At 72.3% G+C, this 55,657-nt stretch carries 55 protein-coding genes and 1 tRNA gene; 28 read left to right on the top strand and 28 right to left on the bottom strand.

What is annotated here, in order from left to right; genetic code table 11:
• Positions 1-86 (top strand): aggregation-promoting factor C-terminal-like domain-containing protein (locus ACZ597_RS27285; RefSeq protein WP_470980786.1); only part of this gene is annotated, 86 nt, incomplete at its 5' end.
• 114 nt (positions 87-200) lie between these two features.
• On the opposite strand, the gene ACZ597_RS27290 is transcribed toward ACZ597_RS27285, so the two are convergent.
• Positions 201-1,370, bottom strand: a complete 1,170-nt coding sequence (locus ACZ597_RS27290; RefSeq protein ID WP_471335214.1) for a steroid 3-ketoacyl-CoA thiolase — start codon at positions 1,368-1,370, stop codon at positions 201-203.
• 265 nt (positions 1,371-1,635) lie between these two features.
• On the opposite strand from ACZ597_RS27290, the gene ACZ597_RS27295 reads away from it, so the two are divergent.
• Complete coding sequence (locus ACZ597_RS27295; RefSeq protein WP_471335217.1) at positions 1,636-2,880, top strand: cytochrome P450; 1,245 nt, start codon at positions 1,636-1,638, stop codon at positions 2,878-2,880.
• Between the two features lie 236 nt (positions 2,881-3,116).
• Here the strand turns inward: ACZ597_RS27295 and ACZ597_RS27300 are convergent, their stop codons facing one another.
• Positions 3,117-3,638: a PaaI family thioesterase gene (locus ACZ597_RS27300; RefSeq protein ID WP_471335220.1), complete on the bottom strand. Its 522-nt coding sequence runs from the start codon at positions 3,636-3,638 to the stop codon at positions 3,117-3,119.
• A 108-nt stretch (positions 3,639-3,746) separates the two neighbouring features.
• Between ACZ597_RS27300 and ACZ597_RS27305 the strand changes: the two genes are divergently transcribed.
• A complete protein-coding gene (locus ACZ597_RS27305; protein WP_471335222.1) occupies positions 3,747-4,682 on the top strand; it encodes a GlxA family transcriptional regulator in 936 nt (311 codons plus the stop codon).
• A gap of 41 nt (positions 4,683-4,723) precedes the next feature.
• Here the strand turns inward: ACZ597_RS27305 and ACZ597_RS27310 are convergent, their stop codons facing one another.
• A complete protein-coding gene (locus ACZ597_RS27310; protein WP_471335225.1) occupies positions 4,724-6,739 on the bottom strand; it encodes a bifunctional glycosyltransferase 87/phosphatase PAP2 family protein in 2,016 nt (671 codons plus the stop codon).
• A 118-nt stretch (positions 6,740-6,857) separates the two neighbouring features.
• Between ACZ597_RS27310 and ACZ597_RS27315 the strand changes: the two genes are divergently transcribed.
• The gene (locus ACZ597_RS27315) at positions 6,858-7,193 is read left to right on the top strand and encodes an antibiotic biosynthesis monooxygenase family protein (RefSeq protein WP_388936087.1); all 336 of its coding nucleotides are present in this window, start codon (positions 6,858-6,860) and stop codon (positions 7,191-7,193) included.
• 105 nt (positions 7,194-7,298) lie between these two features.
• On the opposite strand, the gene ACZ597_RS27320 is transcribed toward ACZ597_RS27315, so the two are convergent.
• Positions 7,299-7,694: a nuclear transport factor 2 family protein gene (locus ACZ597_RS27320; RefSeq protein ID WP_471335228.1), complete on the bottom strand. Its 396-nt coding sequence runs from the start codon at positions 7,692-7,694 to the stop codon at positions 7,299-7,301.
• 106 nt (positions 7,695-7,800) lie between these two features.
• On the opposite strand from ACZ597_RS27320, the gene ACZ597_RS27325 reads away from it, so the two are divergent.
• Positions 7,801-8,355, top strand: coding sequence for a GNAT family N-acetyltransferase (locus tag ACZ597_RS27325; RefSeq protein WP_471335231.1), 555 nt, complete (start codon positions 7,801-7,803; stop codon positions 8,353-8,355).
• Here the strand turns inward: ACZ597_RS27325 and ACZ597_RS27330 are convergent.
• Positions 8,352-10,427: an MDR family MFS transporter gene (locus ACZ597_RS27330; RefSeq protein ID WP_471335617.1), complete on the bottom strand. Its 2,076-nt coding sequence runs from the start codon at positions 10,425-10,427 to the stop codon at positions 8,352-8,354. The genes ACZ597_RS27325 and ACZ597_RS27330 overlap by 4 nt on opposite strands.
• 101 nt (positions 10,428-10,528) lie before the next feature.
• On the opposite strand from ACZ597_RS27330, the gene ACZ597_RS27335 reads away from it, so the two are divergent.
• Together ACZ597_RS27335 and ACZ597_RS27340 are read left to right on the top strand one after the other, a co-directional pair.
• Positions 10,529-12,007, top strand: a complete 1,479-nt coding sequence (locus tag ACZ597_RS27335; RefSeq protein ID WP_471335234.1) for a peptidoglycan-binding domain-containing protein — start codon at positions 10,529-10,531, stop codon at positions 12,005-12,007.
• 132 nt (positions 12,008-12,139) lie between these two features.
• Positions 12,140-12,829, top strand: a complete 690-nt coding sequence (locus ACZ597_RS27340) for an HAD-IA family hydrolase (RefSeq protein ID WP_471335237.1) — start codon at positions 12,140-12,142, stop codon at positions 12,827-12,829.
• A 118-nt stretch (positions 12,830-12,947) separates the two neighbouring features.
• On the opposite strand, the gene ACZ597_RS27345 is transcribed toward ACZ597_RS27340, so the two are convergent.
• On the bottom strand, positions 12,948-13,529 hold the full coding sequence (locus tag ACZ597_RS27345) for a TMEM165/GDT1 family protein (protein WP_471335240.1): 582 nt from the start codon (positions 13,527-13,529) through the stop codon (positions 12,948-12,950).
• Between the two features lie 524 nt (positions 13,530-14,053).
• Between ACZ597_RS27345 and ACZ597_RS27350 the strand changes: the two genes are divergently transcribed.
• From ACZ597_RS27350 to ACZ597_RS27365, 4 genes are all read left to right on the top strand, one after another.
• Positions 14,054-14,728, top strand: coding sequence for an HNH endonuclease family protein (locus ACZ597_RS27350; RefSeq protein WP_471335242.1), 675 nt, complete (start codon positions 14,054-14,056; stop codon positions 14,726-14,728).
• A gap of 149 nt (positions 14,729-14,877) precedes the next feature.
• Positions 14,878-16,539, top strand: coding sequence for an alkaline phosphatase D family protein (locus ACZ597_RS27355; RefSeq protein WP_471335245.1), 1,662 nt, complete (start codon positions 14,878-14,880; stop codon positions 16,537-16,539).
• 103 nt (positions 16,540-16,642) lie between these two features.
• Positions 16,643-17,254, top strand: a complete 612-nt coding sequence (locus tag ACZ597_RS27360) for a DedA family protein (RefSeq protein WP_471335248.1) — start codon at positions 16,643-16,645, stop codon at positions 17,252-17,254.
• A 179-nt stretch (positions 17,255-17,433) separates the two neighbouring features.
• Entirely contained in the window at positions 17,434-17,931 is a 498-nt protein-coding gene (locus ACZ597_RS27365; RefSeq protein ID WP_471335251.1) for a hypothetical protein, read from the top strand.
• Positions 17,932-17,942: 11 nt separating this feature from the next.
• Here ACZ597_RS27365 and ACZ597_RS27370 read toward each other — a convergent pair whose 3' ends face one another.
• Together ACZ597_RS27370 and ACZ597_RS27375 are read right to left on the bottom strand one after the other, a co-directional pair.
• The gene (locus tag ACZ597_RS27370) at positions 17,943-18,173 is read right to left on the bottom strand and encodes a DUF2277 domain-containing protein (protein ID WP_405980843.1); all 231 of its coding nucleotides are present in this window, start codon (positions 18,171-18,173) and stop codon (positions 17,943-17,945) included.
• Between the two features lie 7 nt (positions 18,174-18,180).
• The gene (locus tag ACZ597_RS27375; protein WP_471335254.1) at positions 18,181-18,825 is read right to left on the bottom strand and encodes a TRADD-N-associated membrane domain-containing protein; all 645 of its coding nucleotides are present in this window, start codon (positions 18,823-18,825) and stop codon (positions 18,181-18,183) included.
• A 90-nt stretch (positions 18,826-18,915) separates the two neighbouring features.
• Here ACZ597_RS27375 and ACZ597_RS27380 point away from each other — a divergent pair, with 90 nt between their 5' ends.
• Positions 18,916-18,990, top strand: coding sequence for a 50S ribosomal protein bL37 (locus ACZ597_RS27380; RefSeq protein ID WP_099895366.1), 75 nt, complete (start codon positions 18,916-18,918; stop codon positions 18,988-18,990).
• A gap of 60 nt (positions 18,991-19,050) precedes the next feature.
• On the opposite strand, the gene ACZ597_RS27385 is transcribed toward ACZ597_RS27380, so the two are convergent.
• A tRNA-Val gene (locus ACZ597_RS27385) sits at positions 19,051-19,125 on the bottom strand.
• 106 nt (positions 19,126-19,231) lie between these two features.
• Between ACZ597_RS27385 and ACZ597_RS27390 the strand changes: the two genes are divergently transcribed.
• Complete coding sequence (locus ACZ597_RS27390; protein ID WP_471335257.1) at positions 19,232-20,476, top strand: hypothetical protein; 1,245 nt, start codon at positions 19,232-19,234, stop codon at positions 20,474-20,476.
• 56 nt (positions 20,477-20,532) lie between these two features.
• Complete coding sequence (locus ACZ597_RS27395; RefSeq protein WP_471335259.1) at positions 20,533-21,258, top strand: DUF4383 domain-containing protein; 726 nt, start codon at positions 20,533-20,535, stop codon at positions 21,256-21,258.
• 22 nt (positions 21,259-21,280) lie between these two features.
• Here the strand turns inward: ACZ597_RS27395 and ACZ597_RS27400 are convergent, their stop codons facing one another.
• From ACZ597_RS27400 to ACZ597_RS27410, 3 genes are all read right to left on the bottom strand, one after another.
• Positions 21,281-21,988: a hypothetical protein gene (locus ACZ597_RS27400; protein WP_471335262.1), complete on the bottom strand. Its 708-nt coding sequence runs from the start codon at positions 21,986-21,988 to the stop codon at positions 21,281-21,283.
• A 70-nt stretch (positions 21,989-22,058) separates the two neighbouring features.
• Positions 22,059-23,393, bottom strand: coding sequence for a hypothetical protein (locus ACZ597_RS27405; RefSeq protein WP_471335264.1), 1,335 nt, complete (start codon positions 23,391-23,393; stop codon positions 22,059-22,061).
• Positions 23,390-24,646, bottom strand: coding sequence for a hypothetical protein (locus tag ACZ597_RS27410; protein ID WP_471335267.1), 1,257 nt, complete (start codon positions 24,644-24,646; stop codon positions 23,390-23,392). Before ACZ597_RS27410 ends, ACZ597_RS27405 begins: the two co-directional genes overlap by 4 nt.
• A 430-nt stretch (positions 24,647-25,076) precedes the next feature.
• On the opposite strand from ACZ597_RS27410, the gene ACZ597_RS27415 reads away from it, so the two are divergent.
• Both ACZ597_RS27415 and ACZ597_RS27420 read left to right on the top strand, forming a co-directional pair.
• Positions 25,077-26,354, top strand: coding sequence for a DNA sulfur modification protein DndB (locus tag ACZ597_RS27415; protein WP_471335270.1), 1,278 nt, complete (start codon positions 25,077-25,079; stop codon positions 26,352-26,354).
• Positions 26,355-26,407: 53 nt separating this feature from the next.
• The gene (locus tag ACZ597_RS27420) at positions 26,408-26,620 is read left to right on the top strand and encodes an FmdB family zinc ribbon protein (RefSeq protein WP_125816540.1); all 213 of its coding nucleotides are present in this window, start codon (positions 26,408-26,410) and stop codon (positions 26,618-26,620) included.
• Positions 26,621-26,635: 15 nt separating this feature from the next.
• Here ACZ597_RS27420 and ACZ597_RS27425 read toward each other — a convergent pair whose 3' ends face one another.
• From ACZ597_RS27425 to ACZ597_RS27440, 4 genes are read right to left on the bottom strand one after another with little or no spacing between them, the layout of a single operon-like run.
• Positions 26,636-27,295: an O-methyltransferase gene (locus tag ACZ597_RS27425; RefSeq protein WP_471335273.1), complete on the bottom strand. Its 660-nt coding sequence runs from the start codon at positions 27,293-27,295 to the stop codon at positions 26,636-26,638.
• Between the two features lie 37 nt (positions 27,296-27,332).
• The gene (locus ACZ597_RS27430; RefSeq protein ID WP_471335276.1) at positions 27,333-28,166 is read right to left on the bottom strand and encodes an HAD family hydrolase; all 834 of its coding nucleotides are present in this window, start codon (positions 28,164-28,166) and stop codon (positions 27,333-27,335) included.
• A gap of 14 nt (positions 28,167-28,180) precedes the next feature.
• The gene (locus tag ACZ597_RS27435; protein ID WP_471335278.1) at positions 28,181-30,673 is read right to left on the bottom strand and encodes a phosphoribosyltransferase; all 2,493 of its coding nucleotides are present in this window, start codon (positions 30,671-30,673) and stop codon (positions 28,181-28,183) included.
• Between the two features lie 11 nt (positions 30,674-30,684).
• The gene (locus tag ACZ597_RS27440) at positions 30,685-31,860 is read right to left on the bottom strand and encodes an HpcH/HpaI aldolase/citrate lyase family protein (protein WP_471335280.1); all 1,176 of its coding nucleotides are present in this window, start codon (positions 31,858-31,860) and stop codon (positions 30,685-30,687) included.
• A 194-nt stretch (positions 31,861-32,054) separates the two neighbouring features.
• Here ACZ597_RS27440 and ACZ597_RS27445 point away from each other — a divergent pair, with 194 nt between their 5' ends.
• Positions 32,055-32,840 carry a TerD family protein gene (locus ACZ597_RS27445; protein ID WP_471335283.1) on the top strand — a complete coding sequence of 262 codons (786 nt, stop codon included), beginning with the start codon at positions 32,055-32,057 and terminating at the stop codon, positions 32,838-32,840.
• 48 nt (positions 32,841-32,888) lie between these two features.
• Here the strand turns inward: ACZ597_RS27445 and ACZ597_RS27450 are convergent, their stop codons facing one another.
• The 6 genes from ACZ597_RS27450 to ACZ597_RS27475 all read right to left on the bottom strand — a co-directional run bounded on the left by ACZ597_RS27450 (position 32,889) and on the right by ACZ597_RS27475 (position 37,402).
• Positions 32,889-33,629: a TerD family protein gene (locus ACZ597_RS27450; protein WP_471335286.1), complete on the bottom strand. Its 741-nt coding sequence runs from the start codon at positions 33,627-33,629 to the stop codon at positions 32,889-32,891.
• A 117-nt stretch (positions 33,630-33,746) separates the two neighbouring features.
• The gene (locus ACZ597_RS27455) at positions 33,747-34,880 is read right to left on the bottom strand and encodes a DUF475 domain-containing protein (protein ID WP_042800857.1); all 1,134 of its coding nucleotides are present in this window, start codon (positions 34,878-34,880) and stop codon (positions 33,747-33,749) included.
• A 25-nt stretch (positions 34,881-34,905) separates the two neighbouring features.
• Positions 34,906-35,481, bottom strand: coding sequence for a TerD family protein (locus ACZ597_RS27460; RefSeq protein WP_362461002.1), 576 nt, complete (start codon positions 35,479-35,481; stop codon positions 34,906-34,908).
• Positions 35,482-35,606: 125 nt separating this feature from the next.
• On the bottom strand, positions 35,607-36,182 hold the full coding sequence (locus tag ACZ597_RS27465; RefSeq protein ID WP_385769365.1) for a TerD family protein: 576 nt from the start codon (positions 36,180-36,182) through the stop codon (positions 35,607-35,609).
• Between the two features lie 126 nt (positions 36,183-36,308).
• Positions 36,309-36,767: a peroxiredoxin gene (locus ACZ597_RS27470; RefSeq protein WP_007263894.1), complete on the bottom strand. Its 459-nt coding sequence runs from the start codon at positions 36,765-36,767 to the stop codon at positions 36,309-36,311.
• Between the two features lie 209 nt (positions 36,768-36,976).
• Positions 36,977-37,402 carry a DUF3052 domain-containing protein gene (locus ACZ597_RS27475; RefSeq protein WP_401243672.1) on the bottom strand — a complete coding sequence of 142 codons (426 nt, stop codon included), beginning with the start codon at positions 37,400-37,402 and terminating at the stop codon, positions 36,977-36,979.
• A 438-nt stretch (positions 37,403-37,840) separates the two neighbouring features.
• Here ACZ597_RS27475 and aceE point away from each other — a divergent pair, with 438 nt between their 5' ends.
• Together aceE and ACZ597_RS27485 are read left to right on the top strand one after the other, a co-directional pair.
• Entirely contained in the window at positions 37,841-40,573 is a 2,733-nt protein-coding gene (gene aceE / locus ACZ597_RS27480; protein WP_471335289.1) for a pyruvate dehydrogenase (acetyl-transferring), homodimeric type, read from the top strand.
• Between the two features lie 90 nt (positions 40,574-40,663).
• Positions 40,664-41,458 (top strand): potassium channel family protein, encoded by a 795-nt coding sequence (locus tag ACZ597_RS27485; protein WP_471335292.1) that lies wholly within the window; start codon positions 40,664-40,666, stop codon positions 41,456-41,458.
• A 34-nt stretch (positions 41,459-41,492) separates the two neighbouring features.
• On the opposite strand, the gene ACZ597_RS27490 is transcribed toward ACZ597_RS27485, so the two are convergent.
• Together ACZ597_RS27490 and ACZ597_RS27495 are read right to left on the bottom strand one after the other, a co-directional pair.
• Positions 41,493-41,873 carry a peptidase inhibitor family I36 protein gene (locus ACZ597_RS27490; protein WP_471335295.1) on the bottom strand — a complete coding sequence of 127 codons (381 nt, stop codon included), beginning with the start codon at positions 41,871-41,873 and terminating at the stop codon, positions 41,493-41,495.
• 199 nt (positions 41,874-42,072) lie between these two features.
• Complete coding sequence (locus ACZ597_RS27495) at positions 42,073-43,668, bottom strand: MFS transporter (RefSeq protein WP_471335298.1); 1,596 nt, start codon at positions 43,666-43,668, stop codon at positions 42,073-42,075.
• A 165-nt stretch (positions 43,669-43,833) separates the two neighbouring features.
• Between ACZ597_RS27495 and ACZ597_RS27500 the strand changes: the two genes are divergently transcribed.
• The 3 genes from ACZ597_RS27500 (at position 43,834) to ACZ597_RS27510 (ending at position 46,807) form a co-directional block, all read left to right on the top strand.
• The gene (locus ACZ597_RS27500) at positions 43,834-44,496 is read left to right on the top strand and encodes a TetR/AcrR family transcriptional regulator (protein ID WP_471335301.1); all 663 of its coding nucleotides are present in this window, start codon (positions 43,834-43,836) and stop codon (positions 44,494-44,496) included.
• A gap of 130 nt (positions 44,497-44,626) precedes the next feature.
• The gene (locus ACZ597_RS27505) at positions 44,627-45,856 is read left to right on the top strand and encodes an alpha/beta hydrolase (RefSeq protein WP_471335620.1); all 1,230 of its coding nucleotides are present in this window, start codon (positions 44,627-44,629) and stop codon (positions 45,854-45,856) included.
• Positions 45,857-45,952: 96 nt separating this feature from the next.
• On the top strand, positions 45,953-46,807 hold the full coding sequence (locus ACZ597_RS27510) for a DUF4429 domain-containing protein (RefSeq protein WP_471335304.1): 855 nt from the start codon (positions 45,953-45,955) through the stop codon (positions 46,805-46,807).
• A 110-nt stretch (positions 46,808-46,917) separates the two neighbouring features.
• Here ACZ597_RS27510 and ACZ597_RS27515 read toward each other — a convergent pair whose 3' ends face one another.
• Positions 46,918-47,940, bottom strand: a complete 1,023-nt coding sequence (locus tag ACZ597_RS27515; RefSeq protein WP_471335307.1) for an aldo/keto reductase — start codon at positions 47,938-47,940, stop codon at positions 46,918-46,920.
• Positions 47,937-48,383, bottom strand: a complete 447-nt coding sequence (locus ACZ597_RS27520; protein ID WP_471335309.1) for a MerR family transcriptional regulator — start codon at positions 48,381-48,383, stop codon at positions 47,937-47,939. Before ACZ597_RS27520 ends, ACZ597_RS27515 begins: the two co-directional genes overlap by 4 nt.
• A 54-nt stretch (positions 48,384-48,437) precedes the next feature.
• Between ACZ597_RS27520 and ACZ597_RS27525 the strand changes: the two genes are divergently transcribed.
• Positions 48,438-49,256, top strand: coding sequence for a serine hydrolase domain-containing protein (locus ACZ597_RS27525; RefSeq protein ID WP_471335623.1), 819 nt, complete (start codon positions 48,438-48,440; stop codon positions 49,254-49,256).
• Between the two features lie 4 nt (positions 49,257-49,260).
• Here the strand turns inward: ACZ597_RS27525 and ACZ597_RS27530 are convergent, their stop codons facing one another.
• A complete protein-coding gene (locus ACZ597_RS27530) occupies positions 49,261-49,920 on the bottom strand; it encodes a pirin family protein (RefSeq protein ID WP_471335312.1) in 660 nt (219 codons plus the stop codon).
• Positions 49,921-50,001: 81 nt separating this feature from the next.
• Here ACZ597_RS27530 and ACZ597_RS27535 point away from each other — a divergent pair, with 81 nt between their 5' ends.
• From ACZ597_RS27535 to fabF, 5 genes are all read left to right on the top strand, one after another.
• Positions 50,002-51,213: a PucR family transcriptional regulator gene (locus tag ACZ597_RS27535; RefSeq protein WP_471335315.1), complete on the top strand. Its 1,212-nt coding sequence runs from the start codon at positions 50,002-50,004 to the stop codon at positions 51,211-51,213.
• A gap of 89 nt (positions 51,214-51,302) precedes the next feature.
• Positions 51,303-52,220 (top strand): ACP S-malonyltransferase, encoded by a 918-nt coding sequence (locus ACZ597_RS27540; RefSeq protein WP_471335318.1) that lies wholly within the window; start codon positions 51,303-51,305, stop codon positions 52,218-52,220.
• 19 nt (positions 52,221-52,239) lie between these two features.
• Positions 52,240-53,244 carry a ketoacyl-ACP synthase III gene (locus tag ACZ597_RS27545; protein ID WP_125816521.1) on the top strand — a complete coding sequence of 335 codons (1,005 nt, stop codon included), beginning with the start codon at positions 52,240-52,242 and terminating at the stop codon, positions 53,242-53,244.
• Positions 53,245-53,298: 54 nt separating this feature from the next.
• Positions 53,299-53,547, top strand: coding sequence for an acyl carrier protein (locus tag ACZ597_RS27550; RefSeq protein WP_376660493.1), 249 nt, complete (start codon positions 53,299-53,301; stop codon positions 53,545-53,547).
• A gap of 79 nt (positions 53,548-53,626) precedes the next feature.
• Positions 53,627-54,892 (top strand): beta-ketoacyl-ACP synthase II, encoded by a 1,266-nt coding sequence (gene fabF / locus ACZ597_RS27555; protein ID WP_471279556.1) that lies wholly within the window; start codon positions 53,627-53,629, stop codon positions 54,890-54,892.
• A gap of 66 nt (positions 54,893-54,958) precedes the next feature.
• On the opposite strand, the gene ACZ597_RS27560 is transcribed toward fabF, so the two are convergent.
• The gene (locus ACZ597_RS27560; RefSeq protein WP_007263912.1) at positions 54,959-55,453 is read right to left on the bottom strand and encodes a DUF3145 domain-containing protein; all 495 of its coding nucleotides are present in this window, start codon (positions 55,451-55,453) and stop codon (positions 54,959-54,961) included.
• Between the last annotated feature and the right edge of the window lie 204 nt (positions 55,454-55,657).

Below are 55,657 nucleotides of genomic sequence, written 5' to 3' on the forward strand. Positions count from 1 at the left end.
TCAAGTGGGGCCTGGACTACATGAACGAGCGCTACGGCAGCCCGGTCGAGGCCTGGAACTTCTGGCAGGCCAACCACTGGTACTAAACCACCAGCGGACGAGCAGACATGTGAAGGCCCCGGTGGCCGGCCTCCCCAGGTCCGGCCACCGGGGCCTTCGGCATCCCATCCCACGGGGTCAGCGGGCGCCCGGAGCGGTGGTCACAGGCGCTGGATGATGGTGCCGGTCGCCAGCGCGCCTCCCGCGCACATGGTGATCAGCGCGAATTCCCTGTCGCGCCGCTCCAGCTCGTGCAGCGCGGTGGTGATCAGCCGGGCGCCGGTGGCGCCGACGGGGTGGCCGAGGGCGATGCCGCCGCCGTTGACGTTGACCTTCTCCAGGTCCTGGCCGAAGACCTGCGCCCAGCTGAGGACCACGGAGGCGAAGGCCTCGTTGATCTCGACGAGGTCGATGTCCTTGAGGGACATCCCCGCCTTGCCCAGCACCGCCCGTGTCGCGTCGATCGGGCCGTCCAGGTGGAAGTGCGGGTCGGAGCCGACGAGCGCCTGGGCGACGATCCGGGCGCGCGGCTTCAGCTTGAGCGCGCGGGCCATCTTGCGCGAGGCCCACATCACGGCGGCGGCGCCGTCGGATATCTGGGAGGAGTTCCCGGCGGTGTGCACGGCCGTCGGCATGACCGGCTTGAGCCGGGCCAGGCCCTCCATGCTGGTGTCGCGCAGCCCCTCGTCCCGGTCGACCAGCCGCCACATGCCCTGGCCGGCGGCCTGCTCCTCCTCCGTCGTCGGGACCTGGACGGCGAAGGTCTCGCGCTTGAAGCGCTCCTCGGCCCAGGCGGTGGCGGCCCGCTCCTGCGAGAGCACGCCGAGCCGGTCGACGTCCTCGCGGGTCAGGCCCCGGTGGCGGGCGATCCGCTCGGCGGCCTCGAACTGGTTCGGGAGGTCGACGTTCCACTCGTCCGGGAAGGGCTTGCCGGGCCCGTGCTTGGAGCCGGAGCCGAGCGGGACCCGGCTCATGGCCTCGACCCCGCAGGCGATGCCGATGTCGATGACCCCGCCGGAGACCATGTTGGCGACCATGTGGTTGGCCTGCTGGGAGCTGCCGCACTGGCAGTCCACGGTGGTCGCGGCGGTCTCGTAGGGCAGGCCCATGGCGAGCCAGGCGTTGCGCGCGGGATTCATGGACTGCTCGCCGGCGTGGGTCACGGTGCCGCCGACGATCTGCTCGACGCAGTCGGGCTGGATTCCGGTTCGGGCCAGGAGCTCGCGGTAGGTCTCGCCGAGCAGGTAGGCGGGATGGAGGTTGGCCAGGGCTCCCCCGCGTTTCCCGATGGGGGTGCGTACGGCTTCGACGATGACGGGTTCCGCGGCCATGAGCTCGTCCTCTCCTGCACACTCTGCACAGCGCCGGCGTGGCGGGCCGTCCGGCGACTGCCCCGCGCGAACTAGTACGCGTTCTACTTCTCCCCCGCAGTCTTATGACCTCGACGCCCGGCACGCAAGGGTCTTGCACGCGGCTTACACGGATTCCACACGCAACAGTTGGCGCGAGAGCCCTTGTGACTTCTAGAACTCGTTACTACCTTCAGGCCAACATCTGATGGGCCGTCAGACCTTCGTCAGACCTTGGAGTCGCCCGATGCCCTGTCCCGCGCTGCCCGAAGGCTTCGACGCCACCGACCCCGACATCCTCCAGGACCGCGTCCCCTTCCCGGAGTTCGCTCAGCTGCGGCAGACCGCGCCCGTGTGGTGGTGCCCGCAGCGGCGGGGCGTCACCGGATTCGACGACGAGGGCTACTGGGCCGTCACCCGGCACGCGGACGTCAAGTACGTATCCACGCACCCGGAGCTGTTCTCCTCCACCACCAACACCGCCATCATCCGCTTCAACGAGCACATCCAGCGCGAACAGATAGATGCCCAGCGCCTGATCATGCTGAACATGGATCCCCCGGAGCACACCCGCGTACGCCAGATCGTGCAGCGGGGCTTCACGCCCCGCGCCATCCGCAGCCTGGAGCAGGCGCTGCGCGACCGGGCCCGGAAGATAGTGGAGGAGGCCCGGGAGGCCTCGGCGGACGGCGCGTTCGACTTCGTCACCCAGGTCGCGTGCGAACTCCCGCTCCAGGCGATCGCCGAACTGATCGGCGTACCGCAGGAGGACCGCTCCCGGATCTTCGACTGGTCGAACAAGATGATCGCGTACGACGACCCGGAGTACGCGATCACCGAGGAGGTCGGCTCCAACGCGGCCGTGGAACTCATCGGCTACGCGATGAACCTCGCCGCCGAGCGCAAGGAGTGCCCCGCCAAGGACATCGTCACCCAGCTGGTGGCTGCGGAGGGCGAGGGCAACCTGCGCTCCGACGAGTTCGGCCTCTTCGTCCTGCTGCTGGCGGTCGCGGGCAACGAGACCACCCGCAACGCCATCAGCCACGGCATGCACGCCTTCCTCACCCACCCCGAGCAGTGGGAGCTGTACAAGGCGACCCGGCCGTCGACCGCCGCGGAGGAGATCGTGCGCTGGGCCACGCCCGTGGTCTCCTTCCAGCGCACCGCCACCCGGGACACCGAACTGGGCGGGCAGAAGATCAAGGCCGGCGACCGGGTGGGACTGTTCTACTCCTCCGCCAACCACGACCCCGAGGTCTTCGAGGACCCGGACGTATTCGACATCACCCGCGACCCGAACCCGCACCTCGGCTTCGGCGGCGGCGGCCCGCACTTCTGCCTCGGCAAGTCCCTGGCGATCCTGGAGATCGACCTGATCTTCAACGCCCTGGCCGACGCCCTGCCCGACCTGCGCCCCGCCTCGGACGGCCCTCGGCGGCTGCGCGCGGCCTGGCTGAACGGCATCAAGGAACTCCGGGTCAGCGCCGGCTGACGGACCCACAAGGCTGCGGGACGGCGCGAGCCGGCCCGTGAACCAGGACGGCAGGGGCCGCACACCCACGCCCCGGCCCCTGCCGTCCGCCGGTGCGGTGATCGCCCGAGTGGCGGGATCCCGGGACCTGGCCGATCCTGACAGGACGCGACGATCCACCGAAGGGGCGCCGGGGACACCATGCCCCGGCGTTCCTTCGGCCATTGCGCGCCCCGCTCGGGCCGTACGCCGCTCCGTCAGGCGGGCCGCAGGACCGCGCAGGTCGTCGTCCCGTGGGCGTAGAGCTTGCCGTCGCGCGTGCCGACGACCCGGGCCTCCGCGGTGGCGGTCGTACGGCCGACGTGCAGGGCGGTGCCCTCGCAGCGCAGGGCGGGGGTGTCCGCCAGGACCGGGCGGATCATGTGGACCCCCAGCTGGACCGTGGTGTAGGCGGTGCCCGCCGGGAGCCTGGTCATCACGGCCGATCCGAGCGCCGAGTCCAGCAGGGTGGCGAGGAAGCCGCCGTGGACCGTGCCCATCGGGTTGAGCAGGTGGTCGCCGGGGTCCCCCTCGAAGACGACGGAGCCCTCCGCGACCCCGGTGAGGCGGAAGCCCAGGGTGCTCATGATCGAGGCGGCCGGCAGGGTCCCCTTCAGGGCCGCCCGGAGGATCTCCAGGCCGCTCATGCCCAGGATCTCCGGGGTGGTCCCGGGCCGCGGCTCCCACGTGTGGGTACGGCTGCGCAGGCCCTCGGGGGCGGTGGTGCGGTGCGTGGTCATGCCATCGACCCTAGGCGGGGTACCACGCACCCCGGGAGTGTCGGATCCGGCAGCTTACGGATCGATTCCGACATCCCCCTGAACGGCCGACCGGCTACGGTGGGCCGGGTGAAAGTCGCCGTACTGGCCCTCGACGGGGTCTTCGACTCCGGGATCTCGGCCGTCCTGGACGTGCTGCACACCGCCAACGCCCTGCGCCGGGAGCTCCCCGGAGCCGCCCCGCCCGCCTTCGACATCCGCACGGTCGGCGTGCGCCGGCGCGTCCGCAGCGGGCTGGGCCACCGCATCGACACCGAGCCCGCCCGCGAGGCGGAGGACGCCGGGCTGCTCGTCCTGCCCGCCCTGACGGAGCGCCGCCCCTCCGCGCTGCTGGACGCCGTGGCCGCGCCCGGGCAGCGCACGGCCCGCCGGATGCTGGCGGAGGCCCGCGAGCGGCGCACCCCGCTCGCCTCCTCCTGCACCGGCACCTTCCTGCTCGCCGAGTCGGGCGTCCTGGACGGGCTGCGGGCCACCACCAGCTGGTGGCTCGCGCCGGTGTTCCGCGAGCGGTACCGGCGGGTGACGCTGGAGGAGACCCGGATGGTGACGACCTCGGACGGGGTGACCACCGCGGGCGCCGCGTTCAGCCACCTCGACCTCGCACTCGCCGTCGTCGCCACGCGCAGCCCCGCCCTGGCCGACCTGGTGCGGCACTACCTGGTGGTCGACGACCGGGCCTCGCAGGCCGCGTACATGATCCCCAGCGCCATGGCCCGGCACGAGCCGCTCGTCGCCGCCTTCGAGCGGTGGGTGCGCGCCCGCATCGAGGAGCCGCTGTCCATCGCCGACGCCGCCCGCGACCTCGGCGTCAGCGAGCGCACCCTCCAGCGCACCATGGCCCGCACCCTGGGCTGCTCCCCGATCCGCCTGGTCCAGGACCTGCGGGTCGAGCAGGCCGAGCACCTGCTGCGCACCACGGCGCTGCCGCTCGCCGCGGTCGCCCGCCGGGTCGGGTACGAGAGCCCCGGCCCGCTGCGCGCGCTGCTGCGCCGGGTACGGGCGTAGGGCGTGCCTTTCGGATCGGGCCGGGCCCGCACGCGGTCCCGCTACGGCCGTCCCGAGCGCGCGGGGGCGCGTACCGGCTCCGGGGCGGTCCGGCGCTGTGCGGGGAGGGCCGCCTTCAGCCCGCGCGGCCCGGACAGCGCGTGGACCAGCCCGAAGCCGGCGACGACGACGGCCGCGCCGCCGACCGCGTCGAGCACCCAGTGGTTGGCGGTGGCGACGATCGCGCACACCGTGATCAGCGGGTGGAGGACGCCGAGCAGCTTCTGCCACCGCCGGGGCGCGAGGAGCACGATCACGATCCCGCACCACAGGGACCAGCCGAAGTGCAGCGAGGGCATCGCGGCGTACTGGTTGGAGATCGCGGTCATCGCCCCGTACGAGGGGTTGGCCAGGTCCTGCACCCCGTGCACGGTGTCGACGAAACCGAGGCCGGGCATGAGGCGCGGCGGCGCGAGCGGGTACAGCCAGAAGCCCGCCAGGGCCAGGACGGTGGCCAGCCCGAGGGAGGCGCGCGCCCAGCGGTAGTCGCCCGGGGCGCGCCAGTACAGGACGGCGAGGATGCCGAGCGGGACCACGAAGTGGAAGGAGGTGTAGTAGAAGTTGAAGAAGGCCTCCAGCCAGGACGTGTTCACCACGGCCTGGTTGACGGCGTGTTCGATGTCGAGGCCGAGCACCCGCTCGATCCCGATGATCTGGCTACCGTTGCCCTCGGCGAGGGAGCGGCTCGTGGGGGCCGCGGCGCGGATGTGCGAGTAGATCGAGTAGCCGACCCGTATCAGCAGCAGTTCCAGCAGGAGGTTGGGGCGCGAGCTCACCCGCCGCCAGAACGGCAGCAGCGGGATCCGGGACCAGCGCGCGTCGGCCGGCTCCGCGTAGGCGGTGGGCACGGGCTCGCGCCAGTACGGGGAGGAGCGCGGCAGGAACGGCACGGCGCAGGCCGCCGCGAGGGCCGCGAGGAGCAGCACGTTGTCGCGTACGGGGGCCAGCGCGGCCAGGTTGGGCAGCAGTACGGCGCTCGGCAGGCTCATGGCCAGCACGACGGCGACGGGCCACACGCGGCGGTCGGCGGCGCGCCGGCCCACCTTGCCGGCCACGGCGAGGAGCACCCACAGCAGTTGGTGGCGCCAGCCTGCCGGGGATACGGAGACGGCGACGCAGCCGGTGACGGCGACGGCGAGCAGCAGCTGGCCGTCGCGGGCGTAGCGGACCGCGCGGCGCAGGCCGGTCCAGGCGACGGCGGCGGCGAGGGCGAGCGCGAGCGCGATCTCGCCGGGGCCGCTGAGACCGAGGCGCAGGAGGGCGCCGTGGAGGGACTGGTTGGCGAGGGCGTCGCCGGCGCCGCCGAGGCCGGTGCCGGCGAGGCAATCGACCCAGTACGTCCACGAGTCGCGCGGCAGCGAGGCCCAGGACAGCGCGGTGGCGCCGGCGAAGGTCACGGCGGCGGCACGGGCGGCCGGGCGGCGCCCGGTGAGCCACAGCAGCGGCGCGAAGAGCAGCAGCGCCGGCTGGAGGGCGGCGGCGAGGCCGACGAGGAAGCCGGCGGGCCGCCCGCCGGGGACCCGGAACACGGCGAGGAGCACCAGCAGTACGGGCAGGACGGCGGTCTGCCCGGGGGAGGCGGCCTCGCGGACGGGGAGGGAGACCAGCATCAGCGCGACCAGCGCGGGCGCGGCGAGCAGCGCGGTGCGGCGGGGCACGGGGTCGGGGAGCGCCCGCGCGGCGACGAGGCCGACGCCGGCGACGAGGAGCAGCGTCACGCAGGTCCAGGCCACCTCCAGGGAGGGGGCGGCGAGGCCGGCCAGCGGCTTGAGGACGAGCCCGGCGAAGGGGGTTCCGGTGAACTGCCCGGCGCCGTAGAGGGGTCCGGGCGGACTGCCGGGGAGGTCGAGGCCGCCGAGCCACTCGCCGGGCGGCACGCGCAGCACCGCGGCGGCCTGTCTGACTCCGAGGACCGCGGCGAGCGCCCACAGCAGGACCCGTACCACCCCGAGCCCGCCGCCACCGCCTATGACCCCGGCATGCCCGCCGGCACCGCCGCGCTCCACCGCATCAGCCACGCCCCGCCGCCCTCCGCCCTGTCGACCGCCACTGTCACTTCGCCTGGCTGCCGCGCGTCGTGCCCCGTTCCATTACCTGGACGACGATATCCCGGGCGGGATCCCTAGGATGGCGGCCATGAGCATCGTGAAGATCAACGCGCTGACCGTCCCGGACGAGCAGCGGGAGCTGTTGGAGCAGCGGTTCGCCTCGCGGGCGGGTGCCGTGGAGGGTTCGGACGGGTTCGAGTGGTTCGAGCTGCTGCGGCCGATCGAGGGTACGGACCAGTACCTCGTCTACACCCGGTGGCGGTCGGAGGAGGACTTCCAGGCGTGGATGGAGGGTCCGATGAAGGCCGCGCACCAGGGTGGCGGCGCGGGCGGGGCCGGTGGAGAGCGGCCGAAGCCGGCGGCCTCCGGGTCGCAGGTGTGGTCGTTCGAGGTCGTGCAGCAGGCGGCGCCGAAGAAGGCCTGAGGCCTCTCGGGTGTGAACGCGGAGGGACCCGGCGCGGCGCGGCGCGCCGTGCCGGGTCCCTCCGGTCCGCCCTGGTCCGGCTCGGGCCCCTTCAGCCGGGTCCACTCAGCCCCAGAAGGCGTCGCTCTCGGCGATGTCCTGGGTGCACTGGTCGATGTCGGTGATCTTGCCGCCGACGATGGTGAAGAAGAGCCCTTCGTGGATCTCGATGCCGCGGTCGCCGCGGTCGCCCTGGGCGACGTGCACGGACATCGCGTGGCCCCGGCCGTCCACCATGACCCTCTCCAGGCGGACCCGGAGGGTGCCGTTGGTCTCCTCCCCCAGGCGGCGGTAGAGATCGAGGACGGCTTCCCGGCCCTTGTGGTGCCCCGAGAGCACGTTGTCGCCGGGCACGTGGTGGATGACGTCGGCCGTCATCAGCGTGCCCAGGGTCTCCATGTCGCCCTTGCCGAAGGCCTCGTAGCCGCGGCGGATCAGGGCACAGTCCGGATGCTCCGACATGACGGTTCACACCCTCCGTTTGTGCGATTTACGCCTTTCCTCATCATCGGCCCGTGCCTGTGGATATTCCACGCGGGGGCTGCGGAGGGCGCTGCACAATGGCGCCATGGACAGGAAACCGATCATCAGGACAGACTCCACCACCCCCGGAAACACCAGGTGGGAGGTGGTGGCAGAGCCCTTCGCCACTCCGGACGCGACGGCGCTGCGCCGCGCCTATTACGCGGAGGTCGCCGGGCGGTACTGGAAGCGGTCCGCCACCGAGGCCGAGATCGACCAGGGGATGCTGGACGACCCGGCCGACGGGCTCGTACCGCCGACGGGGCAGTTCGTCGTCGGCCGGCTCGACGGGCGGCCGCTGGCGTGCGGCGGCATACGCCTGCTCGACCCGGCCACCGCCGAGCTCACGAGGGTGTACGTGGACCGGCGCGCCCGCGGCACCGGCGGCGGGGCGGCCCTGCTGGCGGCGCTGGAAGAGGCGGCCCGCGGACTGGGCGCCACGCGGATGCGCCTGGACACCCGCACGGACCTGGTGGAGGCCCGCGCCCTGTACGCGCGCCACGGGTACCGGGAGATACCGGCGTACAACTCCGGGCCGTACGCCCAGCACTGGTTCGAGAAGGACCTGCACCTCGCCACGGCCGGTGCGGGCACCCCCTAGGTTGCGGAGTGGTCCCGGCGCGCCAGCGTGTCGTATGGCTCCTCGGAGTCGGATCCGCAGAGCTCCCGGTTGAGTTCCTCGACCAGCTTGATGAGGTCGGTGGGCCGGTCGGGGCCCCACCAGTCGCCGAGCAGCTCGGCCAGGGACTCCTGGCGTGCCTGCGCCAGCCTGCCCGCCACTTCCCTGCCCCGGTCGGTGAGGACGAGTTCGAGCCCGTCCCGGGTGGCGAGTCCGCGCTCCTCGGTCTGGCGTGCGGCGTCGGTGACGACCTTGAGCGGGATGGCGGTGCGTTCCGCCAGCACGGCCGGCTCGACGGAGCCGTACTTGTTGGTCCGCAGCACCAGCCAGCTGGCCGCGGGCAGCAGGTCGTAGCCGGCCTTCGCGGTGATCTTCTCGTAGACGTGGCGGCGGCCTTCGCGGGTGCCGAGCACGGACAGCGCGCGGGCCACCTCCTCGTGCGAGGAGCGGTGTACGGGGTTGGAGGCCAGGGTCTCCGTCACGTCGGGCGTGGTGACGGACGCGCGGAGCTTGTCCTCCTTCAGGAACCAGGAGATGACGAAGGCGAGCAGGACCACGGGCACGGCGTAGAGGAAGACGTCGGTGATGGCGGAGGAGTAGGCGTCCAGCACCCTGGGGCGGACCTCGGGCGGGAGCGCGCCGACGGCCCGGGGGTCGGCCTCCAGCCGTGCGGGTGTCGCGGCGGGCGGCAGCGGGATTCCGGCGAGGGCGGCGGACAGCTTGTCGCCGAGCCGGTTGGTGAAGACCGTGCCGAAGATGGCGACGCCGAAGGAGGCGCCGATGGAGCGGAAGAAGGTGGCGCCGGAGGTGGCGACCCCGAGGTCGGCGTAGCTGACCGCGTTCTGCACGACGAGGACGAGCACCTGCATGACCAGTCCGAGGCCGGCGCCGAAGACGAAGAAGTAGATGCTGGTCTCCCAGTCGGAGCTGGTGCGCTCCAGCTGGTGCAGGAGCAGGAGGCCGACGGCGGTGACGGCGGTACCGGCGATCGGGAACACCTTCCAGCGGCCGGTGCGGCTGACGACCTGCCCCGAGGCGGTGGAGGCGATCAGCAGGCCGAGCACCATCGGCAGCATGTGGACGCCCGACATGGTCGGCGAGACGCCCCGCACGACCTGGAGGAAGGTCGGCAGGTAGACCATCGCGCCGAACATCGCGAAGCCGATGACGAAGCTGATCACCGAGCAGAGGGTGAAGGTGCGGATCCGGAAGAGCCCCAGCGGCAGTACGGGCTCGGCGGCCCGCCGCTCGGCGAAGAGGAAGGCGACGAGGAGGACGGCGCCGAGGACCGCCAGCCCGATGATCCGGGCCGAGCCCCATCCCCAGGTGCCGCCGAGGGAGGCGACGAGCACGAGGCAGGTGGCGACGGAGGCGATGAGGAAGGTGCCGAGGTAGTCGATGGTGTGCCGGGAGGAGCGGGCCGGGATGTGCAGGGCGGCGGCGATGACGACGAGCGCGACGAGACCGATGGGGAGGTTGATGTAGAAGACCCAGCGCCAGGAGAGGTGGTCCACGAACAGGCCGCCCAGCAGGGGCCCGAGCACGCTGGTCGCGCCGAAGACCGCGCCGAAGAGCCCCTGGTACTTGCCGCGCTCGCGGGGCGGGACGATGTCGCCGACGATCGCCATCGACAGCACCATCAGCCCGCCGCCGCCGAGGCCCTGGAGGGCGCGGTAGCCGATGAGCTGGGGCATGTTCTGGGCGAGTCCGCAGAGGGCGGATCCGATCAGGAAGATGACGATGGCGGCCTGGAAGAGCTTCTTGCGCCCGTACTGGTCGCCGAGCTTGCCCCACAGGGGTGTGGCGGCGGTGGAGGCCAGCATGTAGGCGGTGACCACCCAGGACAGGTGCTCCATGCCGCCGAGTTCGCTGACGATCGTGGGGAGCGCGGTGGAGACGATGGTCTGGTCGAGTGCGGAGATCAGCAGCCCCAGCAGCAGGGCCCCGATCGAGACGAGCACCTCGCGTGAGGCGTGTTCGGCGCCGGGCTTCGGGTCCACGGCCGACGCGGTCACATCCTGAGCCATCGGCTCCTCCTCAGGCCGGATCAACATCTCCATCCTGAGCGGTGTGTCCGGTTATGGCCTCTCGGAAGGGTTGGGTGGGGCCGAAGGGGTCTGCATAATCGCTGGCAGTGTCCAGGGGAGGGGTACCAGTGAGCGCAGAGCGCTGTCCGGAATGCGGCGCCGTGGGCGTCGGCTGCGAGTGTGCACGGGGGGTGGGGTTCAACCCGCTGCGCATTCGCCCGTACGTGGCCATGCCGGAAGCCGACCAGGGCCCGCCGCCGACCCAGCCGGTCCTGGGGGCCATGGCCCAGCCGGGCACGGACCCCGCCGCCCCCTTCCCGACCCTCCCCCCGTCCCCCGATCCGGCTCCGGCTCCCGCGGAGCAGCCGGGGCCCTGGGCGGCCCAGCCGGGCGCTCCGACGGCCGGGGGCGGCGCACCGCAGGTCCCGGCGGCACATCTGGAAGCCTGGGGCCCGCAGCCCGGCGCCCCGGCGGGGTTTCCGGCGGCCCCGACGGGAGCCTTCGCGTCCCCGGCCGAAGCGCTCGCGGCCCCGCACGCGGTGTCCGGAGCCGAGCCGGGCCGAGTGGAGCCGGGCGCGCCCGCGCCCGACGGCTCGCTGACGCCCCCGCCCGGGGCGTTCTCGGCGCAGCCGGGTGATCCCGGTGGGCCGGCCGGTGGTGCGACGGCCCGGCAGGGTGCTGCCGACGCCACGGCCGGCGGCTTCGCGGGCGGCCGCGGGGTTCCCGCCCCGACGGCGCCTACGGCCCCGATGCCGGATCCGGCCGACGGGGCTCCGTGGACCGTTTCCGGTGCGGCCGGGGGCGGTACGCCGGGCCCGGACGCCACGGCGCGTGCGCACGCCGTCGGGGGTGACGAGGCCCCGACCGCCATGCTGGCGCCCGTCCCGGCCGGACCGGGGCTGGCTGAGGACCCGGGCACCCCGGCGTTCGGGACACCCGCGCCCGCGCCCGGACCCGTACCCGTACCCGTACCGCCGGCGGAGCAGACGGTTCAGCTGCGGGCCGTCCCCTTGCAGTGGCCCGACGACCGCCCCGCCAAGGCGCCGCGCTCCCGGCGGCTGCCGCTGCTGGCCGCGGCGGGTGCTGCGGTGGCCGTCGGCGCGGTGGCGCTGGCCCTGGTGATGTTCACGGGGTCCGACGAGCACGACGCCGCGCTGGTGGACCCCAAGCCGTCGTCGCCCGTCGCCGAGTCGGCCCCGGCCGGCCCGTCGGAGGCGCCTTCCGGCCCGACGGCGAGTTCCTCGGCGTCGGCCTCGCCCTCTCCGTCGGCGAGCGCCTCCCGCTCGGCGTCCGCGGCCGCCTCCCCGAGCGCTTCCCGCTCGGCTTCGCCCTCCCCCTCCGCGCCGGCCGGCACGACGCGCGCTCCGAGCCCCACCTCCCCGGCGAAGCCCGTGAAGCCGGCGACGCTGCGTCCCGGTGACTCGGGGCCCGAGGTGGAGAAGCTCCAGCGGCTGCTGTCGGAGCACGGGATGTACGGGGGCAGGTTCGACGGCCGGTACGGCCGCGGTGTGGAGCGGGCGGTGGCGAACTTCCAGATGGAGTACGAGGTGTACGAAGACGAGTTCGGCGTGTACGGCCCGGCGACCCGGCGCGCCCTGGAGGGATAAGTCACTCCGCCGTCGGTGGCGCGCACCCCGCCGGGTTTTGTATCGTGAAGAAACAAAGTGGTTCCGTCCGCAAACCCTGACCGGTGGACGGAACCGCTTGTTCTCTTTAGCCGCCCGTCTGGAGCCCCGCCGATGCCGGCCAGCACCACCACGCCCACCGCCCCCACCGTCCTCACCGCCAGGGCACTGCTCCTGGACATGGACGGGACCATCGTCAACTCCGACGCCGTGGTCGAGCGCTGCTGGCGCGAGTGGGCGCTGTCGCGCGGGCTGGACCCGCAGGAGGCCATGAAGGTGGTCCACGGCCGCCAGGGCTACGCCACGATGGCGATCCTGCTGCCCGAGCGCCCGATGGAGCTCAATCACGCCGAGAACGCGGTGATGCTGGCCCGCGAGACCGCCGACACCGACGGCGTGGTCCCGGTCGCGGGCGCCCCGGAGTTCATGGCGTCGATCGCCGGCCTGCCGCACGCCCTGGTCACCTCGGCCGACGCCGCCCTGGCCGAGGCCCGGATGACGGCCGCCGCGCTCCCGATGCCGCACGTGCGGGTCACCGCCGAGTCCGTCGGGGCCAGCAAGCCCGACCCCGAGGGCTTCCTCAAGGGCGCCGCCGAACTGGGCGTGGACCCGGCCGACTGCGTGGTCTTCGAGGACTCCGGGGCCGGCATCGCCGCGGGCCTGGCGGCCGGCATGCGCGTGATCGGCATAGGCCCCCGCGCCGCCGCCCACGGTCCGACGGCCCACGTCCCCGACCTGACCTCGGTCCGGGTCGAGCCCACCGCCGACGGCACCCTCCACCTCACCCTCACGCCGCCCGCCTAGGGCCGTCACCGGCACCAACCCGGCCGGCCCCCGGCCGCGTGCCCGAGCGCCGAGGGCAGGGCGCGGAGGGGCGACCGCCCGCCTGTTGCGGCGCGGCCGCCCCGGCACCGCCGACGGGTCAGCCCGCGATCGCCTCGTACAGCGAGAACGCGGCCAGAGCGGCCATGACGGCCGCCGCGATCTTGGTGATGAGCCGCAGCGGCACGTACTTCATGAGCGTGCGCCCGCCCAGGATGCCGATGCCCGCGACCGCCCAGAGCGCCAGCACCGCGCCGAGGCCGACGGAGAGCGGGTTGTCGTACCGGGCGGCCAGGTTCGCCGTCATGATCTGGGTCAGATCGCCGAACTCGGCCACGAGGATCAGCATGAAGCCGGCCCCCGAGACCTTCCAGAAGGACTGGTCGGCGGGCGGCTTGACCTCCTCGTCCTCGTCGTTCTTCTTCAGGAGCAGCATGGCCGCGCCCGCGAGGAAGAGGACGCCGGCGACGGCCTGGACGAGCCGGTGCGGGAGGAGCGTGAGCACGCTGCCCGCGGCGATGGCGAGCGCGACGTGCACGGCGAAGGCGGCGGCGACGCCCGCGAAGACGTAGGAGGCGCGGTAGCGGGTGCCGAGCATCAGGCCGGCGAGGGCCGTCTTGTCGGGGAGTTCGGCGAGGAAGACGACGCCGAAGGCGATCGCGAGGACGCTGAAGCTGAACACGGGGTGGAACCTCGATCGGTCGGTCGGGCAGGACGCCGTCGGACCGAGAGACCTGGGGTGTTTCAGGGGTCGCTTCGGCTCAGCGGCGCCCTGGAAGGTGCGAACACGTCACACGCCACGCATCAGCATGCGTCGCGCGCGCCGCGTCACGTGGACAGGGCACTGCGGCCGAAGGTCTCGCTGGCCGACCGCTGACGCGGCCTGCCTCCGGGCGCCGGCTGGGTGACCCAGCAGTATGTCGACGGTCCGGCGAAGAGCTACTCCCCTTCTGCTCCGTCCAGGGTACGGGAAGGCGCCGACAGGACGAAGGCGCCCGGTATGTGAGGTTCACCCCACTCCACCCCCTCCTCGGCAGCCGGAATCTCAACTTCCCCTTGAATGCCGGGCATTGATTGCCTTGATGTGACGTGCCCATGTCGGCAATCTGTCACCTGGTGCCCGTCCCAGCGACATCTGGCGCCGCCACCATGGCCGCGCCCCGCCGGGGTCAGCACGGCCACCACCCCCCGCACCAGGGAGCCCCCATGGCCCTCATATCCACCCGCACGCCCTCCGTCTACGCGCGTCGCGTCGGGCGCGCGGGCATCCTCGCGTCCGCCGTCGCCCTCGCTTCCCTCACCTCGCTCGCGAACGCCCCGGCCGCCCTGGCCGCCCCGCCCACCCCCATCACCGCCGCCGAGGCGCGCTCCTACCTGGCCACGGTCACCCCCGCCGCCGAGGGCTCCCTCACCGGCTACAGCCGCACCCAGTTCCCGCACTGGAGCACGGTCTCCGGCACCTGCAACACCCGCGAGACGGTCCTCAAGCGCGACGGCGTGAACGTCGTGACCGACTCCTCCTGCGCCTCCGTGAGCGGCAGCTGGTACTCGGAGTACGACGGAGCCACCTGGACCGCCGCCTCCGACATCGACATCGACCACATGGTCCCGCTCGCCGAAGCCTGGCGCTCGGGCGCCGACTCCTGGACCACCACGAAGCGCCAGCAGTTCGCCAACGACCTGACGCGGCCGCAGCTCATCGCGGTCACGGACAACGTCAACCAGGCCAAGGGCGACCTCGACCCGGGCAAGTGGCTGCCGCCGCGCACCGCGTACCGCTGCACGTACGCGCGCATGTGGGTCCAGGTGAAGCAGTACTGGGGCCTGAGCATGGACTCCGGGGAGAAGACCGCCCTGGTGAACGTCCTGAACGGCTGCTGACCCCGGCCCGAAAGCCCCGTTCCGGCCTTCCCGGTGCCTCTCGGGGAAAGTCCCGGGGTTTTCACCCTCCCTATCCCCCGCGAGGGGGAGGCCTGCCCCCGCCCCGACCCGTACCGTGATCGAAAGGGGTGCCGAGGAGGGGGAGTTGGATGGCCGGGCTGCGACTGGGACCACTGCTGCGCCACGTCGACTGGGACACGGGCGACTCCGCCACGATATGGGTCGAGGCGGACCGCCCGTGCACGGCCGAGGTGCGGTGCGCCGACGGCTCCGGCGGCAGCGTCCGCACCTTCCAGATCGCCGGCCACCACTACGCGCTGGTGCAGGTCACAGGCCTGACCCCGGGCACGACCACGGCGTACGAGGTGCTGCTCGACGGGATCCCCGTCTGGCCGGCGACCGGCGGCGGCTTCCCGCCGAGCACGATCAGCACACCCGCCGTCGGAGGCGGCCCCGGGCGGCCCGCGCCCGGGCTGCGCGTCACCTTCGGCTCCTGCCGGCAGGCGGCGCCGCCCGCCGGCCGGCGCGGACCGCACGGGGCCGACGCCCTCGACACCCTCGCGGCGCGGCTGGCCCACGAACCGCGGGAAGTCCGGCCGGACGTCCTGCTGCTGCTCGGCGACCAGGTCTACGCGGACCACCTCTCGCGCGGGACCCGCGCGTGGCTCGCCGCCCGCCGCGACCTGCGGGAGGCACCGGGCGCACAGGTCGCGGACTACGAGGAGTACACCCGGCTGTACTACGAGTCCTGGCTCGACCCCGAGATCCGCTGGCTGCTGTCGACCGTTCCCAGCCTGCACATATTCGACGACCACGACGTCATCGACGACTGGAACACCAGCGCGGCCTGGCTGGCGGAGATGCGGGCGACCGCGTGGTGGCCGGAGCGGGTCCTCAGCGGGCTGATGTCGTACTGGGTGTACCAGCACCTGGGCAACCTCTCCCCCGCCGAACTCGCGGCGGACGAGCTGTACGCGGCCGTACGGGCCACCCCGGACGGCACCGACGCGCTGCGCGCCTTCGCGGCCGCCGCGGACGCCGACCCTGCTTCGGTCCGCTGGAGCTACCGGCGGGACTTCGGCCGGTCGCGGCTGCTGATGGTGGACACCCGCGCCGCCCGGGTGCTCGCCGAGGACGGCCGGGCCATGCTCGACCCGGCGGAGCAGCTCTGGCTCAGGGAGAACGCGCTGGAGGGCCACGGGGATTACGACCACCTGCTGATCGGATCCTCGCTGCCGTGGCTGATGCCGCCGCTGATACACGACGCGGAGGTGTGGAACGCCGCGCTCTGCCGGGGCGAGCGCGGGCAGCGGTGGGCGCGGATCGGGGAGGACCTGAGGCGGCGCAGCGATCTGGAGCACTGGGCGGCGTTCCCGGCGTCGTTCGCCGCGCTGAGCGACCTGATCGAGGAGGTGGGCACGGGCCCGAAGGCTCCGGCGACCGTCTGCGTCCTGTCCGGGGACGTCCACCACGCGTACGTGGCCGAGCCGCGAATACCGAGCACCGCCCGGGTGTTCCAGCTGACCTGTTCCCCCGTGCACAACTCCATCCACACGGTGGTGAAGTGGGGGTTCCGGCTGGGCTGGTCGCGGCTGGGGCGGTGGCTGGGGCGCGGCTTCTCGCGGCACGGCCGGACGGGCCGGCCGCCGGTGAGCTGGAGGCGTACGGGTGGCCCGTGGTTCGGCAACCAGCTGATGACGCTGGCGCTGGCGGGCCGGAGCGCCCGGCTGCGGCTGGACCAGGCCCGGTCGGGCCGGCCTGGGGCCAGGCTGGTGACGGTGCTCGACCGGGAACTCACCGCGGCGGAGTAGACCGGGCCGCCGCCGGACCGGTGGCGGGCGTACGCTGTATGGCTGTCAGCCGCCCCTGCCGCTCCCCGCGACGACGCGGCGCTTCGGACTGGGGAGTCCCGCTTTGCTTGAGACTCTGGGGTCGTTGACCGCGAGCCCCTGGATCTACGCCGTGGTGGCGGTGTCGGTGGTGCTCGACGTGTTCCTGCCGGTGCTGCCGAGCGGGGTGCTGGTGATCAGCGCCGCCGCGGCCGCGGCGGTGGCCACGGGCTCACCGGCGCAGGTCCCGGACATCAGGCTGCTGCTGGTGGTCGCCGCGACGGCCTCGGTGCTGGGCGACATGGCGGCGTACCGGCTGGCCCGGCACGGCGGTGCCCGGCTGGACCGTGCCGTCGCCCGCTCGCGCCGGCTGACCCGGGCGCAGGAACGCCTGGGCACCGCCCTGGTGAGGGGCGGCGGCGCCCTGGTGGTCATCGCCCGCTTCGCCCCGGCCGGACGCTCGGTGGTCTCCCTGGGGGCGGGCCGGACGCGGCGGAAGGTGACGGAGTTCCTGCCCTGGTCGGTGGTGGCCGGCATCAGCTGGGCGAGCTACAGCGTGTCACTGGGCTACTTCGGCACCCAGTGGCTGGGCACGGCCTGGCTCGGGACCGCGGTCTCCATGGTCGCCCTCCTCGCGGCGGGCTCCCTGGCCGCCTACCTCATCCGCCGCCCCGCCCCCGGCCCGGCACCCGCGTAACACCGCGCACGGGACAGCCCCCTCCCCTCCCCCGGAGGGAGCAGGCCGGTCACCCGTTCACCCGGCAGCGATCGCCGCCCCACTCCCGGGCTTCTAGCGTCCAGAGAACGGCGCAACCGAATCCGCGTCACGCCCCAGCCCTGGCCGCGCCGTTTCGACGAGCCCGAGGAGTCCCCTCCATGTCCCCCACGCGCACGCGCAACCGGCGCCGACTGACCGGGATCGCGGCCGCGACACTCGTCGTCGCGGCCGTCAGCCCCGCCACGCTCGCCTCCGCCGCCCCCTCCGCCACCGTCTCCCCGGGCACCGTCGCCCCCGGCAGCCGCGTCACCCTCAACGTCGACGGCTGCGAAACCTCGAATGCCCGGGCGTCCTCCCGGGCATTCGGCGACGTTTCCCTCTCCCCCGGCGGCCGGAGCGCGAGCAGCTTCTCCGGCGCGGCCACCGTCTACCGCGACGCCGCCGCCGGCTCCTACCCCGTCACCTTCGAGTGCGGCGGAACCGGCCGCCGCGTCACGGTGACCCTCACGGTCAGCCCCGGAGCCGCCCGCGGCGGCCTCGGCGGCAGCGTCGAGTCCATGAGCCCGGGCCAGATCGCCCTGGGCGGCACCCTCGCGGCCGGCGCCCTCGGCACCGGCATCTGGCTGCTGCGCCGCCGCTGGGCCCACACCGGCTGACGGCCGGCCGGTCAGACCGCCGCGGCAGCCGTCCGGCCCCGGACCTGCACACCGTCGAGAAGCGCGGCGGTCGCCTCCGCGACGGCGTCCACGGCGGCGTCGAACACCTCCTGGTTGTGCGCGGCCGGGGCACGGAAGCCGGACACCTTGCGTACGTACTGGAGCGCGGCCGCGCGGATCTCCTCCTCGGTGGCCTTCTCGGGGATGGCGGGCGGGCGCAGGGTCTTAATGGAGCGGCACATACCTCCACTATGGCGCGGTCGGCGGCAGCTCGGCCCCGGAAAGTTTCATGATGAGCCCGGCCTGGAGCCTTCCGCGCAGCTCCGGGTCGGCGACCTCCTCCAGCAGCCCCATCGCCTGCTGGGTGCTCTCCGCGGCCCGCCGGTCCTCGCGCAGGGCTGCCGTCTGTGCGGCCATGTGCCGCAGGGCGAGGTCGGCGCGCCGGTGGAACAGCTGCCCGACGAGGGTGACGACCAGGCCGACGGAACTGGTGACGACGCCGAGGTAGGCGTCCCCCGCGCTCTCGGCCTTCCACACCGCGAGCCCGACCCCGAAGAGCAGCACGGCCGCGCCGACCCCGGCGAACACCTGGCTGGTCGCGAAGCTGCTCCGCGCCTGTGTCAGCCCGTAGGCGTAGTACTCGACCAGGATCGGCGTGAAGTCGTCGTGCCGGTCCCCCAGCTCGGCCGCCGCCCCCCGCTGCGCCCCGGCGTCGACCAGCCGCGGCTCCGCCCCCGGCTCCCGCGGCCCGCCGCCCAGCCGCGCGAGCAGCCGCTCCCGCTCGGCGTCCCGCTCCCGCTCGAACCGGGCCCGGCTCATCACCGCAGCCGTCAGCAGCCCGAGGCCGGCCACCCCGAGCCCCACGACCCAGACCCACTCCGCCGCACCTGCCACACCCTCCAGATCCCCGTCCCACCGCGCGGGAAACCGGCCCGGAACCTAGACTGGCGAACGCCCGATTCATCCCGCGTGAGGGAGCCACACATGGCCAAGCGAGGAAACAAGAAGCGCGCCCGCAAGAAGAAGAAGGCCAACCACGGCAAGCGCCCCAACGCCTGAGCCGCACACCCCCAGACACGCAGAAGGCCCCCAACCGTGATCGGTTGGGGGCCTTCTGACTGGTGGGCGTGGACGGTTTCGAACCGCCGACATCTGCTTTGTAAGAGCAGCGCTCTACCCCTGAGCTACACACCCGTGGACGAGTGGACAGCCTACATGCAGGGCGGACCCCCCACGCAATCACGTTCCCGTGGGGGAGAATGGACCGGGGCACGGGCGGACGGGGCACGGGAGAGGGATTGTGACGACGGCATCCCGGCGGTGGTTCGGTGGGCGGGACGAGGGTCGGCGGGCCGATGCGCAGGCGGCGAAGGATGCCGCCGCGGCCGCGTTCTACGAGCTGGACACCGCGCAGCGGGATCTGCGGATCTCCATCGAGACCATCGCCGCCGCCGACGGGTCTCCCGCGGCGCGGCAGGCCACCGAGGGGTTCGCGGCTCTCGGGCGGCGCATCGACGAGGTCAGCCACGCCTACATCGAGGCCGTCGACGCGCACGACCTGGACCGGGTCGACCTGGAGGGTTCCGCCGCCGCGCGGGCGCGGGAGCAGCTGACCCGGGCGCGCGACGAGCTGGTGCGGGTCAAGGGGGAGCTGGAGCGGTTCGCGGAGGGGCTGCAGCCGCTGCTGGACAAGGCGGAGACGCAGCTGGCGCGGGTCGCGCCGGCGCGGGAGCGGGCGAAGGCCGCGCTGCTGGCGGCGAGCGACGCGCTGGACGCCGCACGGGCCGGGGGGATGCGGGCGGACGACCTCGCGGCGCGGCTGGCGGCGCTGGGGCCGGAGCTGACGAAGCTGAACCAGGGCGCGGCCCTGCACGGAGTGCAGGAGACCGTGCAGCGCGCCGACCGGATCCTGCGGGACGCGGAGGCCGTGCGGGCCGAGGCGGCGCGGCTTCCGGAGCGGGCCTCGGAGGTGGACCGGCGGCTGGTGAGCCTGCGGACCCGGGCGCAGGCGCTGCGCAACCGGGCGGACCGGGTGGATCCGGTGCTCAGCGAGCTGAGGCGCCGGTTCAGCGCGGCCTGCTGGCAGGACCTCCAGCACGTTCCCGATCAGGCGGTACGGGACGTCGCGCAGGCGGAGGACCGGCTGGCGGAGGCCGCCCGGGCGCGGGAGGAACAGCGCTGGGCCGACGTAACGGTACTGGTCGAGGCGGTGCGGGCCGCGCTGGACGCCACCGACGAGGCGGTGTCGGCCGCGCAGGACCGGCTGACGCGGCTGGAGGCGGTGGCGCGGGACCCGAAGGCGGAGGTGGAGCGGACCCGCTTCGCGATCCGGGACGCGCAGCGGCTGGCGATGGCCGGCCGGAGCGTGCCCGATCCGCGGCACGCGCGGCCGCTGGACGAGTCGGTGGCGCGGATGGAGCGGGCGCTGGCCGGGCTGGAGGGGCGGCATCCGGACTACTGGCAGTTCCTCCAGGAGCTGGAGCAGGTGCGGGCGGCGGTGGGCCGGGTGGTGTCGGACATCCGCGACCAGCGCGCGGTGGGGTAGCCAGGGCGCGGGCGGCGGCGGATGCTGGAACGGAACAGCGGACTGAGGAGGGCGCCATGGCTGCCCACGCGTTCCACCGGCCCCGCACGCACCGGGCGGCTCCCCCCGTGCCCCACGAGCCGTACGTGGCGCACGCGGCGTACGGGTGCACCGAGCCCCACGAGCACTACGCGCCCTACGTGCCCCACGAGCCGTACGGGCCGCCGCCGGAACGGCAGGGGCCGCGCCTGGTGGAGCGGATGCTGCACCCGGTCAACGCCCGGCTGGACGAGCACCTGCCCGCCGACCACAGGCTCAGCAAGGTGTACCGGGTGGGTGCGGGCCTGACCGGGCTGCTGCTGGTGGCGTTCGGCATCCTGGGGCTGATCGACAGGATCGGCTTCTTCGACACCGGCGGCGACACGGTGCTCGCGCTGAACACGAATGGTGCGCTGAGCGTCCTGTCGATCTGTATCGGCGCGCTGCTGTTCGCCGGGATGGTGATCGGCGGAACCTTCGCGTCCACCCTGAACATCGTGCTCGGGATCGCCTTCATCGTGAGCGGGTTCGTCAACCTCGCCCTGCTGGACACCGGCCTGAACTTCCTGGCGTTCCACATCCAGAACGTGCTGTTCAGCTTCGTCGTGGGCGTGATGCTGATGTGGTTCGGGATGTACGGGCGGGTCGGCAGCGCCCTCCCGCACGACAACCCGTACTGGCGCGCCCGCCACCCCGAGCAGGCGGCGCGTGAGACGCGCCAGGGTCGACGACCGCCCGCGCCCGGTACGGGCAGGGGTGTCTGAGGCCCCTGCCCGCGGACCGGTGTCAGGGCCAGAGCGAGGCTTGCCCGCTCCGGTCGCCCCAGTCGAGTCCGAACCGGTTCGGCCGGGCCAGCGCCCTCAGCCGTGTCTCGCGCAGGGCCAGTGCGTCGTCGAACCGGCGGGCGAGCGCATCGCGCAGCCCCGCCCAGTCCTGGTGGCGTCGGGGCGGCAGGACGGGTACCTCCCTGAGCAGTCGCCGCTCGGCCTCCTCGCCGACGGGGTGCGACCAGCGGCCGTCCGCGTGGAGCGTGATGCGGGCCGACTGTCTGAGGGCGTTGCGGAGCGAGCCGAGGTGGTAGCGGTAGCCCATGCCCTTGAGGCAGTAGTCCAGGGCGGAGACGGTGAGGGGTGCGCGGGTGGATGCCAGGACCACTCGCCCGGCGTGCTCCAGGCCGCGTGGTCCCGGCAGCGGCCCGTGCCGGTACAGCCCGTAGACACCGGCCCCTGACCAGCAGAAGCGGCGGTCCGCCGCCACGGCGACCTTGGCGGACGCCTCCACGATCGCCTGCCGGTGGTCGTGCAGGGCGAGGCGTACCAGGTCCCGTACGTGGACGGGTCCGGGCAGCGAGCAGGCCACCGCGTACAGGTACTCGGCGTGGCTGCCGCCGAGCGGCCCCCTGCATCCGCAGCGGCCGGCTTCCCACGCCCCCAGCTCCGCGTGGCAGCTGCCGCACCGTTCGGCGCCGGACCGTACGGTTAAGGCTCCGTTCACCGGCCCCCGCCCCGCCTCGTCACCCATCGCCGCCCCGTGCGCGCGGCACGCCCGAGGGGCCCGCGTCCGGTCATCCGCGGCTCCAGTCGAGCGTTCCGGCCGGGGCGGGGAAGCCCGGCGCGGCGTCGTCCCCCGCCGCGGGGCCCAGGGCGTCGAGGAACCGGCTCACGTCCTCCACCTCGATGAGGTCGAGGTTCTCGCCCGCCGCTGCGTCCATGACGGAGTGGGCCTTGCGCAGCACGTCCCGCGGTTTGCGGTTCGAGCGGCCGAACAGCGCCGCCACGGCAGCCTGGGTGAAGGGGTGCACGTCTCCTGCCGGACGGGGCGATCCCGGTTTGGCCGCTGCGTCCAGGTAGCGCGTCAGCAGCTTCGTGGCCTCGGAGACGTCGCGCAGGCCGGGCAGCATCACCGTGCGGTGCTTGTTGGCCTCGGTGGTTTCGAAGGGGGGAAGGTCTGCGAGTTCCCAGGCGGTTCCGATGGTGAGCGCTGCCCGGGGGTGCATGGTGACGACCACGCTGAGCATGTCGGCCATGGGGAGGGTTTCGACGATGACGTCGCGGAAGCGCTCCGTTTCGAGTTCCCGCTTGGCCCGTGCGGTGGTGGTGCTGGCCAGGTCCTCCAGCTGGTCGCAGCAGAGGAGGACGTGCTTCATCCCGGCGGCCGCCGCGAAGAGCAGGAAGGTCGCCAGGTAGACGGCTCCGTTGCGGGTTCGCGAGGCGGGCTTGACGTGGTCGAGGTAGTCCGCCGCGACCTTGGGGTCCTCGTCGCACAGCGCGACGATCAGCTTGTCGTCCGGTGGGCCGAGCGTCCGGCCCCGCAGGGAGCGGTGCTCGTCGGCGACCAGTTTGAGCAGGGTGCTGGGGTCGTCGCTGCCCGTCCGGTCGATGAGCCGGGCGCGGAGGAGCTGCGCGAGGGTCGGGTCGCCGTCGCTCACCCGGAAGTCGGTCGCGTACTCCACGGCCGTGAACAGGGCCGCGCCCAGTGACCGGATCTGGGCCGTGTCGAAGCTGGTCAGCAGGCCGCACATCGGGATCTCGGCGGCGTCCTCCTCGTCCAGCCCGGCCGAGAGGTAGGCCTCCCGGCCGAAGTCCTTGTTCAGGATGCCGGTCAGGTGCTGCATCAGAACGGATTTCCCGAATCCGCGCGCATCGGAGTCTCCGGGTGCCGTTCCCGTCGACCACAGGTATCCGAATTTCAGGCCGGAGAAGGCCGCTCCGAGAACGAACTTCTCGATCGCTTCGCGCAGCTGCGGGGCATTGACGTCCGGTTCGTACAGCAGGCCGTTCTCGCGCAGGTCGGTACCGCCCAGTCTGGCGATGCCCGTGCTCGGGAAGGGGTTGTTGCGAAGGTGCCACCGCTTCTTCAGCCAGACGGTGCCTGCCAGCGGGGTGACTGATGAGCTCATCGGGGTTCCTTGTCCTCGTTCTGGTGTGCCGGAACGACACGGATGACGTTGAAGACGCGCGGCAGACCGCCCTGCGTGGCGGTGACCAGGGGGCGGGTGGAGGCCGGTGTGGCCCCGTTGGAGGCCTGGTCCAGGTGGATGTTCAGTCCCAGCCCCGGGTGCCGGCCCGCGAGGGCCTCGACGATGGCGGCGTCGAACTCGTCGTCGCTGATGCGCTGTCTCCAGCAGACGGCGGCACGCACCCGCCAGATGGGGAGGTACATGTCGCCCGCCGCGTCGGCGCGTTGGTCCTGCCACACCTGGAGGAGGGCGTCGAGGGCGGCCCTGCGCGTCTGCGGGCCGACCGCTCTGCGGATCGCCAGCCCGCCTCCGGAGCCGTCGAGTTCGGCGGTCGCCCAGAAGCGCAGGGCGGGCGGACCGGGGGCGTAGTAGCTGAAGTTGGCCAGGCCGAGGAACCTCGTCCACCGGCGCAGCAGTTCGTGACTGATGTAGTCGAGGCGGCAGCCGGCCGCCTGGAAGGCGAACCGGACGATCGCCTCCTCGCAGGTGAGCACGAACTGCTTCCGGGTCATCTCCCGGTCCCGGGCCTGCCAGCGCTGACCGGCCTGCGTGACGTAGCTCCGCACTCCCGCGTCGATGGCTTCGGGCGGTGCCGTCCAGCCGAGGTTTCCCTGCCGGGCGGCTGACGCGGCGTACTCGACGAAGTCTCCGAGGAACTCCTCGTGCACGAGGCGGGCGGCGTTGTCGGCCCTCAGGACCGGCACGGTCAGGTGGCCCCCGGACCCCCCGGACCCGCCGGGCCGCGCGCCGACCACGTCCAGGTACCCCGCGAACTGCGGATGCGCGTCCAGCAGGGCCGCGGTGAGGGCGTTGTACCCGGCCGGCCGGTCCGCGGCCACCAGGTCGGCCCAGGCGCGGCCGGCTCCGGTGAGGGAGAAGGTCACCTGCGCGTGCGCGTAGGCGGACTTCGGGGTCGACGGCAGGATGTGCCGCTCGACCCAGCCAAGCCGCATGAGCTCCTTCAGTACGTCCACGGTGTTGTGGACGTGCTTCCTCGTGTCGGTCCGGGCCAGTTCCCACTTGCGCTCGTCGAAGGAGCCGTCGGTGTCCCCTTCTCTGGCGACGGCCGCGGCCCAGTTCACGAGCGCGCAGCGGATCTCCTCGAAGGTGAGCCCCTTGGCCACGCCGAGCGCGGCGACTTCGACGTACGCGAGGTCCTGAAGGCGCGGGATTCCCGAGCCCCCCACGCTCATCCGGTCGTCCGCCCGGCGCGAGGGGCCGGCTTTCGTTCTCGATGTGCGGGCGAAGTGGCACGGGGAGATGACACGGAGACCTCCAGGGCACCGGCTCGGGGCGTCGGACTCCGCCAACTGTCATGGCTCACCAGCAGGTCGGCAATGCTTATGTGAATGTCGGCGTCCTCATGGGGCATGAGGACGCCGACATTCATATAATTCCCGCGAATTCCCCCGGCGGGCCGTCCTGCGGCCCTGACGGCACCTACAGTTCCCTCGGAACGCAACCACCCCGACCGGCCCGTCCGTTGGCCCCCGGTGGCTGTGGTTCAGGCAGATCGCGCCTCCCCCGTCCGGCCCTGCGCCGCTGCCCGGAGGCCGCGACCCCTTTCATCCGCACAGGGCGACCGGGCACCACCGCGCGCCGGCCCCGTTCGAGAGGAATCCGATGAGCATCACCGCCGCAGAGCCGGAGTACGTGGACCAGGTGGACCTGACGCGCGGCCGTCCCGTGCGCATTCAACAGGTCACCCCCCACCGGTACTTGGCGATCATGCCCTGGGGGCAGCTCTTCGGCATCGTGCCCGATCCCCGTCAGGCCGAGGTCCCCCGAGCCCTCCAGTACCTGTCCACCTCCCAGCGGGAGCAGGCGGAACTCCGCAACGAGATCCAGCGCACCATCCAGGGAACGAAGAAGAAGGCCAACGCCAAGGACTACGCCCGCTACATCGCGGCCGGGCTCCGCGGGGACCGGGGCGAGCGCTGGGCCACTCCCCCCTTCGCCCTGTGGCTGCCGGGCGACATGGACGTCGTCCGGTACAAGAGCCCGTTCGGCGACGACCTGCTCGCCTACATGCCGTTCGACGCGACCGGCATCCTGGTGGACGCCGAGACCCAGCACCTCGCCCACATCCTGCTGCAAGAGGACCCCGAAGCCCACGGCCTGGCGAAGAACCAGATCACCAACCGGCTGGTGAGCGTCGAGATCTACCACCGCATCGGCCTGCGGGACGCCCGGCAGATCTTCCACGACCGCAATCTGCTCGGCGTCATCCCCAACAAGAACGTCGCCCTCGCCTCCGACTCCAGCAATCTGGCGACGAACATCACCTTCGCGCTGCTGGAGCGGGTGCTGGTCCCCAGCTCGTCCGCGGGCCAGGACGTCCGGCTGGACGAGCTCGTCTCGACGCGCCCCCGCCAGCTGAAGGCGACCGACCCCGAGTGGATGACGCTCTCCTCCCTGCGCGCCTTCGTGATCACCGCACTGTTCGGCCGGGCCGGCTTCGACAAGACCAGCGGGTCCGTCACCGACCTTCCCCCGGGCTGCACCGTCGACCTGGCCGTCACGGCCATCGCCGAAGCCGCCACCCTCGTCTTCGGCACGTTCGCCAAGCAGTTCGACAACCGCAGCGAGACGGTGATCGCGGCGCCGGCCATGCTGGCGGCCCTCGGCGTGGTCGTCCACCGGTCGATGCCGTGGGCCGGTGAACCGCGGCGCACCGGCGAGCAGCTCATCGCCCTCCTCTCGGACGTGAGCTGGGAACGCGACCCCAGGATCTGGGACGGCAGTGTCGGCAAGACGACGGTCAGCGCGCGGACCGGGGCGACCGTCCTGTCCCTGGCGGGTGGTGTCAAGGACAGCGGCTCGAAGACGGCGGCGGCACTGGAGGATCCCTCTTCCCCGCGCTACCGCCAGATCCGCGGCCGTCTCTCCGTCACCGAGTAGCTGCGGTGCTGCGGTGGTACCGCGGCGGACCTCGAAAGCCTAATGTGGGTCGCATGCCTCGTTACGAATACCGCTGCCGGACCTGCGACGACACCTTTGAGGTCAGCCGGCCGATGGCCGAGTCGTCCGCGCCCGCCGACTGCCCCGCGGGGCACGCCGACACCGTCAAGCTGCTCTCCGCCGTCGCCGTCGGCGGGACCAGCAGTGCCCCCGCGGCCGCGCCCGCCGGTGGGGGCGGTTGCTGCGGTGGGGGCGGCTGCGGCTGACGGGGCCCGGGGGCCTCAGCGCTTGCGCGAGAGGGTCAGGCCGTCCGAGATCGCCAGCAGGACGGATTCCATGCGGGTGTCGGCCATGGCGTGCTCGTTGAACGCGCGGACGCTCGCACCCCGGCCCTGCGGCGACTCGTCGAGGACGGTGCCGTGGAACAGGGTGTTGTCGGTGACGATCAGCCCGCTCGGCCGCAGCCTCGGCACCAGCTCCTCCCAGTAGAGGATCTGGTTCTCCTTGTCCGCGTCGACGTACGCCATGTCGATGTGCGGCTCCGCCGGCATGGCGCGCAGCGTCTCCAGCGCCGGGGCGATGCGCAGGTCGATCCGGTCCGCGACGCCGGCCGCCTCCCAGGCCTCGCGGCCGTACGCGGTCCACTCGCGCGAGACGTCGCAGGCGATCAGGCGGCCGTCGGCCGGGAGGGCCTGGGCCATGGACAGGGCCGAGAAGCCGGTGAAGGTGCCGACCTCCACCACGTGGCGGGCGCCGGTGAGCCGGACCAGGAAGGCCAGCAGCGGTCCCTGCTCCTCCGCGGACTGCATGCCGGCCGACTCGGGGAACTTCTCCCAGGTGGTCCGCACGAGCCCCCGCTGGATCTCGTCCAGCGGGGGATTGTGGGCCAGGACGTACTGGTAGAGCTCGTCGGTGATCTTGGTGCTGTTGCCCTTGGTCATGCGGTCAGTGTGCCAACCGCCCGCGACGGCCCGCGGGTCATGCGCCCGGTGCGGCGACCGCCCGACGGAATTCCCGGACGATCTCCTCGCCCGCCAGGACCCCGGCCGTGCCGAGAGCCGTCACCGTGGGGGCGGTCCAGCCCGCGTCGGCCAGCTCGCCGTGCCCCGGCCGCCAGGCCCGGCCGGCCGCGAGCAGCAGGTCCGCGTCGAGCAGGGAGTCGCCGGCGGCGAGGGTGGCGGCCGCTCCCGTGCGGCGGGCGACCTCGTGCATCGCGGCGCTCTTGGTCAGCGGGCGCGGGACGGCGTAGATCTTGCGGCCCTGGAGCGAGACCGTCCAGCCCCGGGCCTCGGACCACTCGGTCAGGGCCTTGAGCCACTCGTCGGGGACCAGCGCCCGCTCGACGACCAGGTACGCGAAGAGGTCCTCGGCCAGGCGCGCCTTGCGCAGCCACGCGGGGTCGGACACGGCCAGCAGGTGCTGGTGCACCTCCTCCAGCGGGGCGCACTCCGCCGCGAGGCGTCCGGCCACCGCTCGCCGCCAGTCCCGGTCCGGGACGCCGTCCACCAGCAGCTGGCCGCCGTTGGCGCAGATCGCGTAACGGGCCGGGGGGCCGGGGAAGCGGATCCGCTGGTACTGCTTGCGGGTGCGGGTGGTGGTCGGGACGAAGACCGCGGCCGGGTCGGCGGCCAGTTCCGCGAGCAGCGCCGCCGCCGTCTCCGTCATGTACGACAGCGGCTTGCCCTCGTGCACCTCGACGCACAGCAGCCGGGGGGCCTCCGGGTCGGGCATGGTCAGGCCGAGGGCGGCCGAGGAGTAGATGAGGGTCCGGTCGAGGTCACTGGCTACGAGGACGGTCTCTTGACGGGTCACCGGGGTAACTGGGGTCACTGGGAGGCCACTGCCTTTCCGTCGGCGCCCGTGGCGCCGCGCGTGAAGCGGGGGTGGATGAGTCCTACACAGGTGTACGGAAGGTCGTCGACCTCCTCGACCGGCACCCCGCGCTGCTCGGCGAGCAGGCGTACGTGGTCCAGGTCGGAGCCGGCCCCGCGCTGGGCCAGGATCTTCCACGGCACGCGGCGCAGCAGCACCCGCGTCGTCTCGCCGACGCCGGGCTTGACGAGGTTCACGTCGTGGATGCCGTACTCCTCGCTGATCCGCTCCACCGCCGCCCAGCCCACCCAGGTCGGGGTGCGGTCGGCGGCGAGGAGCTCCTTGACCTCGGCGGCAACCGCGTCGGCGACCTCGTCGAAGCGGGCGGCGACGGTGTCGACGAAGGCGGCGGAGACATCGGCTCCGGCCAGCTCCCGGTAGAACTTCGCGCCGTGGAAGTCGCGGGGGCCGACCAGGTCGGACCTGAGCACCGTACGCGAGACGAGTCCGGAAACGGTGGAGTTGAGGCAGGCGGAGGGGATCAGGAAGTCCTCGCGGGTGCCGTAGGTCTCCACGCAGGAGCCGGGGTCGGCGAGGACGACGATCTCCGGGTTGAAGCCGGGGAACCCTTCGAGGGCCTCGCGCAGCTCGCGGGTGATGGCGCCCTTGCCGGTCCAGCCGTCGACGAAGACCACGTCGGCGGGGTCGTGGTGGGCGGCGAGCCAGCGCAGCGCGTTGGCGTCGATGCCCCGGCCGCGGACGATGGAGACGGCGTAGTGGGGCAGGTCGAGGCCGTGCCGGGCACGGGCCCAGCGGCGCATCAGCACGCCGACGGGGGTCCCCGCGCGGGCCAGGGAGACCAGTACCGGCGAGGGGGAGCGCTCGGCGAGCACGGTCTCGGTGACGGTGCCGACGGCGCGGGCGATCCGGGCCGCCGAGGCGTCCAGGGCGCCGCGGTAGAGCTCCTGGTACTCCGGCGAGGGCTGGTACTCGACGGGCAGGGACTCTGCGTAGTGGGCGCCGCCCGCCTGGATGGCCTCCTCGCGCTCCTCGGTCGGGGCCTCCAGCCGTACCTCGGAGAGGTCCTGGAGGAGCCAGCCGACGTCCTCGGGGGCGTACGAGGAGAAGGCCGGCCCCCGCAGCGGTTCGGGCAGCGGCGGCTCGGTCACGGTCGGCTCCTGCCGGTCGTCGGGTATGTGGGACGGGACGACGGCCAGGACGACCCGGCCGGTGTGCGCGGCGAGCCGGGCCAGCAGCCCGGCGTGCAGCTCGGGGGTGTCCCCGGCGGAGTCGACGACGGCGACGACGGCGTCGAAGCCGGCGCCGGCGACGTTGTAGGCGTAGCGGTCGCCGGGCCCGTCGGCGGGGGCGTCGTGCGCGGGGAAGACGAGCCGGGTGCGGATGGCGTAGCCGGGGTCGTCGACGGCGAGCACCGGCGAGCGGGTGGTGGTGGAGAACCGCACCTCGCGGGCGGTCCCGGACTCCTCCAGGGCCCGCGCGAGGCGCAGCGGCGCGTACATGAGCTCCTCGTTGCCGAGTACGAGGACCCTTCCGGGCTCCGCGCCGAGCGCGTCGGCGAGCCGCGCGGCCATGGCGGGCAGGGCGGCCTCCAGCACCTCGCGGTGTGCGGCGGTGAAGCCGTGGCGGCCGCCGTCCGGCAGCCCGGCGGGCCAGCCGAGCGGCACCCGGGCGACGGGCGGCCGGGCGGCGGCGCCTTCCGCCGTTGCCTGCGGGACCGGCGTCTGCGGGCCGGTCGGCTGCGGGGCCGTCGCCTCGTACTCCTCGACCAGTGCCCGCCCCTTCTCCAGGACCCCGTCCGGGAGGGAGACCGACCCGGAGGCCAGGGCGATCAGGTCCACCCGCGCGCCCAGCTCGGCGGCGAAGGCGGTGAGCCGGTCGCGGTCTGCGGCGGAGCGCATGTCCACGAGGGCGACGACCACGTAGTGCGCGCGCGGGTGGCGGGCGTGGAGGTCGCGGATGGTGTTCAGCACCGTGTTGCCGGTGGAGAACTCGTCGTCGACGAGGACCAGCGGCCCCGCCCCGGACAGCAGCGCGGGGTCCTCGGGCAGCAGGAGGTGCGAGGTGGCGTGCGAGTGTGCCTCCTCGAACCCGCCGGCGGGCCGCAGCCCGGGCACCGGGCGGCGCGTGGAGTGCAGGTAGGGGGCGGGCCCCAGGCCGTCGGCGACGCAGTGGCCGAGCCCGGTGGCGGTTTCCGCGTAGCCGAGGACGACCGCGTCGGCGGCGGAGTCGCCGAGCAGCTCGCGGACCCGGACGCCGAGGCCGTGGCCGGCCGCGTACACGGCTTCGGGCGACTGCGGGACGTGCTTGCCCAGCACCTGCGAGACCAGCAGGTGGGCCCGCTTCGGATTGCGCCGCAGGGCCAGCCCGAGCAGCTCCTTCAGCTCGGGCGATGCCCCGCCGCCGGCCCCGCTCAAGTCCACGCCGAGCCGTTCGGCGACCCAGGTTCCCGACCACACCGTGTCGATCGTCTTGCCCTTCCTCGTCATGGCCGGCCGGCTCACACCTGGAGCCCGGCCGTCAGGAGGTCGACGAAGCCGACCTCCTCCTTCGCCACACCGAAGACCTCGGCGCGCAGCATGGTGCGCTCGGCCCAGGCCCGGTGGGGCTTCACCTCGTTCATCTTGTTCGTGTAGGCGGAGCGCATTACTCCGCCGCCGCCGCGCTCGGGGCGCAGGATGTCCTGGGCGTCGCTGAACTCCTCGTGGGAGACCACCGACAGCGCGTGCACCGGCGTGACGTGGGCCGGGTGGATGCAGGTCTTGCCGAGCAGCCCGTTGGCGCGGTCGAGTTCGATCTCGCGGAGCAGGCCGTCCAGGTCGTGTTCGATCAGGGCGGTGCGCAGCTCCTCCACGCCCTCCTCCAGGAAGGGGCTGCGGCGCAGCTGCGGCTTGAAGAGGCGCTGCTGGCTGCGGAAGTACTCCCAGACGGGTCCGGTGACGGTGAAGCCGGTGCCGTCGGCGCGGCTGAGGACGTTGACCACGTCGGCGATGACGCCGGCGACGATCTGGACGTCGTACGCGGTCATGTCGGGGGTGCGGCGCAGTCCGTAGACGGAGCAGAAGTCGGTGACGCCCAGGCGTAGGGCGAGGACCCGTTCGCGGTAGAGGTTGACGGTCCGCTTGATGCCGGCGAGGGCTTCGACGCGGGTCTCCAGGTGGAGGAGGTCGGGGGTCTCCAGGACCGGCATGGCATACAGGCGGGCCACTCCGGAGGCGGCCTCGGCTTGGGCGACGGCGTCCAGGAAGGCCGTTCCGCGGCTTTCGGTGAACTTCGGTAGTACGAATCCGGCCAGGTTGCGAACGGAGCCGCCGAGCCGCCCGACGAGATCGGGTATCTGCTCGGGAGTGCGCACCCGGATGAAGAGGAGCGGGAGCCCCTCGGGGCCGGCGCCCTCGGCTTCGAGGGCCGCGAACTGCCGGACGAGGTTCTCCTCGCCGTCCACGACTTCGGCGTCGCTGATGGAATCCTCCAGGCAGAGCACCATGGAGACGACTCCCCGGCCGGCCTGCTTGCGGATGTCGTCGGCCAGCCTGGGCCGGATGGCCGGGCTGTAGAGGGTGGCTCCGAGCGCGGCCGCCAGAGTGCGGGCCGGGGAGGCCAGGTCGAACTCCGCCGGCTCCTGGTGGAAGAGGTCCTTGCGGACGGTGGGCGATATGTGCCCGAAGTGACGCATGTGCTTCCCCCGTACTGCCTCGGCGGCCCAACTGGCGTGGCCGGTAATAGTACGTACGAACGCGAGTCAAGAGTTCCTCAAGCACATGAAGTTCAGGTAACCCTCTTGCACCATGCCCAGCTCTCGCGTTCGGGACAAGGCCCTACGGGGGGCCGCATTGTCCCGGTCGGCCCCGGGAGGGCAGGATGACGGGCATGACGCACGCGATGCAGAAGGGCTCCAACATCCCGGTGACCGCCACGGCGGTCCGGGCGGTGCTGCGCTGGACCACCGGACCCGAGGTGCCGGACGTGGACGCCTCCGCGCTGCTCGTGGGAGCGGACGGGCGCGTGCGCTCGGACGAGGACTTCGTTTTCTACAACCAGCCCCGGCACCCCTCGGGGTCCGTGTGGCGGCTGGGCAAGAAGCAGGTCGGCGACGGGGTCACCGACGCGGTCCAGGCGGACCTGCGCGCCGTGCCGCCGGTCGTGGACCGGGTCCTGGTGGTGGCCTCCGCCGAGGACGTGCCCTTCGAGCAGGTCCGCGACCTGCGGATCCAGCTGTACGACGCCACGCCGGGCGGCGCTCCCGAGCCGCTGGCCCACTTCGACGTCCGCCCGGAGACCGGCGCCGAGACGGCGCTGATCTGCGGGGAGCTGTACCGCCGGGGCGAGGGGTGGAAGTTCCGCGCCCTGGGCGAGGGCTACTCCGACGGCCTGGTGGGGCTGGCCACCGACCACGGGATCTCCGTCGACGAGAACGCCGCCGAGGCGGCCGGCTCCGCCGCGGAGGCTGCGCCGGCCGCCGCTCCCGCCGCCCCCGGGGGCGACCGGACCGCCGCCATGCGCCCGCCGGCGGCGGCCCCGGTCACCCAGGCCCCGCCGGCCGCCCAGCCCGCGTACGGGTACCCGCAGCCGGTGTCCCCGGTCCCGGTGCCGGCTCCGGGCGGAGACCCGTCGTTCCGGATGCCGGTGCAGGGGCCGCAGTTCATCCGCCGCTGACGGGGCGGTGGCCCGCCCGCGCCCCCGCACGGCCCCCGTACCGGGGCTTCAGGCCTTGGTGCTCTTGTAGCCCCGGCCCCACTGGAGCCCCCAGCCGTACAGCCGGTCCAGCTCGGCCTGGAACCCGTACACGAACTTCACCTCGCGGCGGACGATCAGCTCGCCCCTGGCCTTCTCCAGGGAGAGGACCGCGCAGGAGCGGGCCTGCGGGTGCCTCTCGTCCAGCGGGATCTCGATCCTGGGCCCGGCGGTCGGGTAGAGGGTGACGAGGGCGTGGGTCCGGTCGAAGGCCGGGGTCTGGTCGTAGATGTAGACGAAGACCAGCAGCCGCTTGATCTCGTCGGCGTGGTCGAGGTTGATGTAGAGGGTCTCCCCCGAGCCCGAGCCGAAGCGGTCGTCGCCGCTGAGCTTCACGTACGGCGGATCGTTGAGGTCGCCGAGCAGGTTGCCCAGGGGCTGTACGGCGCCCCGGGTGCCGTCGGTCAGCTCGTAGAGGCAGCCCATGTCCAGGTCCACGTTGACCATGCCCTGGGTGTGGGCCTGCACGATGTCTGGTTTGAAGAGCTTGAACGGGTGCCGGAAGAGCTGCCCGCTCTGGCCGGAGCGGCCGCCGAAGTCGGAGGTGCGCATCCGCCAGGAGAGGTTCACGCGCATGTTGCCGTGGACGGCCTGCTGTTTGGTGAGCGACACCGTCGGTTGCCGCTTGGTGAGCTCGATGGCGTTCGACGAGGCGTTGCCCGAGTCGAAGCCCATGGCGCGAGCGCCCCTGATCCCGTCGAAGAACCCCATGTTCCAACCCCCCAGGTCGGTCCGTGCAGCGGAAAGTGCGGCGGGGCGGTCGCGCGGTCCAGTGGATCCGCGCGGCCGCCCCGTCGTTACCGGAAGCGTTCCGCAATCAGGGCCGGGTCACACCCCGGCACCGACCTCCGCGGGGCTGTCGCCGCCCTCGGCCTCCAGCCGCTTGTTGCGGCGGACGGAGGACCAGAAGGACCAGGCGATGAGCACGACGCCGACGAGGCCGGTGATGACCTCGTTGATCTCGTACTGGATGGTGACGAGCAGGATCACGGCGAGGGCGCCGATCGCGTAGTGCGCGCCGTGCTCCAGGTAGACGTAGTCGTCGAGGGTGCCCTGGCGGACCAGGTAGACCGTGAGCGACCGGACGTACATGGCACCGATGCCGAGGCCGAGGGCCATGAGCACGATGTCGTTGGTGATGGCGAAGGCGCCGATGACGCCGTCGAAGGAGAAGGAGGCGTCGAGGACCTCCAGGTAGAGGAACATGAAGAACGCGGCCTTGCCGGCCATGGCGACGGCCGAGACGGGCTTGCCGCTCTTCTTGGCCGCTTCCTCCGCCTCGTGCTCGGCCTCTTCCTCTTCTTCGAGCTTGTTCTCGAAGTAGCCGGAGAGACCGCCGACGATCATGTAGGTGATCAGGCCGAGGACGCCGGAGACCAGGACGGTCTGCGCCTTGTCCACGTGGGTGCCGCCGTGCTGGTGGGCGTTGGCGGCGAAGGTCATCGAGGTGATGACCAGGACGATCAGCGCGATGCACGCCGACAGCATGTCGATCTTGCCGAGCTTGGCGAGCGGGCGCTCCAGCCAGGCGAGCCACTTGATGTCGCGGTCCTCGAAGATGAAGTCGAGGAAGATCATCAGCAGGAACATGCCGCCGAAGGCGGCGATGGACGGGTGGGCGTCCGTCACCAGCTGCTTGTACATCTCCTTGTCGGTCATCGCCAGGTCGACGGCCTCGATGGGCCCGATCTTGGCACTGATCGCCACGATGACGACGGGGAAGACCAGGCGCATGCCGAACACGGCGATGAGCACGCCGACCGTGAGGAAGATCTTCTGCCAGAAGGCGTTCATCTTCTTCAGGATTCCGGCGTTGACCACCGCGTTGTCGAAGGACAGCGAGATTTCGAGGATCGACAGGATCGCCACGATCCCAAAAGCGGTCCACCCCCCGTAGAACACCGCTGCGACCAGACCGAGCGCAGTGACTGCGAACGACCAGCCGAAGGTTTTGAGAACCACTGGCACCCCATCGTCTTGTACGGCTTTACGAAACGTTGACCCCGAAGTCTAGAGCGATGCCCCGCAGCCCCGACGCGTACCCCTGTCCTACCGCACGGAACTTCCATTCGCCGCCGTACCGGTAGACCTCGCCGAAGATCATCGCGGTCTCGCTGGAGGCGTCCTCGGTGAGGTCGTAGCGGGCCAGTTCCTGGTCGTCGGCCATGTTCACCACGCGGATGAAGGCGTTGCTCACCTGGCCGAAGCTCTGCCGGCGGGAATCCGCCTCGTGGATCGAGACCGGGAAGACGATCTTGTCGACCTGGGCGGGGACCTTCGTGAGGTCGATGATGATCGACTCGTCGTCGCCTTCACCCTCGCCGGTGAGGTTGTCCCCGGTGTGTTCGACGGAGCCCTCGGGGCTCTTGAGGTTGTTGTAGAAGACGAAGTACTCGTCCCCCAGCACCCGGCCGCTGTTGCACAGCAGTGCGCTGGCGTCGAGGTCGAAGTCCGCCCCCGTGGTCGAGCGCGCGTCCCATCCGAGACCGATCAGAACCCGGGTGAGGTTCGGTGCGGCCTTGGACAGGGAGACGTTGCCCCCCTTGGCGAGTGTGACGCCCATGTTGTGGTCCTCCCCGGACGACGTGGTGGTGGTGGCCGAGCCACCCGCTCATGGTGGCAAAGCCGGTCCGGCGCCGTACACAGGGGTGCACGGCGCCGGACGGACGAGCTGCTCTCGGTTTCGGCTCAGACGTTGACGCCGAAGTCCTGCGCGATGCCGCGCAGGCCCGAGGCGTAGCCCTGGCCGATGGCGCGGAACTTCCACTCGGCGCCGTTGCGGTACAGCTCGCCGAAGACCATGGCGGTCTCGGTCGAGGCGTCCTCGGAGAGGTCGTAGCGGGCGAGCTCGGTGTTGTCGGCCTGGTTCACGACGCGGATGTAGGCGTTGCGGACCTGGCCGAAGCTCTGCTGGCGGCTCTCGGCCTCGTAGATCGAGACGGGGAAGACGATCTTGGCGACATCGCCCGGGACGCCGGCGAGGTTGACCTTGATGGCCTCGTCGTCGCCTTCGCCCTCACCGGTGGTGTTGTCGCCGGTGTGCTCGACCGACCCGTCCGGGCTCTTCAGGTTGTTGAAGAACACGAAGTTCGAGTCGTTGGCGACCTTGCCCTGGTCGTTGGTCAGGATCGCGCTGGCGTCGAGGTCGAAGTCGACACCGGTGGTGGTGCGAGCGTCCCAGCCCAGACCGACGATGACCGCCGTCAGGTTAGGCGCGGCCTTGGTCAGCGAGACGTTGCCGCCCTTGCTGAGGCTGACTCCCACGGGTCCTCCATTGGTATTCGTATGGGGCGGGGCCCCGTCGTGCGTTGCTACCGGATCAACGGTTCGATCCTAGTGACGGGTTCCCGCCCACAGGCGGTTTTCGTGCGGAAGCTGCCGACGGGTCCCTCAGAGGCTGTCGAGGGCCTTGATGTACTCGTTCAGGTCACGCGCGTCGGGCAGGCCGTTGACGACGGTCCAGCGCACGATGCCGTCCTTGTCGATGACGAAGGTGCCACGGACCGCGCAGCCCTTGTCCTCGTCGAAGACGCCGTAGGCGCGTGAGGTCTCGCCGTGCGGCCAGAAGTCGGACAGCAGCGGGTACTCCAGGCCCTCCTGCTCCGCGAAGACGCGCAGGGTCGGGACCGAGTCGTTGGAGACGGCCAGCAGCTGCACGTCGTCGTTCTGGAAGCGGGGCAGCTGGTCGCGCAGCTCGCACAGCTCGCCCGTGCAGACGCCGGTGAAGGCGAAGGGGTAGAAGAGCAGCACCACGGCCTTCTCGCCGCGGAAGTCGGAGAGCCTCACGGTGGCGCCGTGGTTGTCCTTGAGCTCGAAGTCCGGGGCCTTGTGTCCGACCTCGATCGCCATCTCTCGCATCCCTTCGTCTTCCTGCGTCCCCGCACGGGGCCGTTCGGGTGAGCCCCAGCCTACGGCCCGCCCCCGCGGACCGGACCGGACCGGCGCGCCGGAGGCTCGCAGCCCGCGGCGGCGCGCACCGGTCCCGGAACGCGCACGCCCCGCCGACCGGGGAGTCCCGGTCGGCGGGGCATGCGTTCCGCTTGGCTGCGGGGCGCAGATCAGCGCTTGGCCTTGGCGGCCTTCGGCGTCACCAGCTTGGTGGAGGTCCACTCCTTGCCGACGGGCCCGCCCTTGGCGAGCGAGAGGCCGGCCGTCTCGGCGGCCTCGCTGATGTCGCTGGCCTCGACGTAGCCGTCACGGCCCGTCTTGGGGGTCAGCAGCAGGATCAGTGCGCCGTCCTCGACCAGCTCGGTCGCGTCGACCAGGGCGTCCGTCAGATCGCCGTCCTCGTCGCGGAACCACAACAGCACCGCGTCGGCGACGTCGTCGTAGTCCTCGTCGGCGAGCTCGCTGACGAGGGTCTCGACGGCGTCACGGAATTCCTGATCGACGTCCTCGTCGTAGCCGATCTCCTGGACCACCTGTTCGGACTGGAAACCCAGCCGGGCGGCCAGGCTCTCCGCGTGGTCCGCGGTCGCGCTCACGGGGTGCCTCCTGCTCATGTTCGGTGAATGTCTTCCGGCGGCGCGCGTACGCGCAGCATTGGGCGTAGTCCACACGGGCGCGGCGGATCGCGCAAGTACCCGGCCGCCGAGACCGTCGAAACGGTGACGATTACGGCCGTCTCGCCGCAACTTTCAGGCTTCCCCTGTGGACCACCGGTGATTCATCCCACACCATTCCAGCTCATTCGGCATCGCATGAGGACTTTCCTACCTGTTTGAGGGACGAACGTCCTTGCGAACCCGCTGATCGACTTGGGCGTATGGTTGCGATTTGGCCCGACACCGGCCGAGGAACACCGGCCCGCTCCTTCTCCGCTCCAGGTGTTACCCAGTGGTAGAGGTGAAGATTTCGGCCGGGCGTAAGACCATGGGAGGCGGCGACCCAAGGCACGACTCCCCCGACAGCGAAGGAACAGCGTGGCTTCCGCATCCGATCGCAACCCGATCATCATTGGCGGTCTTCCGAGCCAGGTCCCGGACTTCGATCCGGAGGAGACGAAGGAGTGGCTCGACTCCCTGGACGCCGCCGTCGACGAGCGGGGCCGCGAGCGCGCCCGCTACCTGATGCTGCGGCTGATCGAGCGGGCCCGCGAGAAGCGCGTGGCCGTGCCGGAGATGCGCAGCACGGACTACGTCAACACCATCGCCACCAAGGACGAGCCGTTCTTCCCCGGCAACGAGGAGATCGAGCGCAAGGTCCTGAACGCCACCCGGTGGAACGCCGCGGTCATGGTCTCCCGCGCCCAGCGCCCCGGGATCGGCGTCGGCGGCCACATCGCCACGTTCGCCTCCTCCGCCTCCCTCTACGACGTGGGCTTCAACCACTTCTTCCGGGGCAAGGACGAGGGTGACGGCGGCGACCAGATCTTCTTCCAGGGCCACGCCTCCCCGGGCATCTACGCCCGCGCCTACCTCCTGGACCGGCTCACCGAGCAGCAGCTCGACTCGTTCCGGCAGGAGAAGTCGAAGGCCCCGTACGGCCTGTCCAGCTACCCGCACCCGCGGCTGATGCCGGACTTCTGGGAGTTCCCGACCGTCTCGATGGGCCTCGGCCCCCTCGGGGCGATCTACCAGGCCCGGATGAACCGGTACATGGAGGCGCGCGGGATCGCGGACACCTCCAAGTCCCACGTTTGGGCGTACCTCGGCGACGGCGAGATGGACGAGCCGGAGTCGCTGGGCCAGCTGTCCCTGGCGGCGCGCGAGGGCCTCGACAACCTGACCTTCGTCGTGAACTGCAACCTCCAGCGCCTCGACGGCCCGGTGCGCGGCAACGGAAAGATCATCCAGGAGCTGGAGTCGATCTTCCGCGGTGCCGGCTGGAACGTCATCAAGCTGATCTGGGACCGCTCCTGGGACCCGCTGCTGGCGCAGGACCGCGACGGCATCCTGGTCAACAAGATGAACTCCACCCCCGACGGGCAGTTCCAGACGTACGCCACCGAGTCGGGCGCGTACATCCGCGAGCACTTCTTCGGCGGTGACCAGCGGCTGCGCGCGATGGTCGAGAACATGACCGACCAGCAGATCCAGCACCTGGGCCGCGGCGGCCACGACCACAAGAAGGTCTACGCCGCGTACGCGGCGGCCAAGGCCCACAAGGGCCAGCCGACGGTGATCCTGGCGCAGACGGTCAAGGGCTGGACGCTCGGCCCGAACTTCGAGGGCCGCAACGCCACGCACCAGATGAAGAAGCTGACGGTCGACGACCTCAAGCGCTTCCGCGACCGGCTGCACATCCCGGTCACCGACGCCCAGCTGGAGAGCGGCGCTCCGCCGTACTACCACCCGGGCCGCAACTCGCCCGAGATCCAGTACATGCACGACCAGCGCAGCGCGCACGGCGGCTACGTGCCGACCCGCGTGGTGCGCGCCAAGCCGCTCCAGCTGCCGGACGACAAGGCGTACGCGACCGCCAAGAAGGGCTCGGGCCAGCAGTCGATCGCCACCACGATGGCCTTCGTCCGCGTCCTGAAGGACCTGATGCGGGACAAGGAGATCGGCAGGCGCTTCGTGCTGATCGCGCCGGACGAGTACCGCACCTTCGGCATGGACGCGTTCTTCCCGAGCGCCAAGATCTACAACCCGCTGGGCCAGCAGTACGAGGCGGTCGACCGCGACCTGCTCCTCGCGTACAAGGAGTCCCCGACCGGTCAGATGCTGCACGACGGCATCTCGGAGGCGGGCTGCACGGCCTCGCTGATCGCCGCGGGTTCGGCGTACGCGACGCACGGCGAGCCGCTGATCCCGGTCTACGTCTTCTACTCGATGTTCGGTTTCCAGCGCACCGGTGACCAGTTCTGGCAGATGGCCGACCAGCTGGCGCGCGGTTTCGTCCTGGGCGCGACCGCCGGCCGGACCACCCTCACGGGTGAGGGCCTCCAGCACGCCGACGGTCACTCCCTTCTGCTGGCGTCGACGAACCCGGGCTGCGTCGCGTACGACCCGGCCTACGGCTACGAGATCGCGCACATCGTCAAGGACGGTCTGCGGCGGATGTACGGGCCGGACGCCGAGGACGTCTTCTACTACCTGACGGTCTACAACGAGCCGATCCAGCACCCGGCCGAGCCGGCGGGCGTCGACGTGGACGGCATCCTCAAGGGCATCCACCGGGTCTCGCAGGGCACCTCGGGCGCGGTCGGGGCGCAGATCATGGCCTCGGGCGTGGCGGTGCCGTGGGCCCTGGAGGCCCAGCGGATCCTGGCCGCCGAGTGGAACGTCCGGGCGGACGTCTGGTCGGCGACCTCCTGGAACGAGCTGCGCCGCGAGGCCGTCGAGGTGGAGGAGCACAACCTGCTCCACCCGGAGGAGGAGCAGCGCGTCCCGTACGTGACGCGGAAGCTGTCGGGCGCGGAGGGGCCGTTCGTGGCGGTCTCGGACTGGATGTGCGCGGTGCCGGACCAGATCTCGCGCTGGGTGCCGGGTACGTACACCTCGCTGGGCGCGGACGGCTTCGGCTTCGCGGACACGCGCGGCGCGGCGCGGCGCTTCTTCCACATCGACGCCCAGTCGGTGGTCCTGGCCGTGCTCACCGAGCTGGCCCGTGAGGGCAAGGTGGACCGCTCGGTGCTGAAGCAGGCCGTCGACCGGTACCAGCTGCTCGACGTGGCGGCGGCGGACCCGGGCGCGGCGGGCGGCGACGCCTGACGCCCGCCGCTTGACGCCCGCGGCGAGCCCGCAGGTGGGAGCCCCGTCCGGATGCCGGGCGGGGCTCGCCCTTTCCCTACGATGCTCGGCATGAAGGAAACCTCCCGCCAGCTGCTCTGGGAGCGGCGGAGCCAGACCCCGCTGCTCGTCCTCGCGGTGGCCTTCGCCGTCGCGTACGCCGTGCCGATCGTCGCCCCGGACGCGGACCCGTCCGTGCACCGGGCGTGCACGTACGCGGAGTGGGTGGTGTGGGGCGCCTTCGCCCTCGACTACCTCGTGCGGCTGGGTCTCACGCGGGACCGGCGGCACTTCGTGCGGACGCACTGGCTGGACCTGGCCGCGGTGGTGCTGCCGCTGGTGCAGCCGCTGCGGCTGCTGCGGCTGGTGGCCACCTTGATGCTGGTGGGGCGGCGGGCGCGGATGGCTCCGCAGATCCGGCTGACCACCTATGTGGCGGGGGCCGTGGTGGGGCTGCTGATGTTCGGCTCGCTCGCGGTGCTGAGCGTGGAGCGGGACGCCCCCGACGGGAACATCAAGAACCTGGGCGACGCGGTGTGGTGGTCCTTCACCACGATGACGACGGTCGGGTACGGGGACCACTCCCCCACCACCGGTCTGGGCCGGGTGCTGGCGGTCGGGCTGATGCTGTCGGGGATCGCCCTGCTCGGCGTGGTGACCGCCAACATCGCCGCCTGGTTCATCGCCCGCTTCGAACGGGACGACCAGGCGGAGCGGCTCCAGCTCGCGGCGATCCGGGAGCTCCAGGCGGAGGTACGGGCGCTGCGTGCCGAGGTCGCGCTGCTGGACGGCGGCGGCCAGGGCGCGATGCCCGCCCAGACCGCCGCCGGCACCGGCTCCGGCTCCGAGGAGCGGGTCGGGAGCTAAGGGGGGTGTCCGGCGGATCAGGGTCGGACAGGCCTTAGTGCTCCCAGATCTTGAACGCCTTGATCTGGAAGGCGGACTGGGGCAGCCAGGTCCCGTCGCCCGGGTAGGTCTGGAACTCCCCGGTCTCCGCGCACTCGGCCGACTGGTACGTGGTCACCGGGCGCCCGGTCCGGTTGATCAGCGACTGGTAGGCGGGGCCGGCGGGCAGGGCGGTGCAGCTGTTGATGTCGAGGGTGCTCAGGTCGTACACCTGCTTGGTGCCCTTGTACTCCGGTTTCGCCCACAGGCACAGCTGTCCGGTGGCGCAGGGCGGGCCGGCCGCGTGGGCGCCGGCGGCGGTGCCGGGTACGAGGGTGGCGGCGGCCAGCAGGACGGCGGCGAGGGTGGTGGCTCGTGCGGTGCTCCACGTACGCATGACGGGGTCAACTCCTCCTTGACGGACGGGCTCCGGACTCCTTCCGGTGCTCCGTCGACACCACGCTGACCTGCGGTGACGCCTGTACGGAAGGGGCTGCGGGCGGGTCCACCCTGATAGGCGACAGCCCCGCCGGAACCGTCCGGCGGGGCTGTCGGGGACGCGGGGTTGACGTGCCCGTAACGCGTCGGCGGGCTCCTCAGATGTGGGCCGCCGCTCCCGCTCCGGCCTCGGCGTTCTGCCCGCGCTTGGTGAAGCAGGCCACGACCGCGGCGAGGACGGCGACGACAGCGGCGCAGGTGAAGGCCGTGCTCATGCCGGACACGAAGGTGTCGTGCGTGACGCCGGCGATGGTCTGCGCGACCGGCTCGGGCACCCCCGGCGGGACGGGCGCGATGCCGACCTGGACGCCCTTCTCCGCGAGTTCGAGCTGTTCGGGGGTGAGCGGGGGCAGGCCCGCGCCCTGCCAGTTGTCCCCGAAAGTGTCACTGACCTCGGCCGCCATGACCGCTCCGAGGACGGCGGTGCCGAGGCTGCCGCCGACCTGCATGGCGGCCTGCTGGAGGCCGCCCGCCACCCCGGACAGCTCCAGCGGGGCGTTGCCGACGATGACCTCGGTGGCGCCGACCATGACGGGCGCGAGGCCCAGGCCGAGGAGGGCGAACCACAGTGACATGGTGAGCGTGCCGGTGTCGGGGGTGAGCCGGGCCATGCCGAAGCAGGCGGCGGCGGTGGCGACCATGCCGGCGACGAGCGGGATCCGCGGGCCGACCTTGGTGATGGCGGCTCCGGCCAGCGGCGAGCCGACGATCATCATGCCGGTGAGGGGCAGCAGGTGCAGGCCGCTGTCGACCGGGCTCATGCCGTGCACGTTCTGCAGGTAGAAGGTGACGAAGAAGAGGCCGCCCATGAAGGCGAAGGCCATCAGCACCATCAGCACGGTGCCGGCGGACAGCGGCAGCGAGCGGAACATGCCGAGCGGGATCAGCGGCTCGGAGACCTTGGTCTCCCAGACGGCGAAGAGCACGAAGCACAGCAGCGAAGCGCCGAGGAAGAGCAGGGTCCTCGTGTCTCCCCAGCCCCACTCGGCGGCCTTGATCAGCGCCCAGATCAGGGAGAACATCGCGGCCGACAGGAGCACGATGCCCGGCAGGTCGAAGGAGCGCGGGGCGTTCTCGGCACGGTGGTCGAGGAGGATCACCAGGCCGAGGAGCAGTGCGATCACGCCGACCGGCACGTTGATGAAGAAGACGGACTGCCAGCTGACGTGCTCGACGAGCAGGCCGCCGACGATGGGGCCGGCGGCGGTGGAGGCGCCGATGACCATGCCCCAGATGCCGATGGCCATGTTCAGCTTCTCGGCGGGGAAGGTGGCGCGCAGCAGGCCGAGGGCCGCCGGCATCAGCAGGGCGCCGAAGAGGCCCTGGGCGACGCGGAAGCCGATGACGAGCCCGACGCCGGTGGACAGGCCGATCGCCGCCGAGGAGAGCGCGAAGCCGGCGATGCCGATGAGGAAGGTCTGGCGGTGCCCGAAGCGGTCGCCGAGCTTGCCGGCGGTGATCAGGGAGACCGCGAGGGCCAGCAGGTAGCCGTTGGTGATCCACTGCACCTCGGCGAGGCTGGCGCCGAGGTCCTTCTGGATGGCGGGGTTGGCGACGGCGACGATCGTGCCGTCGAGGGTGACCATCATGACGCCGACGGCCACCGCGAACAGGGTGAGCCAGGGGTGGCCGCGCAGACCGGCACGCGCCGGATCCGGGCCCGATTCCTTGGCGAGCGTGATCTGAGCACTCATGCGAACAGGCTAATGACAGTCGCTGACACTTCACAGACGGCTCAACGCGACAGCGGCTGTCAGGTCCGTCACAGGTACCCTGACCGCTTACTCAGCGTCAGATCGGCACGTGCGGTCCGGGAACCGGACACGTGCGATCGCAGGATCAGAGAGGACCCCGCGGCGATGACCGACGAGCGGCCCGCGCCGGCGGCCGGACTGCGCGAGCGCAAGAAGCGCCGCACGCGGGACGCGCTGCTGCGCGCCGCCCTGCTCCTGTTCGTCTCGCAGGGCTACGAGCGGACCACGGTCGACGAGATCACCGACACCGTCGAGGTCTCGCAGCGCACCTTCTTCCGGTACTTCGCCAACAAGGAGGAGGTCGCGTTCGCCGTACAGGACGTGGTCGAGTCCCACTTCCTCGCCGCCCTGCGGGCCCGGCCGGCCTCCGAAGCCCCGCTGGAGGCCATGCGCAACGCGGTGCTCGTCGCCTGGGACACCGTCGAGGAGGCCATCTCCGACGTGGTGCCCGTCGACCTCTACATGCGGGGCTACCAGCTGATCGAGTCGACCCCGGCCCTGCTCGCCGTACACCTGCGGCGCTCCACGGAGCTGGAGGAGGAGATCGCCCGGCTGATCGCCGCCCGCGAGGGGCTCGACCTGGACGCGGACCCGCGGCCCCGGGTGGCGGTGGCGGCGTTCTGCGGCGTGATGCGCGTCACGGGGCGGCTCTGGGGGCAGGGCGAGGACGCCAGCGTGGCCGCGATCCGGCGGATGACCGGCGCCTACCTCGACCAGATCGGCCCGGCCCTGGCGGCCGACTGGGGCCGGACACCCGCGGCCGGCTGACCCGGACCGGACCCGCCCCGAACGGCAACAGAGCGTGATCGGCGGGGAGATGTGTCCCACGACCGGCCGTGAGCCCGGTCACCCGGCGCGCCGCAGCCTCCACCGGTCTCCTAGTCTGGCTCCAGTGAACCTGCCCGGCCGCCCCGCCCCCACCACCCCGGACGCCCCCGCGCGCCCCGCCGCCCTGCGCACGCTGCTCGCGCTCGGCGTCGTGTTCCTGATGCTGGCGACGACCGGCTGGACCGCCGTGCACCGCCCCGACGCCGGGATCCAGGCACGGGCCGCCGAGCTCGTCGCGTGGGCCTCGGCCCGCGTCGACGGCCGGGCCGTACCGCCCGCCGACGCCCCCGTACGGACGGTCGCCCGCTTCTTCGCCGACCTCGACGCGGCCCAGCGCAACCATCTCGCCGACGGCTACCCGCTCGTGGTCGGCAACCTCGACGGCGTCCCCGCCGAGCTCCGGTACAAGGCCAACCGCCGCTCCCTGGCACATGCCGCGCGGCTGGAGGAGTCCCGGGGCCGGGACGTCGCCCTGACCCCCGCCGACCGCGGCACCGCCGTCCGGCGCGCGCACCGCTTCGAGTCCCTCGCCGAGCCCGGCCGGCAGATCCTCGCCTTCGACCCCACCGGCAGCGGCCTCGTGGCCGAGGTCTTCGGCGACCTCACGGCGGCCCGCCGGGTCTCGGTGATCGTCCCCGGCGTCGACACCGACGCGCTCACCTTCGAGCGCTCCCAGCGCCGCCTCACCGCCCCCGCCGGCATGGCGCGCTCCCTCTACGAGGCCGAGCTCTCGACCGCGCCGGCCGGCCGCAGCGCCGTCATCGCCTGGGCCGGCTACACCGCCCCCACCGGGGTCGGCGTGGACGCCGCCACCGGCAGGCTCGCCGTCCAGGGCGCCGCACGGCTGGAGTCCCTGGCCGCTGCCCTGCCCGGGGACGCGAGCGTGGCCCTGTTCTGCCACAGCTACGGCTCGGTGGTGTGCGGCGTGGCCGCGCACCGGCTGCCCGAGCGGGTGACCGACCTGGTGGTCGCCGGCAGCCCCGGCATGCGCACCGAGAACGTCGCCGGACTGCACACCTCCGCCCGGGTCTGGGCGATGCGCGACGAGGGCGACTGGATCTCCGGCGTACCGCACATGGAGGTCGGCGGGGTGGGCCACGGCGCGGACCCGGTGTCCCCCGACTTCGGCTCGCGGCTGCTGTCCTCGGAGGGGGCCAAGAGCCACACCGGTTATTTCGAGCCAGGCACGGCCTCGCTGGAGAACTTCGCCAAGATCGGAACCGGCGCCTTCGGTTCCGTCGCGTGCGCGAACGGCACCGACGACTGCCGACTCGGAATTTCCGCCACGGACGGTGACTGACGGGGGCATCCCCCGCCGCGCACCCGTAGCAAGCAGAAAAATCGGGCCGGAAGACGAGGGGGACGCGCGGGGGCGCGTCCCTTTACGATGTGCCGCATGGGTGACGTACTGGCCGGAAATCATGCCGTCTGGGAGTTCGACTCGGACTCGGTGCTCATCCGCTTCGCACGGGGGATGCGAACTCCAAGGCTCTGGCACGCACTGGCCGAGCGCCGGATCCCCCTGGAAGCGTTGTCCGGGGTGAACGTGAGCGCCGCCGCCGGGGCGATGGGCCGGCGGGACACGGTGGTGCTGCGCGCCGTCCCGCGCGCGGGCGCCGATCCGCTGGTGGAGGCTGCCGCCGGGCAGCTGAAGGAGGCCTGCGACCCGTACCGGCTGGTGCTGCCCGGGGACCGGGCGCCGCAGGCCGCGGCCTTCGCCGACGCCGTGCGGGAGCGGCTGGGGTCCGGCTCCGCCGAGCCCGCCGACCGCTTCCTCGTCGAGGTGCCGCAGCCGCCGCTCCAGCTGAAGGCGTACGACGCCCGGCTGGACTTCGACGGCTCCGCGGTCAGCTTCCACTGGTCCCGTACGGGTGCCAGCAGTGCCAAGTGGCGGGCGGGCGACCAGCGTTTCGCGCTGGCCGACCTGTCCGACGTCGAGTGGGCCTCCCCGGACCGCCCGGGCGGCGGGTACCTGCGGCTGCGGCCCCGGGACGCCGCCGGGGACCCGGCCCCGCCGGACCACGACCTCGCGGCCGCGGTGTTCGGGGTGGGGTACGGGGCCGTGCACGAGTCGCTGCCGTTCGCGGCCGCCGTGCTCGCCGCGCTGCGCGAGCGGGCCCCGGTGGGCGCGGTCCCGCGCGCGCGGGCGTCCGACGACCGGCTGACCCACCTGAGCGAGCTGCACAGCACCGGCCTGCTGACGGACGCCGAGTACGCGACGCTCCGCGCCCGCTTCGCCGCCGGGGCCTGAGCGCGCGGGCCGGGCGCCCGGGCCCCGCACGCCGGACCCGCACGCCGGGCCCGGGCACCCGGCCCGGGCGCACGCCGTGGGCCCACGCCGCGCGGGCCCGCGGGGCGGCGTCACACCTCGCGCGAGTCCGAGGTGAAGGCCATGTCCGGGTAGCGGGCACCGGCCACCCGCCCGGCGAGCGGCTCCAGCAGGGCCAGTTCCGCGTCCGTCAGCGTGATCCGCGTCGCGGCGGTGTTCTCCAGCAGCCGGCCCGGCTTGCGCGTGCCGGGGATCGGGACGACCGTCAGGCCGTGCACCGCCGCCCGCTGCTGCACCCAGGCCAGCGCGACCTGCGCCGCCGTGGCCCCGTGCGCGGCCGCGATCTCCCGGACCGGGGCCAGCAGGGCCGCGTTGGCCTTGGCGTTCTCGCCCGTGAACCGGGGCTGGTACTGCCGGAAGTCGTCGGCCGACAGCTCCGCCGCCGCGTCCGCGAACGCGCCGGTCAGGAAGCCCCGCCCGAGCGGGGAGTACGGCACGAAGGCCACGCCCAGCTCCGCCGCCGCGCCGACCGCGCTGCGCTCCACGTCCCGGCTGAACAGCGACCACTCCGACTGGATCGCCGCGATGGGGTGCACCGCGTGCGCCTCGCGCAGCTCCGGACCGGTGACCTCGCTGAGGCCCAGGTGGCGCACCTTCCCCTCGCGTACCAGCTCGGCCATGGTGCCCACCGACTCGGCGAACGGCACCTCCGGGTCGCGGCGGTGCATGTAGTACAGGTCGATCACCTCTACGCCGAGCCGCCGCAGGCTGTCCTCGACCGCCTGGCGGATGTACGCCCGGTCGTTGCGGATGCCCCGGTACATCGGGTCGTCGTTGCGCTCTATGGCGAACTTCGTGGCGAGGGTGATCTCGTCCCGGTGGGCGGCCACGAAGGGCGCCAGGAACTCCTCGTTCGCGCCGCGCCCGTAGACGTCGGCGGTGTCGAAGAGGGTGACCCCGGCGGCCAGCGCCGCGTCCAGGGTCTCGCGGGCGGCCGTCTCGTCGGTCTCCCCGTAGAACTCGCTCATGCCCATGCAGCCGAGGCCCTGGACGCCGACGGCCGGTCCGCCCTTGCCCAGTTCGGCCTGCTCGATGGGGGTGTCGTACTCCGTCATAACCGTGCCTTCCCCGCGACCGCTTCGGTGCTCGTCGCCTGTGTGCTCGTCGTGTTGATCGTGCCGACCGTGTTCATCGCATACGTGTTGATCTTGAAGTCGAGTACGCCGAGCGCGTCCGTCAGCTCCGCGAGCCGCGCCCGCACCTCGCGGCGCGTCCGCTCCAGCAGCTCCCGGCGCTCGTCGACGGTGTGCTCCCCCTCGCGGACGAGCTCGGCGTAGCGGACCATGTCCGCCACCGCCATCCCCGTCGCGCGCAGCTTGCCCACGAAGGCCAGCCAGCCGAGGTCCTTCTCGGTGAACCTCCGCTGCCCCGAATGGGAGCGGTCCACGTGCGGCATCAGGCCGATCCGCTCGTACCAGCGCAGCGTGTGCTGGGTCAGACCGGTCCGCGCGGCGACCTCGCTGATCGTGTACCGCGTCTCCGTCAGGTTCATGGCCATACGCTAAAACCCTGGAGTGCACTCCAAGCAAGTAGGCTCGGCCGCATGGAGACCATGCACAGCCTGCGGACCATCGAGACCTGGCCGGTACCCGCCGCCGCGGCGGCCGTCGTACGCGCCGACGGGAGCCTCGCCGGGTCCCACGGGGACACGGCCCGCCGCTTCCCGCTCGCCTCGGTCACCAAGCCGCTCGCCGCGTACGCCGTCCTCGTCGCGTACGAGGAGGGGGCGCTCGAACTGGACGAGCCGGCCGGCCCCGAGGGGTCGACGGTCCGTCACCTGCTCGCCCACACCAGCGGCCTGGCCTTCGACGAGCACCGCGCGACGGCCCCGCCCGGGCAGCGCCGGCTCTACTCCAACGCCGGTTTCGAGGTGCTCGGCGACCACCTCGCCAAGGCCACCGGGATCCCCTTCGCGGAGTACCTGCACCAGGCAGTCTTCGAGCCGCTGGGCATGACCTCCTCCAGCCTGGACGGCTCCCCCGCCAAGGACGGCGTCTCCACCGTCGCCGACCTCGTGCGCTTCGCCGCCGAACTCCAGGCGCCCCGGCTGCTCGACGTCCGCACCGTCGCCGAGGCCACCTCCGTGGTCCACCCCGGCCTCAAGGGCGTCCTGCCGGGCTACGGGCACCAGTCCCCCAACGACTGGGGCCTCGGCCTGGAGATCCGCGACGGCAAGTCCCCGCACTGGACGGGCCTGACCTCCTCCCCGCGCACCTTCGGCCACTTCGGCCAGTCCGGCACCTTCCTGTGGGTGGACCCCGACGTCCGCGCCGCCTGCGTGGCGTTGACCGACCGCACCTTCGGACCCTGGGCCGCGGAGGCCTGGACCCCCTTCACGGACGCGGTCCTCGCGGAGCTGCGCGCCCGCTAGGGCACTACGCCGGCAGCTCCCAGATCAGCAGCTCCCCCGGGGACCCGGCGGTGATCTCCAGGCCCTTCTCGCCGGTGATCCGCGCCGAGTCCCCCGGGCCCAGCTCCTGCCCGTCGAGCCGCAGGTCCCCGCGCACCACGTGCAGGTAGACCCGCCCGGCCTCCGGTACGGGGACCCGCTCGCCCGCGCCCGGCCGCCGGACGTGGAGCACCGCGCCCGCCGCCGGGACCTCGTACGGGGTACCGTCCGCGAGGTCCCGCACCACCTCGTACGCGGGCTCCCCGCCCGCGGTCAGCGGCGCGAGCCACGTCTGCACGAACCGCAGCGGAACCGCGGCGCCGTTGCGCTCGACGTGCCGCGCCCCGGATCCGGCGCCGAGCCGCTGGACGTCCCCGGGCCGCACGGTGCCGGTGTGACCGCCGGTGCTGTCCTCGTGGGTGAGCTCGCCCTCCACCACCCAGGTGACGATCTCGGTGTGGCTGTGCGGGTGCTCGTCGAAGCCCGCGCCGGGCGCGAGGCTCTCCTCGTTGCAGGCCAGCACCGGACCGAAGCGGATGTTGTCGGGGTCGTAGAAGGACCCGAAGGAGAAGGCGTGGCGGGTGGTGATCCCGGCGTCCGGATCCCCTCCCGCGTACCGGTCGGCGGCGCGGCGTACATCGATCATGCGGGCCACCGTAGCCGCCGCCGGGGGACCGCCGCGCGGACCCGAGTCCGAGCCGGGCCGCCGATAAGGCAGTCTTGTCCCGTGCCCCAACCCGAACGTGAGCAGTCCCCCGAGGTGCGTCCCGCGCATCCGGTCCATCCGCACACCGCGACGCTGCGCCGGCTGGAGAAGTCATCCGGCCGGCTCGCCGCCAACGCCATCGCGCGGATGGACGAGAACCTGCCCTGGTACCGGGCGATGCCTCCGGAGAACCGGTCGTGGATCGGCCTGGTCGCCCAGGCCGGCATCGCCGCGTTCACGGAGTGGTTCCGGCACCCGGAGACCCCGCAGGCCATCTCCACCGACGTTTTCGGGACGGCTCCGCGCGAGCTGACCCGGGCGATCACGCTGCGCCAGACCGTCGAGATGGTCCGTACGACGATCGAGGTCATGGAGGCCGCGATCGACGAGGTGGCGGCCCCCGGCGACGAGTCGATCCTGCGCGAGGCGCTGCTGGTGTACGCCCGGGAGATCGCCTTCGCGACCGCCCAGGTCTACGCGCAGGCCGCCGAGGCGCGCGGCGCGTGGGACGCCCGGCTGGAGTCCCTGGTCGTGAACGCCGTGCTGTCGGGCGAGGCCGACGAGGGCGCGCTGTCGCGGGCGGCGGCGCTCGGCTGGAACTCCCCGGAGCACGTGTGCGTGGTCCTGGGCACCGCCCCGGAGGGGGACAGCGAGCTCACGGTGGAGGCGATCCGCCGCGCGGCCCGCCACCACAAGCTCCAGGTGCTCACGGGGGTGCTCGGCGACCGCCTGGTGGTGATCGCGGGCGGCAGCGACAACCCGATGCAGGTGGCCAAGTCCCTGATCGGGCCGTTCGCCGCCGGCCCGGTGGTGGCGGGGCCGGTGGTCCCCGACCTGCTGAACGCCACGAAGTCCGCGCAGGCCGCGGCGGCCGGCCTGAAGGCCTGCACGGCCTGGCAGGACGCGCCCCGTCCGGTACTGGCCGACGATCTCCTGCCCGAGCGCGCGATCGCCTCGGATCCCTCCGCCAGGGAGCAACTGGTGGAGGAGATCTACAGACCTCTGGAGGAGGCGGGCTCGGCGCTGCTGGAGACGCTGAGCGTCTACCTGGAGCAGGCCAGCAGCCTGGAGGGGGCGGCGCGGATGCTGTTCGTCCACCCCAACACGGTGCGCTACCGGCTGCGACGTGTGACCGACGTCACCGGCTGGTCGCCGTCCGATGTCCGTTCGGCGTTCACGCTGCGGATCGCCCTGATCCTCGGGCGTCTGGCCGACGGAGATCAGCAGCCCTAGACTTTTGTCGGACATCAACAATTAGCCCGACGGTTCTTCGTCCCTGTCCCCACGGGCGGCGGAGACCATCAACAAGAGAGAGTGTGAGGGTGCTCGTACTCGTCGCTCCCGGCCAAGGCGCTCAGACGCCCGGCTTCCTGACTCCCTGGCTCGAACTCCCCGGCGCCGCCGAACGCGTCGCGGGGTGGTCCGACGCCATCGGGCTCGACCTCGCCCACTACGGCACGAACGCCGACGCGGACGAGATCCGCGACACGGCGGTGGCCCAGCCGCTGCTGGTCGCGGCCGGCCTGCTGTCCGCTTCCGCGCTCGGTTCGCCGTCGGCCTTCGGTGCCGTCGCCGGCCACAGCGTCGGTGAGATCACCGCCGCCGCCGTCGCCGGTGTGCTGAGCGAAGGCGACGCACTGTCCTTCGTCCGCACCCGCGGTCTGGGCATGGCCGAGGCCGCCGCCGTCACCGAGACGGGCATGGCCGCGGTGCTGGGCGGTGACCAGGACGTGGTCGTCGCACACCTGGAGAAGCTGGGCCTGACCCCGGCCAACATCAACGGCGCGGGCCAGATCGTGGCCGCGGGCACCGCGGAGCAGATCGAGGCCCTGGTCGCCGAGAAGCCCGAGGGCTCGATGAAGGTCGTGGCCCTCAAGGTCGCGGGCGCCTTCCACACGCACCACATGGCCCCCGCGGTCGCCACGCTGGAGAAGGCCGCCGAGGCCCTCGCCCCGGCGGACCCGGCGCTGAAGTACGTTTCGAACAAGGACGGCCTCGTCGTCGCCTCGGGCGCCGACGTCGTCGCCCGCCTGGTCGGCCAGGTCGCGAACCCGGTCCGCTGGGACCTGTGCATGGAGCGGTTCGCCGAGCTGGGCGTCACCGGGATCGTCGAGCTGTCCCCGGGCGGCACCCTGACGGGTCTGGCCAAGCGCGCGCTCAAGGGCGTGCCCAGCGTGGCACTGAAGACGCCGGACGATCTCGACAAGGCCAAGGCGCTCATCGCCGAGCAGACGGCCTGAGAGAAGGAGCCCACACAGCATGTCCAAGATCAAGCCGGCCAAGGGCTCCCCTTACGCCCGCATCCTCGGCGTCGGCGGCTACCGCCCGACCCGGGTGGTGCCCAACGAGGTCATCCTCGAGACGATCGACTCCTCCGACGAGTGGATCCGCTCCCGCTCGGGCATCGCGTCCCGGCACTGGGCCTCGCCCCAGGAGACGGTCGCCGCGATGTCGGTGGAGGCTTCCGGCAAGGCGCTCGCCGACGCCGGCGTGTCCCCCGAGCAGATCGGTGCGGTGATCGTCTCGACGGTCTCGCACTTCAAGCAGACCCCGGCCGTGGCGACGGAGATCGCGCACCGGATCGGCGCGGGCAAGCCGGCCGCGTTCGACATCTCGGCGGGCTGCGCCGGCTTCGGCTACGGCCTGACGCTCGCCAAGGGCATGGTGGTGGAAGGTTCCGCCGAGTACGTGCTCGTCATCGGCGTCGAGCGGCTCTCGGACCTGACCGACCTGGAGGACCGCGCGACGGCCTTCCTGTTCGGCGACGGCGCCGGCGCCGTGGTCGTCGGCCCCTCGGACGAGCCGGCCATCGGCCCCACGGTGTGGGGTTCGGAGGGCGACAAGTCCGAGACCATCAAGCAGACCGTGCCGTGGGACGAGTACCTCGGCAAGGACGGCGGCGAGAAGTTCCCGGCCATCACGCAGGAGGGCCAGGCGGTGTTCCGCTGGGCCGTCTTCGAGATGGCCAAGGTGGCCCAGCAGGCGCTCGACGCCGCCGGGATCACCCCGGATGACCTGGACGTCTTCATTCCGCACCAGGCCAACATGCGGATCATCGACTCGATGGTGAAGACTCTCAAGCTGCCGGAGCACGTCACGGTCGCCCGTGACGTGGAAACCACCGGCAACACGTCGGCCGCCTCGATCCCGCTCGCCATGGAGCGGCTCCTGGCGACCGGAGCGGCGAAGAGCGGCGACACCGCGCTCGTCATCGGCTTCGGGGCGGGACTCGTCTACGCCGCCACGGTCGTTACCCTCCCCTAGGGCCGGGATCACTTCCCGCCCTGATCCACCAGTTAGCTACAGAAGGAGCGCCACATGGCCGCCACGCAGGCAGAAATCGTCGAGGGTCTCGCGGAGATCGTCAACGAGATCGCGGGCATCCCGGTCGAGGACGTCGAGATCGACAAGTCCTTCACCGACGACCTGGACGTCGACTCGCTGTCCATGGTCGAGGTCGTCGTCGCCGCCGAAGAGCGCTTCGACGTCAAGATCCCGGACGAGGACGTCAAGAACCTCAAGACGGTCGGCGACGCCGCCGACTACATCCTGAAGCACCAGGCCTGAGCCTGACGAGCGTTTGTCGCCACCCGGCGGTGGCGCCGTGACAATTCAGCACCCCCTTAGACGTGGAGAAAGAATTCCTGTGAGCCCGACCAATCGCACCGTGGTCGTCACCGGTATCGGCGCAACCACTCCGCTGGGTGGCGACAGCGCTTCGACCTGGGAAGGTCTGCTCGCCGGCCGGTCCGGCGTCTCGCCCCTGGAGGGCGAGCGCTTCGCCGAACTGCCGGTCCGCATCGCCGCCCAGGCCGCCGTGGACCCGAGCGAGGTACTCCCCCGCCCGCTGGCCCGCAAGCTCGACCGCTCGGCGCAGTTCGCCCTCATCGCGGCCCGCGAGGCCTGGGCCGACGCGGGTTACACCGCCCCGGCCGGCGAGGACGAGGCCGTCGTCCCCGAGCGTCTGGGCACCGTGATCGCCTCCGGCATCGGCGGTGTCACCACCCTGCTCGACCAGTACGACGTACTGAAGGAGAAGGGTGTGCGCCGGGTCTCCCCGCACACCGTTCCCATGCTCATGCCGAACGGCCCCTCGGCCAACGTCGGCCTCGAGGTCAACGCCCGCGCCGGTGTGCACACCCCGGTCAGCGCGTGCGCCTCCGGCGCCGAGGCCATCGGCTACGCCGTCGAGATGATCCGTACCGGCCGTGCCGACGTGGTCGTCGCCGGCGGTACCGAGGCCGCGATCCACCCGCTGCCGATCGCGGCTTTCGCCAACATGATGGCGATGTCCAAGAACAACGAGAGCCCGACGACGGCCTCCCGCCCGTACGACAAGGCCCGCGACGGCTTCGTCCTCGGCGAGGGCGCCGGTGTCGTGGTGCTGGAGTCCGCCGAGCACGCGGCCAAGCGCGGCGCCCGCGTCTACTGCGAGGTGCTGGGCCAGGGCCTGTCCGCGGACAGCCACCACATCGCGCAGCCGGAGCCGACGGGCCGCGGTGTCGCCGCCGCCCTGCAGAACCTGCTCGACAACACGCAGCTGGACCCGTCCGAGCTGGTCCACGTCAACGCGCACGCCACGTCCACCCCGCAGGGTGACACGGCTGAGGTGAAGGCCCTGCGCAAGGTCCTGGGCGACGACCTCGACCACATCGCGATCTCCGCGACCAAGTCGATGACCGGTCACCTGCTGGGCGGCGCGGGCGGTATCGAGACCGTCGCGACCGTGCTGGCCCTGTACCACCGGATCGCCCCGCCGACGATCAACGTCGACGAGCTGGACGACGACATCGACGCGGACATCGTGCTCGGCGAGCCCCGCAAGCTGCCGGTCGACGGCCCGATCTCCGCGATCAACAACTCCTTCGGCTTCGGCGGTCACAACGTCTCCCTGGCGTTCCGAACCGTCTGATCCCGTACCACGACGAAGGCCCCGCCCGGCAGCTGCCGGGCGGGGCCTTCGTCATGTGCGGGGCGGCTAGACCACCTGGTGGAGCCAGCGGACCGGGGCGCCCTCGCCGGCGTAGCGGAAGGGCTCCAGTTCGTCGTCCCAGGGCTTGCCGAGCAGCTTGGCGATCTCCGCCTCCAGGTCGGTCTCGCCGCGCGCGGACCGGGCCAGCGCCGCGCGCAGCCGGTCCTCGGGGATCAGGATGTCCCCGTGCATGCCGGTGACGGCGTGGTAGATGCCCAGCTCCGGGGTGGAGCTGTAGCGCTCGCCCTCGGCGGTGGGGCAGGGCTCGGCGGTCACCTCGAAGCGGAGCAGGTGCCAGCCGCGCAGGGCGGAGGCGAGTTTCGAGGCGGTACCCGCCTCGGCCTGCCAGGAGAACTCGGCTCTCCAGGTGCCGGGAGAGGCGGGCTGCCTGATCCAGTCGAGGTTCACCCGCACCCCGAGCACGCCCGCAACAGCCCATTCCACGTGCGGGCAGAGCGCACGCGGCGCGGAATGCACGTACAGAACTCCACGTGTCGTCACCGGGACCTCCAGTGTGGGACGAGGTCGGGAATAAACTCCAGAAAACGGACAGTATGTGACGTGATGTAATGTAACGGAAATTATTTGACATTGCGCTACGGCACCTGCGGCCGAAACGCCACGGGAAAAAGCTACCGTGCGCCAGGGGTCATGGTGTGACGTACGGTCGCTCCGAGGCCCGTAAACACAGAGCATTCACTCAGC

The sequence above is a fragment of the Streptomyces sp. NPDC040718 genome, assembly GCF_055593565.1.

Coding starts and splice junctions, on each gene's coding strand:
- ACZ597_RS27290 (WP_471335214.1), bottom strand. CDS start 1,370: ATGGCCGCGGAACCCGTCATCGTCGAAGCCGTACGCACCCCCATCGGG.
- ACZ597_RS27295 (WP_471335217.1), top strand. CDS start 1,636: ATGCCCTGTCCCGCGCTGCCCGAAGGCTTCGACGCCACCGACCCCGAC.
- ACZ597_RS27300 (WP_471335220.1), bottom strand. CDS start 3,638: ATGACCACGCACCGCACCACCGCCCCCGAGGGCCTGCGCAGCCGTACC.
- ACZ597_RS27315 (WP_388936087.1), top strand. CDS start 6,858: ATGAGCATCGTGAAGATCAACGCGCTGACCGTCCCGGACGAGCAGCGG.
- ACZ597_RS27320 (WP_471335228.1), bottom strand. CDS start 7,694: ATGTCGGAGCATCCGGACTGTGCCCTGATCCGCCGCGGCTACGAGGCC.
- ACZ597_RS27325 (WP_471335231.1), top strand. CDS start 7,801: ATGGACAGGAAACCGATCATCAGGACAGACTCCACCACCCCCGGAAAC.
- ACZ597_RS27330 (WP_471335617.1), bottom strand. CDS start 10,427: ATGTTGATCCGGCCTGAGGAGGAGCCGATGGCTCAGGATGTGACCGCG.
- ACZ597_RS27340 (WP_471335237.1), top strand. CDS start 12,140: ATGCCGGCCAGCACCACCACGCCCACCGCCCCCACCGTCCTCACCGCC.
- ACZ597_RS27350 (WP_471335242.1), top strand. CDS start 14,054: ATGGCCCTCATATCCACCCGCACGCCCTCCGTCTACGCGCGTCGCGTC.
- ACZ597_RS27355 (WP_471335245.1), top strand. CDS start 14,878: ATGGCCGGGCTGCGACTGGGACCACTGCTGCGCCACGTCGACTGGGAC.
- ACZ597_RS27365 (WP_471335251.1), top strand. CDS start 17,434: ATGTCCCCCACGCGCACGCGCAACCGGCGCCGACTGACCGGGATCGCG.
- ACZ597_RS27370 (WP_405980843.1), bottom strand. CDS start 18,173: ATGTGCCGCTCCATTAAGACCCTGCGCCCGCCCGCCATCCCCGAGAAG.
- ACZ597_RS27395 (WP_471335259.1), top strand. CDS start 20,533: ATGGCTGCCCACGCGTTCCACCGGCCCCGCACGCACCGGGCGGCTCCC.
- ACZ597_RS27405 (WP_471335264.1), bottom strand. CDS start 23,393: ATGAGCTCATCAGTCACCCCGCTGGCAGGCACCGTCTGGCTGAAGAAG.
- ACZ597_RS27410 (WP_471335267.1), bottom strand. CDS start 24,646: ATGAGCGTGGGGGGCTCGGGAATCCCGCGCCTTCAGGACCTCGCGTAC.
- ACZ597_RS27415 (WP_471335270.1), top strand. CDS start 25,077: ATGAGCATCACCGCCGCAGAGCCGGAGTACGTGGACCAGGTGGACCTG.
- ACZ597_RS27420 (WP_125816540.1), top strand. CDS start 26,408: ATGCCTCGTTACGAATACCGCTGCCGGACCTGCGACGACACCTTTGAG.
- ACZ597_RS27425 (WP_471335273.1), bottom strand. CDS start 27,295: ATGACCAAGGGCAACAGCACCAAGATCACCGACGAGCTCTACCAGTAC.
- ACZ597_RS27435 (WP_471335278.1), bottom strand. CDS start 30,673: ATGACGAGGAAGGGCAAGACGATCGACACGGTGTGGTCGGGAACCTGG.
- ACZ597_RS27440 (WP_471335280.1), bottom strand. CDS start 31,860: ATGCGTCACTTCGGGCACATATCGCCCACCGTCCGCAAGGACCTCTTC.
- ACZ597_RS27445 (WP_471335283.1), top strand. CDS start 32,055: ATGACGCACGCGATGCAGAAGGGCTCCAACATCCCGGTGACCGCCACG.
- ACZ597_RS27450 (WP_471335286.1), bottom strand. CDS start 33,629: ATGGGGTTCTTCGACGGGATCAGGGGCGCTCGCGCCATGGGCTTCGAC.
- ACZ597_RS27460 (WP_362461002.1), bottom strand. CDS start 35,481: ATGGGCGTCACACTCGCCAAGGGGGGCAACGTCTCCCTGTCCAAGGCC.
- ACZ597_RS27470 (WP_007263894.1), bottom strand. CDS start 36,767: ATGGCGATCGAGGTCGGACACAAGGCCCCGGACTTCGAGCTCAAGGAC.
- ACZ597_RS27485 (WP_471335292.1), top strand. CDS start 40,664: ATGAAGGAAACCTCCCGCCAGCTGCTCTGGGAGCGGCGGAGCCAGACC.
- ACZ597_RS27490 (WP_471335295.1), bottom strand. CDS start 41,873: ATGCGTACGTGGAGCACCGCACGAGCCACCACCCTCGCCGCCGTCCTG.
- ACZ597_RS27495 (WP_471335298.1), bottom strand. CDS start 43,668: ATGAGTGCTCAGATCACGCTCGCCAAGGAATCGGGCCCGGATCCGGCG.
- ACZ597_RS27500 (WP_471335301.1), top strand. CDS start 43,834: ATGACCGACGAGCGGCCCGCGCCGGCGGCCGGACTGCGCGAGCGCAAG.
- ACZ597_RS27510 (WP_471335304.1), top strand. CDS start 45,953: ATGGGTGACGTACTGGCCGGAAATCATGCCGTCTGGGAGTTCGACTCG.
- ACZ597_RS27515 (WP_471335307.1), bottom strand. CDS start 47,940: ATGACGGAGTACGACACCCCCATCGAGCAGGCCGAACTGGGCAAGGGC.
- ACZ597_RS27520 (WP_471335309.1), bottom strand. CDS start 48,383: ATGGCCATGAACCTGACGGAGACGCGGTACACGATCAGCGAGGTCGCC.
- ACZ597_RS27525 (WP_471335623.1), top strand. CDS start 48,438: ATGCACAGCCTGCGGACCATCGAGACCTGGCCGGTACCCGCCGCCGCG.
- ACZ597_RS27530 (WP_471335312.1), bottom strand. CDS start 49,920: ATGATCGATGTACGCCGCGCCGCCGACCGGTACGCGGGAGGGGATCCG.
- ACZ597_RS27545 (WP_125816521.1), top strand. CDS start 52,240: ATGTCCAAGATCAAGCCGGCCAAGGGCTCCCCTTACGCCCGCATCCTC.
- ACZ597_RS27550 (WP_376660493.1), top strand. CDS start 53,299: ATGGCCGCCACGCAGGCAGAAATCGTCGAGGGTCTCGCGGAGATCGTC.